The following is a 56,128-nucleotide window of genomic DNA, read 5'->3' on the forward strand; positions in this document are numbered from 1 at the left end:
ACGCGCAGGTCATCGCGGAGAACTTCCGCGACGGCATCCCCGTGATCATCAACCTCTCGCAGATGAGCGATGCGGACGCCCGCCGCCTCATCGACTTCGCGAGTGGACTCTCGCAGGGCCTCTACGGCCGTATCGAGCGCGTGACGAGCAAGGTCTTCCTGCTCTCGCCGTCGCACATCACCGTCGCCGGCGACTCCGCCTCCGCCGAGAGCGACGCCGACGCGTCGTTCTTCGCGAAGTCCTGATCCCGGGGAGCCCTGGCCCCCGGTGACCTCCGTCGTCTCGCTCCTCGGGAGCGTCCTGTACTTCGTGCTGCTGCTCTACTTCTTCGCGATGTGGGCGCGGTTCGTGCTCGACCTCGTCCGCGTGATCCGACGCGACTGGCGCCCCCGCGGTGCCGGCCTCGTCGCCGCGGAGGGCGTCTACACCGTCACGGACCCGCCGATCGGCTTCTTCCGACGTCTGATCAAGCCGGTCTCGATCGGCCCGATCGCCCTCGATTTCGGCTGGAGCCTCACCATGCTCTGCGTCATCGTCGGCATGTACATCGCCACGTGGCTGCAGCGCGCCTGACCGTCCCTGTATCGTTGGCACGTCCGGACGTTCCCCGCGGTGTCAGCACTGCGCCGTGCGCCTGAAGTTGCTAGCTTTAGTCGCGCGTTGTTAGACGTGTACCTACTTGAAATCGAAGGTGGAAAGCCATGGCGCTCACTCCCGAAGACGTTGTCAACAAGCGGTTCCAGCCGACCAAGTTCCGCGAGGGATACGACCAGGACGAGGTCGACGACTTCCTCGACGAGGTCGTCGTGGAGCTCCGCCGCCTGAACCAGGAGAACGAGGAGCTGCGTCAGCGCCTCTCCTCCGGCGACAGCCGCCCCTCGGACGCCCGAGTCTCCGACGCCCAGCGCGAGAGCACTCCTGCTCCCGCCCCGGTGGTCGACGAGGCACCCGAGCCGGAGCCGCAGCCCGAGCCCGAGCCCACCCCGGCTCCCGCACCGGTCGTCGCCCCCGTCAGCTCCTCGCAGTCGGCTCCGGTCGACGAGGCGGAGAGCTCCAGCGGACTCCTGCAGCTCGCCCGCCGCCTCCACGAGGAGCACGTGCGCGAGGGTGCAGAGAAGCGCGACGCGCTCGTCGCCGAGGGCCGCGCCACGGCCGCCCGCATCGTCGCCGAGGCCGAGGCCAAGCAGCGCCAGCAGGTCGCGAAGCTCGAGGAGGAGCGCGCGACGGTCGAGCACCGCATCGATGAGCTCCGCACCTTCGAGCGCGAGTACCGCCAGAAGCTGAAGAGCTACATCGAGGGCCAGCTCCGCGACCTCGACACCCAGCCGGCGTCGACGGAGTCCTCGCTGTCGGGCTTTGGGGCGTAGTCCCGCCGCAGCGGACGTCAGGCCGAGGGTGCTCGTCACCCTCGGCCTCGTCGCGCTCGCGGTCTTCGCGGTCGACCAGACCGCGAAGTTCCTGGTCACGACGAACCTGACCCTGGGCGAGGACGTCCACGTGCTCGGCGACGTCCTGATCCTGCACTACGTGAAGAACCCGGGCGCCGCCTTCTCCCTCGCGAGCGGGTCGACCTGGATCTTCTCGATCATCGCGGCGTGCGTCGTCGTCGCCGTGATCTGGTTCTCGCGCCGGATCCGCTCCACCGCGTGGGGCGTCTTCTTCGGCCTGCTGCTCGGCGGCACGCTCGGCAATCTCTTCGACCGGCTGTTCCGCGAGCCGTCCTTCGGGCTCGGACACGTCGTCGACTTCCTCTTCACGCCGTGGCTGCTCCCGGCGATCTACAACGTCGCCGACATCGCGATCTGCACGGCGATGGCGCTCTTCGTCCTCCTGAGCGTGCGGGGAGTCGGCCTCGACGGCAGCCGGGACCGTGCCGGCCGCGACGAGCAGGTGCAGGACCCGTCCGAGGACGGCGCGCCCGCCACCTCCGGCGCGGACGCGCCCGCAGCGGCCCCCTCCGTCGAGGAGGCGGCCCGCGACGCCGACCGACCCGGCGGACGCTGATGGTGCAGTCCCGAGAGCTGCCGGTCCCGGACGGGCTCGACGGCCTGCGCGTGGATGCGGCCGTCGCGAAGCTGCTCGGCTTCTCGCGCACCTTCGCGGCCGACGTCGCCGAGGCGGGCGGAGTGAGCGCCGACGGCCGCGTCCTCGACAAGAGCGACCGCGTGCACGCCGGCACCTGGCTGAGCGTCGAGTGGAGCCCGCGCGAGGAGCCGCGGATCGTGCCGATGGCGGTCCCCGGCCTCGGCATCGTGCACGACGACGACGACATCGTGGTGATCGACAAGCCCGTCGGCGTGGCCGCGCACCCCGCCGTGGGCTGGGAGGGACCGACGGTGCTCGGCGCCCTCGCCGCCGCGGGCTTCACCGTGTCGACCTCCGGTGCGGCCGAGCGCGCGGGCATCGTGCACCGGCTCGACGCCGGCACGAGCGGCCTCATGGTCGTCGCGAAGTCCGAGCGCGCCTACACGCACCTCAAGCGCGCGTTCCACGACCGGACGGTCGAGAAGGTGTACCACGCCGTCGTGCAGGGCCACCCCGATCCGCTCGCGGGCACGATCGACGCCCCGCTCGGCCGCCACCCGTCCTCGGACTGGAAGTTCGCGGTCCGCGCCGACGGCAAGCCCTCGGTGACCCACTACGAGACCATCGAGGCCTTCCCGTTCGCCTCCCTCCTCGAGATCCACCTCGAGACCGGCCGCACGCACCAGATCCGCGTGCACATGGCCGCGCAGCGCCACCCGTGCGTCGGCGACGCGATGTACGGCGCCGATCCGACCCTCTCGAAGCGGCTCGGCCTCACCCGCCAGTGGCTCGACGCGGTCCGGCTCGGCTTCACCCACCCGGGCTCGGGGGAGTGGGTGCAGTTCGAGGCGTCCTACCCCGACGACCTCGTGCACGCCCTCGAGGTGCTGCGCGGGGAGTGATCCGCGCTCTCCCGGCCGGACCCGCGTCCGGCGCGGTTAGACTTCTTCCCGCCGTGTCCACGGGCCCTCCCGGGTCGCCGGCCATCCCTCCCCTGCCCGCAGTCCGCCGGAGGCGCATCCTTGCCGAGTAACGATTCCTTCGTCCACCTCCACGTGCACAGCGAGTACTCGATGCTCGACGGTGCGGCGCGAGTGAAGCCGCTGATCGACGCGGCGGTCGAGGAGGGCATGCCGGCCATCGCCGTGACCGACCACGGGAACGTGTTCGGCGCCTTCGACTTCTGGCGCACCGCGACGGCGGCGGGGATCAAGCCGATCATCGGCACCGAGGCCTACCTCACCCCGGGGACGCACCGCTCCGACAAGACCCGCATCCGCTGGGGCGACGGCGGAGGGGACGACGTGTCCGGCTCCGGCGCGTACACCCACATGACGCTGCTCAGCTCGACCACGACGGGCATGCACAACCTCTTCCGCCTCTCCTCGCGCGCATCGATCGAGGGCTACTACTTCAAGCCGCGCATGGACCGCGAGATCCTCTCGCAGTACTCCGAGGGCCTGATCGGCACCACGGGATGCCCGAGCGGCGAGGTCCAGACGCGCCTGCGCCTCGGCCAGTACAAGGAGGCGCGCCAGGCGGCCGCCGACTACCGCGACATCTTCGGCAAGGAGAACTTCTTCGCCGAGATCATGGATCACGGCCTCGACATCGAGCGGCGCGTGATCGGCGACGTCATCCGGCTCGCGAAGGACCTCGACCTCCCGCTGGTCGCCACCAACGACCTGCACTACACCCACGCGCACGACGCGACCTCGCACGCGGCGCTGCTCTGCGTGCAGTCCGGGACGACGCTCGACGACCCCAAGCGCTTCAAGTTCGACGCGGACGAGTTCTACCTCAAGTCGCCGCGCGAGATGCGCCAGGTCTTCCGCGACCACCCCGAGGCCTGCGACAACACGCTCCTCATCGCCGAGCGCTGCGACGTCCAGTTCGACACCTCGGCGAACTACATGCCCCGCTTCCCCGTCCCGGAGGGCGAGACCGAGGACACCTGGTTCGTGAAGGAGGTCGAGGCCGGACTGCGCGAGCGCTACCCGGACGGCATCTCCCAGGAGGTGCGCGACCGGGCGGACTACGAGACCCGCGTCATCCTGCAGATGGGCTTCCCCGGCTACTTCCTCGTGGTCGCCGACTTCATCAACTGGTCCAAGCGCAACGGCATCCGCGTCGGCCCGGGCCGCGGCTCCGGCGCCGGCTCGATGGCGGCCTACGCGATGAAGATCACCGATCTCGACCCGCTGCGCCACGGCCTGATCTTCGAGCGCTTCCTCAACCCCGACCGGGTCTCCATGCCCGACTTCGACGTCGACTTCGACGACCGTCGCCGCGGCGAGGTCATCCGCTACGTCACCGAGAAGTACGGCGACGAGCGCGTCGCGCAGATCGTCACCTACGGCACCATCAAGGCGAAGCAGGCGCTCAAGGACGCCTCACGCGTGCTCGGCTTCCCGTTCGGGATGGGCGAGAAGCTGACGAAGGCGATGCCGCCCGCGATCATGGGCAAGGACATCCCGCTCAGCGGCATCAACGACCCCTCCCACGCGCGCTACAAGGAAGCGCTCGACGTGCGCAACGTCATCGCCGAGGACCCGCAGGCCAAGCTGGTCTTCGACACCGCGCTCGGGCTCGAGAACCTCAAGCGCCAGTGGGGCGTGCACGCGGCCGGCGTCATCATGTCCAGCGATCCTCTGCTGGACATCATCCCGATCATGAAGCGGGAGCAGGACGGCCAGATCGTCACGCAGTTCGACTACCCCGCGTGCGAGTCGCTCGGGCTGATCAAGATGGACTTCCTGGGGCTGCGGAACCTCACGATCATCGACGACGCCCTCGACAACATCCGCGCCAACCGCGGACAGGACCTCGTGCTCGAGGACCTCGAGCTCGACGACCAGGCCGCCTACGACCTCCTCGCCCGCGGCGACACGCTCGGCGTCTTCCAGCTCGACGGCGGCCCGATGCGCGGCCTGCTCCGCCTGATGAAGCCCGACAACTTCGAGGACATCTCCGCGGTCCTCGCGCTCTACCGGCCGGGCCCGATGGGCGCCGACTCCCACACCAACTACGCGCTGCGCAAGAACGGCGTGCAGCAGATCACCCCGATCCACCCGGAGCTCGAGGAGCCGCTCTCGGAGGTGCTCGGCGGGACCTACGGCCTGATCGTGTACCAGGAGCAGGTCATGTCGATCGCGCAGAAGCTCGCAGGCTTCACGCTCGCGCAGGCCGACCTGCTGCGGCGCGCGATGGGCAAGAAGAAGAAGTCCGAGCTGGACAAGCAGTTCGAGGGCTTCTCGGGCGGCATGATCGCCAACGGGTACTCGATGGAGGCCGTCAAGACCCTCTGGGACATCCTGCTGCCCTTCTCCGACTACGCCTTCAACAAGGCGCACTCGGCGGCGTACGGCGTCGTCTCCTACTGGACGGCGTACCTCAAGGCGCACTACCCCGCGGAGTACATGGCCGCGCTGCTCACCAGCGTCGGCGACTCCAAGGACAAGATGGCCGCCTACCTCAACGAGTGCCGGCGGATGGGGATCAAGGTGCTCCCGCCGGACGTCAACGAGTCGATCGGCTTCTTCACCGCGGTCGGCACCGACATCCGCTTCGGCCTCGGCGCCGTGCGCAACGTCGGCATGAACGTCGTCGAGGGCATCCGCGCCGCCCGCGAGGAGAAGGGGCGCTTCGAGACGTTCCACGACTTCCTCCGCAAGGTGCCGCTGCAGGTGACCAACAAGCGCACGATCGAGTCGCTGATCAAGGCCGGCGCCTTCGACTCGCTCGGCTCGACCCGCCGTGCCCTGGTCGAGGTGCACGAGGACGCCGTCGAAGCGGCGGTGGGGGAGAAGCGCAACGAGGCGAACGGCCAGGTCGGCTTCGACTTCGACAGCCTCTGGGACGAGCCGCAGGCCGCGATCCAGGTGCCCGAGCGGCCGGAATGGGCCAAGCGCGACAAGCTCGCCTTCGAGCGCGACATGCTCGGCCTCTACGTGTCCGACCACCCGCTCGCCGGACTCGAAACCGAGCTCGCCAAGCACTACAGCACGACGATCGCCGACCTGCTGATCTCGGAGACGATCGCCGACGGCGAGACCGTGGTCGTCGCGGGCCTCGTCACGAGCGTCCAGCACCGCATGGCCAAGGCCTCCGGCAACCAGTACGGGATGATCCAGGTCGAGGACTTCGGCGGCGAGATCACCTGCATGTTCATGGGGAAGGCGTACCAGGAGTTCGCCCCGGCGCTCACGAACGACTCCATCGTCGTCGTCAGAGGCCGCGTCAGCATGCGCGACGACGGGATGAACCTGCACGCGTTCAGCCTGTTCGCCCCCGAGATGAGCCAGGACGGCGACGCCGGACCGCTCACCGTCTCGATGCCCGAGTCGCGCGCGACCACCGACACGGTCTCGCAGCTCAGCGACGTGCTCATCCGCCACTCCGGCCAGACCGAGGTGCGGCTGAAGCTGATCAAGGGCGACACAGCCCGCGTGTTCGAGGTGCCGTTCCCCGTGCGCATCACCCCCGACCTCTTCGGCGAGCTGAAGAGCCTGCTGGGCCCTAACTGTCTGTACTGAATTCCGAGCCGGTCCCTGCCCGGCTCGGCGCGGTCGGCTGGGGAGGGTGGTGAGGTCTCGCAGAGCGTCGTGCGTCCGGCTACGACGATCCGCTGGGACGCGGATCGCCGGTTCGCCGTGTCTGTGGCGAGCCGGTCCCTGCCCGGCTCGGCGCGGTCGGCTGGGGAGGGTGGTGAGGTCTCGCAGAGCGTCGTGCGTCCGGCTACGGCGATCCGCTGGGACGCGGATCGGCTGTTCGCCGTGTCTTCGGCGAGCCGGTCCCTGCCCGGCTCGGCGGTCGGCTGGGGAGGGTGGCGGGGTTCTGTAGAGCGTCCTGCGTCCGGCTACGGCGATCCGCTGGGACGTGGATCGGCCGTTCGCCTCGGGGGGACGGGGCGACAGGGTGGGGGATCGGAGGGCGAGCATGCGGCCGCCGGTGTCCTCCCGGTTGTCGAGTAGCCGCGGGGCGGCGTATCGAGGCCGTGCGGGGTAGCCCGCGGCGAGGGAGCGGGGGAGGGCGGCGCGTAGACTGGGGCGGCCATGATCCAGACTCTCGACCTCCGCGGCCGTCGTCCCTCCTCCGCCGAGCTCCTCGCCCTCGTGCCCCGCAATCCGGGCACGTCCGCCGCCGTCGGGCCCGTCGTCGCCGAGCTGATCGCCGACGTCCGCGAGCGCGGCGCGGAGGCGCTCCTCGACCAGGCGGAGCGGCTGGACGGCGTGCGCCCCCCGCACCTCCGAGTGCGCGCCGAGCAGATCGCCGAAGCCCTCGACCGCCTCGACCCGGCGATCCGCCGCGCACTCGAGGAGGCGATCGCGCGCGTCCGCCGCGCCAGCGCCGCCCAGATCCCCCCGCCCCGCACCACCGAGCTCGACGACGGCGCCACGGTCACCCAGCGCTGGCAGCCCGTGGCCCGCGCCGGCCTGTACGTCCCCGGCGGCAAAGCCGTCTACCCGTCGAGCGTCGTCATGAACGCCGTGCCCGCGCAGGCCGCCGGAGTCGCCTCCATCGCCCTGGTCTCGCCTCCCCAGAAGGCGTTCGGCGGCTCCGTCCACCCCACGATCCTCGCGGCTGCCGCGCTGCTCGGCATCGACGAGGTCTACGCGGTCGGAGGCGCCGGAGCAGTCGCCGCCCTGGCCTACGGCGTCGACTCGATCGGGCTGGACCCCGTCAGCATCATCACCGGACCGGGCAACGTCTGGGTCACCACCGCGAAGCGCCAGGTGCTCGGCCAGGTCGGCATCGACTCCGAGGCGGGCCCGACCGAGATCCTCGTGATCGCCGACGACTCCGCCGACCCGCGCCTGGTCGCCGCGGACCTGGTGAGCCAGGCCGAGCACGACGAGGCCGCCTCAGCCGTCCTGGTCACCGACAGCGCCGAGCTCGCCGCCGCGGTCGAGCGCGAGGTGGCCGTGCAGGCCGCCGCCACCCACCACGCGGCGCGCGTGGCGATCGCGCTCGACGGCCCGCAGTCCGCGCTCGTGATCGTCGACGACCTCGAGCTCGCCTGCGCGTTCAGCGACGCCTACGGCCCCGAGCACCTCGAGCTGCACACGGCCGACCCCGTCGCGACGGCCGCGCGGATCCACGACGCCGGCGCGATCTTCCTCGGCCCGACCACCCCGGTGAGCCTGGGCGACTACCTCGCCGGCTCCAACCACGTGCTCCCGACGCTGGGGCAGGCGCGCTTCTCCTCCGGGCTCGGCGCCTACACCTTCCTCCGGCCGCAGCAGCTGATCTCGTACGACCGCGGTGCGCTCGAGCGCGTCGCCCCGCACATCCGCGCTCTCAGCGACGCCGAGGCGCTGCCCGCCCACGGCGACGCCGTCGACGCCCGCTTCGCCTGAGACCGAGAGGCCCTCGATGTTCTGCCCCTTCTGCCGGCACCCCGACTCCCGCGTGATCGACTCGCGCACGAGCGACGACGGCCTCTCGATCCGCCGCCGCCGGCAGTGCCCGTCCTGCGGCCGGCGCTTCTCGACGACCGAGACGGCGAGCCTCGTCGTGATCAAGCGCAGCGGAGTCGTGGAGCCGTTCAGTCGCGAGAAGATCGTCAGCGGCGTCCGGAAGGCCTGTCAGGGCCGGCCCGTCACCGACACCGATCTGGCCGTGCTCGCGCAGCGGGTGGAGGAGAGCATCCGCTCCACGGGCGCCTCGCAGATCGACGCGAACGACATCGGCCTCGCCATCCTCCCGCCGCTGCGCGAGCTCGACGAGGTCGCCTACCTCCGCTTCGCGAGCGTCTACCAGGCGTTCGACTCGCTGGACGACTTCGAGTCGGCGATCACCCTGCTCCGCGCCGAGCGCACCTCCGTGCCCCACAGCGCCGACGAGATCTGAGGCCCGGGTGTACCCGCTCCTGTTCCGCACCGTCCTGCGCCGCCTCGACCCGGAGCGGGCGCACCATCTGAGCTTCCCGGTGATCCGGGCCCTCGGAGCCCTCGCGCCGATCCTGCGCCGGGCGACCGTTCCGCGCGGAACGCCCGCGGTCGAGACGCTCGGGCTCCGCTTCGAGACCCCGTTCGGCGTCGCGGCCGGCTTCGACAAGGACGCCACCGCGGTCCTGGGCTTCGGCGCGCTCGGCTTCGGACACGTCGAGGTCGGGACCCTGACCGCTCGGGCGCAGCCGGGCAACGACCGGCCGCGCCTCTTCCGGCTGATCGCGGACCGTGCCGTCGTCAACAGGATGGGCTTCAACAACCACGGGGCCGAGGCCGCGGCGCAGCGGCTCGTCCGGCTGCGCAGCGCCCGCCGGCGCCCGGTGATCGGCGTGAACATCGGCAAGAGCCGGGTGGTCGAGGTGGACGACGCGATCGAGGACTACCTGATCAGCACGCGCCTGCTCGCACCGCTCGCCGACTACCTCGTCGTGAACGTCAGCTCGCCGAACACCCCCGGGCTCCGCGGCCTGCAGGAGATCGACCGCCTCGAGCCGCTCCTCGCCGCTGTGAAGGACGCCGCCGACACGACGCCCCTGCTGGTCAAGATCGCTCCCGACCTCTCCGACGACGAGGTCGGCCGGGTCGCCGAGCTCGCCGTCCGCCTGGGGCTGGACGGGATCATCGCGACCAACACGACACTCTCGCGGGAGGGCCTCTCGACCGATCCTGCCGTGATCGAGGCGGCCGGAGCCGGTGGCCTCTCCGGTGCTCCGCTGGCCGCGCGCTCGCTCGAGGTTCTCCGCGTGATCCGGGGCGTCGTCCCCGCTGCCTTCTGCGTGATCTCCGTCGGAGGAGTCGAGACGGCCGACGACGTGCGCGAGCGCCTCGACGCGGGCGCCACCCTCGTCCAGGGCTACACCGCCTTCATCTACCGCGGGCCCCTGTGGGCGCGGGCGATCAACCGGGGACTGGCCCGCGCCTCCTGAACCGTCCGTGAACGACGAAGAGCCCCGGAGCCGCGCCAGGCGCGACCGCAGGGGCCCTCGGTGGTCCGCCGTCCGACTACTCGGGGAAGGCGCGGCGCTTGACCTGGGGCTTCGGCAGGCGCATGACGCGCAGCTGCAGGGCGCGCATCGCGGCGTACCAGCGGATGCCCTTCTCGACCTTGTCGGCGCCGTAGCGCTCGGCGAGCTTCCGGCGCATGCGCATGCCGAGGAGGATGCAGTCGATCACCGCGAGGAGGAAGAACACCCAGAGGATGACGAGGGTCGCGTACTGCAGCTCCGGCTGCGGGAAGAAGCTCAGCAGCAGGACGACGACCATCACCGGGATGAGGAACTCGCCGAGGCTGAAGCGCGCGTCGACCCAGTCGCGCACGAACTTGCGCTGCGGACCCTTGTCGCGCAGCGGCAGGTAGCGCTGGTCGCCGGCAGCGAGGCCGATGCGGGCCTGCTCGCGCGACACAGCGGCCTTCTCGCGGGCGTCGCGGGCGGCCTGCTTGCGGTCGGTGACGACCAGCGGACGCTTGCGGGCCAGCTCCTGCTCGCGTCGGGTCGGCGTCGGCCGGCCCTTCCCGGAGCCGGGGGAGCCGGCGTCGTCGGGCGTGTCGGTTGCGATCGGGTGCTTGGCCACGGGGAACGTCCTTGGAATCGGGGGTCTCTTAAGATTACCTCCATGGCTCACGACGCTCCGACTCCGCCCGCACTCTCCTCCGACGAGGAGGCCGTCCTCGCCGCCGTCCGCGACGATCTGCCGCGCTCGCTCGCCCAGCTCGGGCAGCTCGTGCGGATCCCGTCCGTCTCGTGGGACGGCTTCGACGCCACCCGCGTGGCCGCCAGCGCCGAGGCCATCGCCGAGCTCGCTCGGGAGACGGGTGTCTTCGACGACGTCGCGATCCACAGCGCCACGATCGACGGGACCGACGTGCTCGGCCAGCCGGCCGTCCTGGCCACCCGCGCCGCCCGCAACGGAGCGCCGACGGTCCTCCTCTACGCCCACCACGACGTGCAGCCGCAGGGCGCCGAGTCGGCGTGGGAGACGCCTCCGTTCGAGCCGACCGTGCGCGGCGACCGGCTGTACGGACGCGGTGCCGCCGACGACAAGGCCGGCGTCGTGTCCCACCTCGCCGCGGTGCGCGCACTGCTGGAGGTCGCGGGCGAGGACCACGACCTCGGGCTCGTCCTCTTCATCGAGGGCGAGGAGGAGTTCGGGTCGCGCTCGTTCCCCACCTTCCTCCGCGAGCACCACGACGCCCTCCGCGCGGACGCGATCATCGTCGCCGACAGCGACAACTGGGACATCGACACCCCCGCGCTGACGGTGGGCCTGCGCGGGAACGTCACCTTCACCCTCACCATCAGCACCCTCGCGCACGCCTCGCACTCGGGCATGCTCGGCGGAGCGGTACCGGACGCGATGCTCGCAGCGGTCCGCCTCCTCGCGACCCTCTGGAACGAGGACGGCTCGGTCGCCGTCGCCGGCCTCACCGAGCACGACGGCGCGGTCCCCGAGACGACCGAGGAGGACCTGCGCCGCGACTCCGGCCTGCTCGACGGGGTCTCGCCGATCGGCACCGGCGCGATCCTCTCGCGCCTGTGGTCGAAGCCGGCCGTCACGGTCACCGGGATCGACGCGCCCAGTGTCGTCGACGCCTCCAACACCCTCGTCCCGTCCGTGCGCGTGAAGATCAGCGCCCGCATCGCCCCCGGCCAGGACGCGGACGAGGCCTTCACCGCGATCGAGAGCCACCTGCGCGCGAACTCCCCGTTCGGCGCTCACCTCGCGATCGAGGACGTCGACACCGGCAGCCCCTTCCTGGTCGACGCGACCGGCTGGGCCGTGGACCTGGTGAAGGGCGCGATGGCGGACGCCTGGGGCCGCGAGCCCCTCGAGACGGGGATCGGCGGGAGCATCCCGTTCATCGCGGATCTCGTGCGCGAATTCCCCGAGGCGCAGATCCTCGTCACCGGTGTCGAGGACCCCGACTCGCGCGCGCACAGCCCCAACGAGTCGCTGCACCTGGGCGTCTTCAAGCGGGCCGCGCAGACCGAGGCGCTGTTCCTGCTCCGCGCCGCCGCGCACCGCGACTGACCACCGGTCGTGGAATACCCCGGTGACCACCCGGGTTGCAGCCGTAGAATCCCGGAAGGCACGACGACCGTTCCGCCCGTCCCCTGAGGAGTGACATGTCAGACACACTGACCGACCAGACGGCGACCCCCCTCGCCACCCCGCCCAGCGCGGCCCACGGCGTCTCGATGACCCCGACCGCCGCCGCCAAGGTCAAGAGCCTGCTCGAGCAGGAGGGCCGCGACGACCTGCGCCTGCGCGTCGCCGTGCAGCCCGGAGGCTGCTCCGGCCTCATCTACCAGCTCTACTTCGACGAGCGCAGCCTCGACGGCGACGCCGCGGTGGAGTTCGAGGGCGTCGGCCTCGTCGTCGACAAGATGAGCGTCCCGTACCTCGACGGCGCCTCGATCGACTTCGAGGACACCATCCAGAAGCAGGGCTTCACCATCGACAACCCCAACGCGGGCGGCAGCTGCGCCTGCGGCGACAGCTTCCACTGACGCCGTGCGGCCCCGGGCCGCAGCGCGTCCGAACGGCGTCCGACAGTCCACTCCGGTGGCCCGTCGGGCGCCGTTCGTCATGACTGCACCACTCGGCCGGGACGTCAAGAGCGGGTCGTCGTGCACCGGGGTGCCGGAGCGGAAGGGTAGGCTGGAGCCGGTCTAATACAGTTTCGTGTGAACTGGTCCCCAGTCTTCCGAAAGGTCACCGGTGCGCTTCAATCGCCGAATCCGCAGATGGGTCGCTGCCCCCGTCGCAGGAGCCCTCGCCCTCGTCCTCGCGGGCTGCACGCAGGAGCAGCTCCAGGGCTGGCTCCCCACCGAACCCGGCACGACGAACCACGTCGACCGCGTCATCGGACTCTGGGTCACCTCCTGGATCGTCCTGCTCGCAGTCGGCGTCGTCACGTGGGGTCTCACCATCTGGGCGGTGGTCGTCTACCGCCGTCGCAAGGGGCAGACCGGCCTGCCGGTCCAGCTGCGCTACAACATGCCGATCGAGATCTTCTACACGATCGTTCCGCTGATCCTCGTGATCGGCTTCTTCGCCTTCACCGCGCGCGACCAGGCCGCCATCGAGCAGCCGTACGACGACCCGGACGAGACCATCCAGGTGTACGGCAAGCAGTGGGCGTGGGACTTCAACTACGTCGACGAGGACGTCTACTCGGCCGGCATCCAGGGCCAGTACCAGGAGGGCGGGGACGCGGCCGGCTCGCTCGTCGAGTCCGAGATCCCCACGCTCTACCTGCCCGTCGGGCAGAAGATCAAGATCCAGCTCGACGCGCGCGACGTGATCCACTCCTTCTGGGTCGTCGACTTCCTCTACAAGAAGGACATGATCCCCGGCAAGACGAACTACATGTACGTCACGCCGCTCAAGGAGGGGACCTACGCCGGCAAGTGCGCCGAGCTCTGCGGCGAGTACCACTCGGCGATGCTCTTCAACGTCAAGGTCGTCTCGCAGGGCGAGTACGACGACTACATCCAGTCGCTGCGCGACGCGGGCCAGACCGGCCAGCTCGGCGCCGAGTACAACCGCAATTCGAACCTTCCCGGAACCGGCGCGCCGGCCCGCGAGAACGAGGAGTAAGGGAGCATGAGCACCGCCACGGCACCCCGCCCGACGCGCACCGCCGGCATTCCGCCGGTCCAGCGCAAGGCGAACGTCCTCGTCCGCTGGATGACGTCGACCGACCACAAGGTCATCGGGTACATGTACCTGATCACGTCGTTCATCTACTTCTGCATCGCCGGCGTGATGGCCCTGGTCATCCGCGCCCAGCTGTTCGAGCCCGGCCTGAACGTGGTCGAGACGCGCGAGCAGTACAACCAGCTCTTCACGATGCACGGCACGATCATGCTGCTGATGTTCGCGACGCCGCTCTTCGCGGGGTTCGCCAACGTCCTGATGCCGCTGCAGATCGGCGCACCCGACGTCGCGTTCCCCCGGCTCAACGCCTTCGCGTACTGGCTCTACAGCTTCGGCTCGCTCATCGCGGTCGCCGGATTCGTCACCCCGCAGGGTGCGGCGTCGTTCGGCTGGTTCGCGTACGCGCCACTGTCGAGCACGACGTTCTCACCAGGGCTCGGCGGCAACCTCTGGGTCTTCGGCCTGGCGCTCTCGGGCTTCGGCACGATCCTCGGCGCGGTCAACTTCATCACGACGATCATCACGATGCGCGCCCCCGGCATGACGATGTTCCGCATGCCGATCTTCACCTGGAACATCCTGGTGACGTCGATCCTCGTGCTGCTCGCGTTCCCGGTGCTCGCCGCGGCGATGTTCGCCCTCGGTGCCGACCGCGTGTTCGACGCCCACATCTACGACGCGGCCAACGGCGGCGTCCTGCTCTGGCAGCACCTGTTCTGGTTCTTCGGCCACCCCGAGGTGTACATCATCGCGCTGCCGTTCTTCGGCATCGTGTCCGAGGTCTTCCCGGTCTTCAGCCGCAAGCCGATCTTCGGCTACAAGACGCTGATCTACGCGACGATCGCGATCGCCGCCCTGTCCGTGACGGTGTGGGCCCACCACATGTACGTCACCGGGTCGGTTCTGCTGCCGTTCTTCTCGTTGATGACGATGCTGATCGCGGTCCCCACCGGCGTGAAGATCTTCAACTGGGTCGGCACCATGTGGCGCGGCTCGGTGACCTTCGAGACCCCGATGATCTGGGCGATCGGCTTCCTGATCACCTTCACCTTCGGTGGACTCACCGGCGTCATCCTCGCCTCGCCGCCGCTCGACTTCCACGTCTCCGACTCCTACTTCGTCGTGGCGCACTTCCACTACGTCGTCTTCGGAACCGTCGTCTTCGCGATGTTCTCGGGCTTCTACTTCTGGTGGCCCAAGTGGACCGGCAAGATGCTGAACGAGACGCTGGGCAAGTGGCACTTCTGGCTGCTGTTCATCGGCTTCCACACCACCTTCCTCATCCAGCACTGGCTGGGCGTCGTCGGCATGCCGCGCCGCTACGCCAGCTACCTGCCCGAGGACGGCTTCACCTGGATGAACCAGGTGTCGACGGTCGGAGCGATGATCCTCGCGGTGTCGCTGATCCCGTTCTTCCTGAACGTGTACATCACGGCCCGCAAGGCGCCCAAGGTGACGGTGAACGACCCGTGGGGCTTCTCCCGGTCGCTCGAGTGGGCCACCTCGTGCCCGCCGCCCCGCCACAACTTCACCTCGATCCCGCGCATCCGCAGCGAGGCCCCGGCGTTCGACCTCAATCACCCCGAGGCCGGCATCCCCGTCGGAATCGGTCCGGCGAAGGACGCTCCGGACGCCCCCACGTACGACAAGTCCGAAGGCACGGTGAAGTAAGGCCATGCGCGCCAACGTCAATCTCTTCTGGCTCCTCGCGGGCTTCTTCCTCCTCGCCGACATCACGTACATCGTGTGGTCGATGCTCGACATGGGTCAGGTGGAATGGGTCGGCACCGTCGGCATCGGCCTCTCGGCCGTCCTGGGCGCGTTCATCGCGTTCTACGTCGGCCGCGTCCACAAGGCGCAGGGTGCCGAGCTCCCCGAGGACCGCCTCGACGCGGACATCGACGACGGAGATCCCGAGCTGGGCTTCTTCAGCCCGTGGAGCTGGTGGCCGCTGATCCTGGGCGGTTCCGCCGCCCTCGGATTCCTCGGCCTGGCCGTGGGCTTCTGGATCACCTACATCGCCGTCGGGCTCTTCCTGGTCGCCATCGCCGGCTGGGTGTACGAGTACTACCGCGGATACTTCGCCCGCTAGGGCAGATCGCACGGCCGAGGGCCGGGTGCACGAGGGCTTCGGCTCCGGGCACCCGGCCTTCTGCGTGCGCTGAGGCCCCCGCACGAGGAGCGTTTCCGCCGAGCGGAGATCGGCTCGGATTCGGCGGGGTGGTGCCTCTGCGGGGAGCAGCTTCTGGTCAGTCTCCGTTCGAGCAAGGGCTGGTCGGGTGGGACGCAGGTGCTTTCGCGGGCGGAGCTTGTGGGCGGGCGTCGTGCGAGTGAAGACCAGTCGGCTCGGGCGGAGTGGCGCCTCTGCGGGCAGCAGCCTAGGGAGGGGGCGCACGTGAGGGCAGTGCGGTACTCCTCCGGAGTTCCTGGAGACGTCGTGCAACGCTTGCTGTGCCCGAGCGGCCGGCGCTGCGGTACTCCTCGCCCGCGTCCTACCCTGGCCGACAGCCGCTGACGCGTCCACCGGTGCGCCGGTCCGCGCTCACGTCGTGACGGAGAGACGCTGACGCGTCCACCGGTGCGCCGGTCCGCTCCATGCCCGTCCGAGATGGCTCCGAGGCACCACCAGGCGCTGGCGTGCGGGTCGTCCGCCGGTGCGCGCGGCTGACAGGGAGCACACGAGGGACCGCACGACCAGCCAGCGGTCGGGCGTCGCTACCGCTTCCCCGTCCGGAGAAGTCGCAGTGGTGTCGCGCTCGTCACTGCACCTTCCCTGTTATCGATGGCGTGGAGCGCCACCAGGAGCCAGGAGTTGTCGCACTCGGGGTGCGAGCGCGACAACTTCTGCACATCGGACACCGGCGGGCGCGTGTGCCTCACCGATCCGCGGTGCCCGCCGCCTCGCGGTGGATGGGCCGTAGCACGCACTGTCTCGGGAGGAAGGCGGGCGAGCTGGACTCACGCTGTTCGTTCCTGCGTGGAGAGGCGTCACTGGCGGCGTTCCAGGTGGAGTGACGCCTGCGACGGGGCGCCCGCCATACCGCGCGTGAGGATCATCGTCGTCGGAGGCGGCGAGCCACCGAGGGCTCAGTGACTCGCGACGCAGCTCCGCCTCTCCGACCACGGTGGGGAGCGACGCGCGGGACGGGTGCTGTCCAGCCCGCCCCGGAGAGGTCGCGGAGGCAACGGTCGACCGCGGGATCCGCGAGGACTCCTGCGGGCGACGTGGCGGAGCAGTGGACGCGGTCGAGACAGCGTGGTCCCTGCCTCCGATGAGAGACGCGCGCGACATCGGTCTGCTTGGTCGGATGAGCGCCGGGACGGGCCGCAGAGAGGTCACGGCCCACCGCACGGGCTCCCGCTGACGCTCCGCCGTACGCACGACCGCGGTTCGCGGCTCCGGATCGTCCGAAGGTCCGACCTGGTCGATGCGAGGCGACACGAACGGTCTTCGTCTGAGTCAGAGGACGACCATTCGGGACCCCTCGTCTGAACGAGGCGTCGATGACGGTCGTCGCCGGAGTGACGAGGCGACCATTCGGGACGCAGCGGCGGAGTGAGGCGTCACGGGGAGTTGTGGCCCGAGTCAGGAGGCGACCATCCGAGAGGCCTCGGAGCCAGGCTGCACGGCGGAGAGGTGTCGACCGTCTCCGGAACGGGGGACCGCGGAGTGCGGTCGGTTGTACCGCCGTCACAGGAGCCCGAGGCTCGTTCCGGGGACCTTTCCCGGCACTCGGTCATGCTGAGCCCCGAGGACACGAGCAGGGCCTCCGGCCCGCTCGCGGCGGACACCGACGCTTCTGACCAGCAGGAGGCCATCAGCCTCGCACTTCGAGTCCCGCAGCCGACGACGGAGGTCCCGGACGTCTGGGCGCCGCGAAGGAGGCACCGCCGAACCCGCCCCGAGCTGACGCCGACGGCACCCGCTGGGAACGACGAAGGGCCCGGACGAATGAACGTCCGGGCCCTTCGAGAGGAGGTCAGTGCTCGCTGTGCGAGCTCTCGAGCTCCTTCTGGGTGACGGGGGTGATCCGGTCCTCGAAGAACCAGCGGGAGAGGCCGGCGCGGACGCGCTGCGGGGCGGTGATGCGGCCACGCGAGTCCGGGCGGATCATCAGCGGCTCGTACTCGTCCTGACCGACGAGCTTCCAGCGCTCGTACTCGTCGAGCTGCTGGTGCACCTCGATGAACTCGCCGCCGGGAAGGCGGACGATGCGGCCCGACTCGAAGCCGTGCAGAGCGATCTCGCGGTCCTTCTTCTGCAGCGCCAAGCAGATGCGCTTGGTGATGAAGTACGCGATGAACGGACCCACGATGAGCAGGAACTGCAGGCTGTGGATCACGCCCTCCATCGTGAGGTGGAAGTGCGTCGCGATGATGTCGGACGACGCGGCGGCCCAGAGGACGGCGTAGAAGCTGACTCCGGCGGCGCCGATCGCGGTGCGGGTCGCGGCGTTGCGCGGGCGGTCGAGCAGGTGGTGCTCGCGCTTGTCACCGGTGATCCACGCCTCGAGGAACGGGTAGAGCATGACCACGGCGATGAACAGTCCGAGACCGACGAGCGGGATCAGGATGTTGAACGACAGGGTTCCGATGCCCGGGATGGCCCACTCGAGTCCCGGCGGGACGAGGCGCAGGGCGCCGTCGGCGAAGCCGATGTACCAGTCGGGCTGGGTTCCCGCGGAGACGGGGGAGGGGTCGTACGGGCCGTAGTTCCAGATCGGGTTGATCGTGAACAGCGAGGCGATGAGGACGACGACGCCGAAGACGATGAAGAAGAATCCACCGGCCTTCGCGGCGTAGACCGGCAGCACCGGGTAGCCGACGACGTTCTGCTCGGTCTTGCCCGCACCGGGGAACTGGGTGTGCTTGTGGACGACCACGAACACGAGGTGCAGGGCGATGAACGCGAGCACCAGCGCCGGCAGCAGCAGGATGTGCAGGGTGTAGAGGCGGCCGACGATGTCGGTGCCCGGGAACTCGCCGCCGAAGAGCAGGAACGAGATCCAGGTGCCGACGATCGGGATGCCCTTGACCATGCCGTCGATGATGCGGAGGCCGTTGCCCGAGAGCAGGTCGTCGGGCAGCGAGTAGCCGGTGAAGCCCTCGGCCATCGCGAGGATGAAGAGGACGAAGCCGATGACCCAGTTGAGCTCGCGGGGCTTGCGGAACGCACCGGTGAAGAAGATGCGCAGCATGTGCAGGCCGATCGAGGCCACGAACAGCAGCGCCGCCCAGTGGTGGATCTGCCGCATCAGCAGGCCGCCGCGGATGTCGAAGGAGATGTCGAGCGAGGACGACATCGCCGCCGACATCTCGATGCCCTTGAGGGGCAGGTAGCTGCCCTCGTAGTGCGTCTCGACCATCGAGGCCTGGAAGAAGAAGGTGAGGAACGTGCCCGACAGCAGGATGATGACGAAGCTGTAGAGCGCGACCTCGCCGAGGAGGAAGGACCAGTGGTCGGGGAAGATCTTGCGACCGAACTCCTTGACGACCGCGGAGATGCTCGTGCGCTCGTCGATGTAGTTCGACGCCGCTCCGACGTACCCCTTCTGGAACTTGCCGGATCCGAGGATGACGCCGTCCTCGGGCTCCGCGGGGGAGCTGGAGGGGCGTGAGGGGGTGGTGGTGGACATGTGAGTCATCGCTCCCAGAAGGACGGTCCGACGGGCTCCGTGAAGTCGCTTCTGGCGACCAGGTAACCCTCGGCGTCGACGGTGATGGGGAGCTGCGGAAGCGGACGCTTCGCCGGGCCGAAGATGACGGCGGCCTCGCGCGTGATGTCGAATTGCGACTGGTGGCACGGGCACAGCAGGTGGTGGGTCTGCTGCTCGTACAGCGCCACAGGGCAGCCGACGTGCGTGCAGATCTTGGAGTAGGCGACGATTCCGTCGTAGTTCCAGGTCTCGCGACCCTCACTGACGATGAGGTCCTCGGGCTTCAGGCGCATCAGGAGGACGGCGGCCTTGGCCTTCTCCTCCAGCTTGCCCTCGGCGTCGTTGAGGCCCTCGGGGATGACGTGGAAGGCGGATCCGAGGGTGACGTCCGATGCGAGGATCGGCGCTCCCGACGGGTCCAGGGTGAGCCTCGTCCCCTCTTCCCACAGCGTGGTCTTGAGGAGGGCGACGGGGTTCTGGTCCTGCGGGCCGAGGCCCCGGAACAGGATCACGGCGGGCAGGGGGAACACGACGAGGGAGGCGATCAGGCTGTTCCGGACGAGGGAGCGGCGGCCGAAGCCGGACTCCTTGTCGGACTGGTCGAAGATCTCGAGCGCACGGGCGCGGGTGGGCTCGGCGCTGCGGACGGGGTGGCGGATGTCGATGCCCTCGTGGTCCGACATCAGCTGCTTGCCCCAGTGGACGGCGGCGATGCCGATGCCCAGGAGCGCGAGGGACATGCCCAGGCCGATGAACAGCGTGTTCAGCCGGACCGACGCGACGTCCTCGGTGATCGGGAACGCCATGTAGGCGGCGACCGCGAAGATCGAGCCCGCGAAGGAGAGGTAGAAGAGCGTGTACACCGTGCGCTCGGCACGCTTCTCGACCTTGGGGTCGAGGTCGGTCATCCGGGGGCGGTGCGGCGGGAGGCCCGGGTCCTGGACGCGGTCCCGCGTCACGACCGCGGTGCCGGCCGGAGCCGTTCCGTGCCCGGTGGCCGACGAGGTGGCGAGGTCCGTGCCACCCTCATCGTGCTCTGCCATGGTTCTCCTTTTCACGCCGTGTCGGCACCAGTCGGTGCCGTGGGTCAGTCGCGCCCGTCAGGGCGCTGCAGTCGTCTAGTTGGATCGGGCGGTGATCCACACCGTCAGGGCCACGATCGCGCCGAGGCCGAAGATCCAGAGGAACAGGCCCTCCGCGACCGGCCCGAGGGAGCCGAGCGCGAATCCGCCCGGGGACGGGTTGGCCTCGATGTACTTGAGGTACGAGATGATGTCGCGCTTGTCCTCGGGCGAGATGTTCAGGTCGTTGAAGACCGGCATGTTCTGCGGGCCGGTGACCATCGCCTCGTAGATGTGCGCCTCGGTCACGCCGCCCAGCGGGGGAGCGAACTTGCCCTCGGTGAGCGCGCCACCGGCTCCGGCGACGTTGTGGCACATGGCGCAGTTGATGCGGAACAGCTCGGCGCCGTTCGCGGCGTCGCCCTGTCCGTCGAGGACCTCGCCCTCGGGGATCGCGGGACCGGGGGCCAGCGACGCGACGTAGGCGGCGAGCTCGCCGACCTGCTCGTCGGTGAACTGGACCGGCTTCTCGAGCGCCTGGGGGCCGTGCATCTGCATCGGCATGCGGCCGGTGCCGACCTGGAAGTCGACCGACGCCGCGCCCACTCCGATGAGGGAGGGAGCGTTGTCGGTGCCCGCGGCGTCGAGGCCGTGGCAGGTGGCGCAGTTCGCGGCGAAGAGCTTCGAGCCCTCGTCGATCGTCTGCTGGCTGGTGGACGACGTCTCCGCGGAGGCGGATGTCGCGACGCCGACCGCAGCGTAGGTCCCGCCGGTGAGCCCGAGGCCGATGGCGATCAGGGCCAGGGTGGCGAGCGGGTGGCGGCGACCCTTCTTGGCTCGGCTCTTCGTCTTCGGGGAGGCCATCGAGGCGTCCTTCCTGCGGGGGTCGGGAGTGGAGTGGGGCATCGGCGGGCGCGTCACTTGAGGAAGTAGATGACGGCGAACAGGCCGACCCAGACGACGTCGACGAAGTGCCAGTAGTACGAGACGACGATGGCGCTCGTCGCCTCCTTGTGGCCGAAGTTCTTGACCGCGAAGCCGCGGCCGATGACGAGGAGGAACGCGATGAGGCCGCCCGTGACGTGCAGGGCGTGGAAGCCGGTCGTCAGGTAGAAGGCGGAGCCGTAGGCGTTGCTGGAGAGCGTGACGCCCTCGGAGACGAGGGTCGCGTACTCGAGCACCTGGCCGGACACGAAGACCGCGCCGAGGGCGTAGGTGAGGAAGAACCACTCGACCATGCCCCACTTGAACGGGCTGAGGCCCGTCGCGCGCGGCTGCAGGCGCTCGGCGGCGAACACGCCGAACTGGCAGCTGAACGACGAGGCCACGAGGATCACCGTGTTCACGCCCGCGTACGGCACGTTGAGGATCTGGGTCTCGGCGCCCCAGAGCTCGGGGGAGGTGCTGCGCAGGGTGAAGTAGATCGCGAAGAGGCCCGCGAAGAACATGACCTCGCTGCCCAGCCAGACGATCGTTCCGACCGCGACCGGGTTGGGTCGGTTCACTACGGGCGCGGTGGCCGTGGGGGAGAGAGAGGTGCTCGTCACACAGACCATTATGGCCGATGGCAGGGGAGGGAAGTCGCACTAGCCGGGAGGCGATCCTCGTCGCATAATCTGGGAGCCATGTCGGAAACCCTGTCCTGGCCGCACGTTCTCAGCGCACTCCTCGAGTCCTCCGATCTGAGCGTCTCCGAGGCGACGTGGGCGATGGAGCAGGTGATGGAGGGCGCGGCGACTCCGGCGCAGCTCGCCGGACTGCTGGTGGCACTCCGGGCGAAGGGCGAGACGGTCGACGAGATCGTCGGCTTCCGCGACGCGATCCTCGACCACGCGGTGCCGCTGGACGTGGATCCGATGGCCCTGGACATCGTCGGGACGGGCGGGGACCGCTTCGGGACCGTCAACATCTCCTCCACCGCCTCGATCATCGCGGCCGCCGCCGGCACGCCCGTCGTGAAGCACGGGAACAAGGCCGCGTCCTCCTCCTCCGGCTCCTCCGACGTGCTCGCGGCCCTCGGGGTCGACCTCTCCCTCTCTCCCGAGCGGGTGGCCGAGGTGTTCCGGCGGACGGGGATCGCCTTCGTCTTCGCCTCCCTCTTCCACCCCGGCTTCCGGCACGCCGGTCCGGTGCGCGCCGAGCTGGGCGTGCCGACGGTGTTCAACTTCCTCGGCCCGCTCTGCAACCCGGCGCGTCCCGAGGCGTCGGCCGTCGGAGTGGCGCACCTCGACCGGGTGCCGCTGGTCGTCGGCGTGTTCCAGACCCGCGGGGCGACGGCGCTGGTCTTCCGCGGCGACGACGGCCTCGACGAGCTCACGACCACCGGCCACAGCCACATCTGGGAGGTGTCGCGCGGCTCCGTGGTCGAGCACGACCTCGACCCGCGCGATCTGGGCCTCCGCCGAGCGCGGATCGATGAGTTGCGCGGCCGCGACGCCGCCTACAACGCGAGCGTCGTGCGCTCGGTGCTCGCGGGGGCCGGCGGCCCCGTCCGCGACATCGTCCTGCTGAACGCGGCCGCGGGCCTCGCGGCGTTCGACCTGGCGCGCGACCCGGACCTGGTGCGCGCGCCCATCCTGGAGCGCCTGCGGACCTCGATGGACCGCGCGGCGGAGGCCGTCGACTCCGGGGCCGCCACGGCCAAGCTCGAGGAGTGGGTGCGCGAGACGCAGCGCGCCGTCGTCCCGCTGCCGTAGGCGCGAGCGCAGGGCGTAACGTGGGGCTGCTGTCCGCGACGGTGCGGGCGGCGATCCACCACGCGCCGGATCGCCCGCAGGTCACGGGACGCCCGAGTGGTGGCCCGATCCTGGAGGAGACCTCGATGAAGAAGCTCATCAACGACCCGAAGAACGTCGTCACGGAGTCGGTGGCCGGCTTCGGCCTGGCGCACGCCGACCTGGTGCGGGTGGTGTCCGATCCCCTGTTCGTGGTGCGGGCCGACGCGCCCCGCTCGGGCAAGGTGGGCATCGTCAGCGGAGGCGGCAGCGGGCACGAGCCGCTGCACGCGGGCTTCGTCGGGTTCGGGATGCTGGACGCCGCCGTCCCCGGTCCCGTCTTCACCTCGCCCACCCCCGATCCGATCGTCGCGGCCACGCAGGCCGTCGACGGCGGCGCGGGCGTGCTGCACATCGTGAAGAACTACACGGGCGACGTCCTGAACTTCGAGACCGCGGCCGACCTCGCCGGCGCGGAGGGGATCGAGGTGCGCAGCGTGATCGTCGACGACGACGTCGCGGTGAAGGACTCGCTCTACACCGCGGGCCGTCGCGGCGTGGCCGGCACCGTGCTGGTCGAGCGGATCGCGGGCGCCGCCGCCGAGCGGGGCGACTCCCTCGACGAGGTCGCCACGGTCGCCGAGACGGTGATCGCGAACGTGCGCTCGATGGGCGTCGCCCTCACGCCGTGCATCGTCCCGCACGCGGGCGAGCCGAGCTTCGAGCTGGGCGAGGACGAGATCGAGATCGGCATCGGCATCCACGGCGAGCCCGGCCGGGAGAAGATCGCGCTGGAGCCGGCCGACCGCATCGTCGACCGCATCCTCGGCCCGATCCTCGAGGACCTGCCGTTCTCCTCCGGGGACGAGGTGCTGCTCCTGGTGAACGGCATGGGCGGCACGCCGCAGATCGAGCTGTACCTCGCCTACCGCCGTGCAGCCGAGGCGCTGGCCGAGAAGGGGATCACCGTCGCGCGCAGCCTCGTCGGCAACTACACGACGTCGCTCGAGATGCAGGGCTTCTCGCTCACCGTCCTCAAGCTCGACGACGCGCTGACCGAGCTGTGGGACTCGCCGGTGCAGACCGCGGCGCTGCGGTGGGGACGCTGAGCGCCGCGCGCACACCATGACCGGGACGACGGCCGCAGGAGCGGCGCACGAGGAGGAGACGACGATGCAGGACGCACAGGGAGCCGGGCTCGACGCGGCGTGGGCGACGGCGTGGATCCGCCGCGCCGCCGAGGCGATCTCGGAGCACCGGGTCGAGCTGATCACGCTCGACCGGGCGATCGGCGACGGGGACCACGGCGAGAACATGGACCGCGGCTTCCAGGCCGTGGTCGCGAAGCTGGACGCGGCGCCGGAGCAGGGGCTTCCGGCGGACGTGCTCAAGCTGGTCGCGACGACGCTCATCTCCACCGTCGGCGGCGCCTCGGGCCCGCTGTTCGGCACGGCGTTCCTGAAGGCCTCCGCCGCGGTCGCGGGCAGGGACGCGCTCGAGGGCGCGGACGTCGCAGCGCTCCTGGCCGCGGCGAGGGACGGCATCGTGCTCCGCGGCAAGGCAGAGGTGGGCGACAAGACGATGGTGGACGCGTGGACGCCGGCGGTCGAGGCGGCCACGGCCGCCGCCGAGGCGGGAGCGGCTCCGGCCGACGTCCTCGCCGCGGCGGCGGAGGCGGCGCAGAGCGGAGCGGAGTCGACGGACCCGCTGGTCGCCCGCAAGGGACGCGCCAGCTACCTTGGCGAGCGCGCCATCGGGCACCGCGATCCCGGGAGCGTGTCGACCGTGCTCCTGCTCCGCGCGGCGGTCGAGGCGGCGGCGTGAGCGTCGGGCTGGTCCTGGTCTCGCACAGCGCGCGGCTGGCTGAGGGGCTGGTCGAGCTCGCGGAGCAGATGGCGGCCTCGGTCGCGCTGGTCGCCGCGGGCGGGACGGACGACGGCGGCATCGGCACGAGCTTCGACCGCATCACGGCGGCCCTGGCGGAGGCGGACTCCGGCGAGGGGGTCGTCGTCCTCTGCGACCTCGGCTCGGCGATCATGACGGCGGAGACCGCCGTGGAGTTCCTGGACGACGACGCGCGCGCCCGCGTCCGGATCGCCGACGCCCCGCTGGTGGAGGGGGCCGTCGCGGCCGCCGTCGCGGCGGGCACGGGGGCGCCGCTGGACGAGGTGCTCGCCGCCGCGGAGTCGGCCCGGGGCGAGGCGCTCACTGCTCCCCCCGAAGAGGCGGCGCCCTCCGACGAGCGCGTGCAGCGCCGTGTCCGCCTGATCAATCCCAACGGCCTGCACGCGCGGCCCGCGGCCGACTTCGTGACGCTCGCCGCCACCTTCGACGCCCGGATCGACGCGAACGGCAAGGACGCCACGAGCCTGCTCGGCGTGATGTCGCTGGGCCTGGACCGCGGGGACGAGGTGGTCCTGTCGGCCACCGGGCCGCAGGCCGAGGAGGCCGTCGGCCGGCTCGGCGATCTGGTCGAGTCGGGCTTCGGCGAGATCTAGCGCGCGTCGCACCGGTCCAGGGACCGCGGAGGCGCCTCCTCCTACGCTGAGGGCATGGCCCTCCGCGGAACCCGACCCCCGTCCGTCCTGCTCCGCCGACTCGTCACGATCCCCCGTGTCGTGCGCCGGGCGGACGCGCGCGCGGCTCGGAGGCTGAACGCCCGTCGCCCGTCGCCGCTGGTCGACGGCGCGCTCGTCGCTCTCTCCCGCGCCGCGGACCACGGAGTCCTCTGGGCCGGCGTCGGCGTGCTGCTGCTCCTGGCGGGCCGTCCCCGCGAGGCACTGCGGGGGACCGCCTCGCTGGCCGCGGCCAGCGCCCTCGCGAATCTGGTCGGCAAGCGCGTGTTCGGCGGCGACCGGCCGCTCCTCGTCGACGTCCCGGTCGGCCGGCGCCTGGCGACGGTGCCGACGTCGGCGTCCTTCCCCTCGGGGCACGCGGCGAGCGCCGCCGCCTTCGCCGCAGGGGTCGCGCTCGAGTCGCCCCGGGTGGGGGCGGCGGTCGCTCCGCTCGCCGCCGCCGTGGCCTTCTCCCGCCTGCACGTCGGCGTCCACTGGCTCTCGGACGTCCTCGGCGGCGCGGCGCTCGGCGCGGCGGTCGCGGTGGTCGGCCGAGCCGTCCTGCCGGCCGAGCCGCGCCACGTGCCGGTCTCGGAGCGCGCGACCCGGCCCCCCGTCGACCGCAGCCCGCTGGGGGACGGCGCCGCCCTGCTCGTGGTTCTCAACCCCGGCGCGGGCCGGGACTCCCACCGCCCCGATCCCGAGCCGCTCGTCCTGGCCCGGTTCCCGAAGGCGCGCGTGCACCGGCTGACCGACGGCGAGGACCTCGCCGACGTGGTGCGCGAGGCGCGCTCGGGGGACTCTCCGCCCCGGGTGCTCGGCATCTACGGCGGGGACGGCACCATGTCGGTCGGTGCCGCTCTCGCCCGCGCCGAGGGGATGACGCTGCTCGTGCTGCCGGGCGGGACCATGAACCACTTCGCGAAGGCGCTGGGGCTGCTGAGCGTCCAGGACGCGCTCGACGCGGCGACGATCGGCGAGCGCCGCGACGTCGACGTGGCCGAGGTCGTCGCGGACGGAGGAGACCCGGTGACGGTTCTCAACACGGTCTCGATCGGCGTCTACCCGGAGTTCGTCGCGGCCCGGGAGAAGCGCGAGAAGCGGATCGGGAAGCCGCTCGCCGCCGTGATCGCGGCCTTCTCGGTCGTCCGGCGCACCGACCCCTTCGAGCTCCGGCGCGACGGGCGCACGCAGCTCGTCTGGTCGTACTTCGTCGGCGTGAACCAGGAGCACCCGCGCACGGCCGCCCCTCTCGCCCGGCGGCGTCTCGACGACGGCCACCTCGACGTGCGCATCCTGCACTCGGGGCGGACTCCGCGCACCCGGGGCGCTGTCTCGCTCCTGCTCGGCCGCAGCGCGACTCCGGTGGTCGGCCGTGTGCCCGGCTGGCGGGCACCGGTGGTCGAGTCGTTCTCGACGCCGGAGATCACCGTCGGCGCGCGACGGCCCGCGGGGGACGACCCCGAGTGGGCGCACGACGGCGAGACCGAGCGCTTCGACGGCTCCCGCGACGGTTTCGACGAGGCCGTGGTGCGGATCGTACCGCTGGGCCTGCGCGTCTACGCGACCGCCGACTAGGGGGCGGTCCCGGCCCGGTCCCCGCCGTCCGGATCCGCCAGCAGCTCGGCCAGCGCGTCGAGGGCGGCGACCTGGCCGGCCACCACCAGCGCGCGGGCCTCGTCGAGCGGGTGCCACCGGGCGTCCTCCAGCTCGGGGAAGCTGCGCAGCACGCCGGAGCCCCGCGGCCACTCCAGCTCGAAGGTGTTGCTCGAGACGAAGACCGTGTCCGCGTCTCCGCGCCCGGCGTAGACCGTGACCGTCTTGGCCGCGCTCTGCCGGAACGCGCCGAGGAGGGTCAGCTCCCCGACGGGCGGAGGAGCGCCGATCTCCTCCTCGAACTCGCGGCGCGCGGCCTCGAGCGGCGTCTCGTCGCCCGTGTAGACGCCCTTCGGGATCGACCACGCCCGCGGGCGCCGGGTCCAGAAGGGGCCGCCCATCCGCCCGAGGAACACCTCGGTGCCGGAGGCGCCGTCGCGGTGCAGCAGGATCCCCGCGCTCGTCACCGCGGCCATCGCATCACTCCGGTCATCCCGCCATCCTGCCGCGCACCCGTGGAAGGATCGGGAGGACCCGCCCGCGACCGCACGGAGTTGACCATGCACGACCACGAGATCCTCCGACAGCTGCGCGACGCGCTCGGAGACGCGGTCCTGACCGAGGGCCCCGAGTTCGAGGCCGTGCACACCGACAAGTCGGGCTTCGCCGCACCGGGTCGCGCGCTCGCGCTCGTCGCGGCCCGCTCGGTCGAGGACGTGCAGGCGGCGCTGCGCGTCGCGACGGAGCACCGGCTCCCCGTCGTGCCGCGCGGAGCGGGAACGGGGCTCGCCGCCGGGGGAGTGGCGAGCCAGGGAGCGCTCGTCCTCTCGACCGCCGCGATGGACCGGATCCTCGAGGTGTCGCTCGAGGACGAGCTGGCGGTCGTCGAGCCCGGAGTGATCAACCAGGCGCTGTCGGACGCCGTCGCTCCGCACGGCCTCGTCTTCTCGCCCGACCCCGCCAGCCGGGCGATCTCGAGCATCGGGGGCAACATCGCGACGAACGCCGGGGGGCTGCTGTGCGCCAAGTACGGCGTGACCCGGGAGGCGGTGCTCGGGCTGGCCGTCGTCCTCCCCGACGGACGCCTGCTCCGCACCGGCCGCCGCAGCGTGAAGGGCGTCACCGGGTACGACCTCACCGCGCTCCTGACCGGCTCGGAGGGGACGCTGGGCGTCATCGTGGAGGCCACCGTGAAGCTCCGCCCGATCCCGAGCGGGCGCGTGGTCACCGTCGGCGCGTACTTCCCGAGCGTCGTCGCCGCGGCGGCCGCCTCCGCCGCGATCACCGCCGCTCGGCTCCGTCCCGCGGTGATGGAGCTGATGGACGAGGCGGCGCTCGCCGCGATCTCGCGCTACACGGGAGCGGCCCTGGACCGCGGTGCGGCGTACCTCCTCGTCCAGACGGACGGCGGGGGGGCGGCGGAGGAGTCGCAGCGCGTCCTCGAGATCGTGACCGCCTCCGGGGGCGCCGCCGAGGCGACCGAGGACCCGGCCGAGGGCGAGGCTCTGCTGGCTGTCCGCCGGGCGTTCCACCCGGCGCTCGAGGCGGAGGGCCGCGTGCTGATCGAGGACGTCTGCGTGCCCCGCTCCGCGCTGCCGGCGATGTTCGCGGCGATCCGCGGCATCGAGGAGCGGACGGGGCTCAGCATCCCCACCGTCGCCCACGCGGGGGACGGGAACCTCCACCCGAACTTCGTGCTGCCCGCGGGGGACGGACCCGTGGAGGAGGACGTCTGGGAGGCCGCCGCGGAGCTCTTCCGCACGGCCCTGGCCCTCGGCGGCACCCTCACGGGCGAGCACGGCGTGGGACTGCTCAAGCGGCGCTGGCTGGCGGAGGAGCTGGGCGAGGACTCGCTGGCTCTCCAGCGGGGGATCAAGGCCGTGTTCGACCCGCTGGGGATCATGAACCCGGGGAAGGTCTTCTGAGGAGAGCGTCCGGGGCTACAGCAGCCCGGCCGTGATCATCGAGGCGGTGAGCACGATCGTCGCCGCGGACATCAGCCAGTAGAGGACGGTCTCGCGCCAGGACCCGGCGGAGCCCAGGACGGGCAGCGCGGCGTAGCCGCCGGTGGTCCAGACGTGGCGCAGCGGTGTCCGGCGCAGGCGCCGCGGAAGGCGCACGCGCAGCGGCCACAGCCAGTTGATCCCGCCCGTCGTGAGGGCGTCGCCGGCCACGTGCACGAGGTAGCCCAGCGTCGCGGCGACCCGGAGCCACGCCCAGGTGCCGTCGGCGAGCGCGACGAGGAGGATTGTGACGACCGTCGCCCCGGCCCACGCGATCCGCCACGAGGGGGCGGCCCGGACCGCTTTCGCGGCGAAGGCGAGGGCGGGCAGCGTGAGCACGGCGGCCACGGCGACGGGGCCGACGACCGGCACGGGGAAGCGCAGCGCTGTGAGTACCGGCACCAGGTACCAGACGACGGCGACCGCGAGCAGCGAGTGCATCCCGTGGCGGTGCCCTCCGCTGATCCGGCCCGCGGTCGCCGTGAGCAGGGAGGCCCCCGGCGCCGAGCGGGAGACGGTCGCGCTCGCGTGGTCGGCGTCGGGCACGAGCGCCCAGCCGGCGGCGACTCCGAGGCCGACCAGTCGGAGGTCGAGCGGGAGGCCGGCGAGGCCGAGGGGCCCGGCGACGGCGGGCGCCGAGGCGGCGACGGCCCAGGCGAGCGCGCCGGAGACGGCGTGCGAGCGGCCCATCATCGCGGGTCGGCTCCTTCGGCTGGGCGCGGCGACGACGGAGGACGGCCGCGGCGGGACGAGAGAACCCCCGGCCGAGTGCGAGAGCACGGACCGGGGGTGAGGGTGGGCGATACCGGACTCGAACCGATGACCTCTTCCGTGTGAAGGAAGCGCGCTACCAACTGCGCCAATCGCCCAGGGGGACGTGCTGGACGACCCGAGAGACGATCGTAGCGGATCCGCGGGGCACGGATGCACCGCCGACGCCCGCCACGCCCGGGTGAACGGACGTCGACGAGCCGGTTTCGCGCGGAAAGACGCGGATCGGACTCCGAGTGACGGGATCGGCGTCCGCTCGATTTGGATTCCGGCGCCGCTGTCGTATACATTCTTCTAGGTCGAGCCGGGCAGCGAAAGCGCCGGAGAGACAGCGTGACAAGCAAGACAGCACGACGGCAACAGCAGTACGACCTACATGCGGATGTGGCGCAGCGGTAGCGCATCACCTTGCCAAGGTGAGGGTCGCGAGTTCGAATCTCGTCATCCGCTCGAACACCGGTCCTCGGACCGGGGTCATCGGGAAGGCACCCTCGGGTACCTCCCACCTGGTCGGCCCTCGGGCCGCCGACACCGAATCCCGTACACGGTGGATTGGCCGAGAGGCGAGGCAGCGGCCTGCAAAGCCGTATACACGGGTTCGAATCCCGTATCCACCTCGATCGTTCACCGAACGAGGCGCTCCGCACGGAGCAACGGGCGATTGGCGCAGCGGTAGCGCGCTTCCCTGACACGGAAGAGGTCACTGGTTCGATCCCAGTATCGCCCACCACGAGAACCCCCGGCCCCCTGGCCGGGGGTTCTGTCGTTCCCGGCTCCGGCGCTACCCTCGCAGGATGCCCGCCCCGATCCCCGTCGACGACCAGGGAACCCTCCTGCGGCTCGTCTCGCGGGAGGACGGACCGGCCCTCGCCGCCGCGTACCGCCGCAACCGCCGGCACCTCGCCCCCTGGGAGCCGACGCGCTCGACCCGCTTCTTCGAGGCGGGGGGCCAGACCGACGCCGTCGCCGACGCGCTCGCCGCGCACCGGGCCGGCAGCGTGCTGCCGCTCGTCCTCGACGCGGGCGGCGTGATCGTCGGCCGGCTGACTCTGGCGAACATCGTCCGCGGCGCCTTCGACAGCGCCGATCTCGGCTACTGGCTCGACGGCGGTCTGCAGGGCCGCGGCGTGATGACCCGGGCGGTCGCAGCCGTCCTGCGGACCGCGCGGGAGGACCTGGGGCTGCACCGCGTGCAGGCCGGGACGCTCCTCCACAACGTCGGATCGCAGACCGTGCTGCAGCGCAACGGCTTCGAGCGGATCGGCGTCGCGAGGCGCTACCTGCGGATCGCCGGGGAGTGGCAGGACCACGTCCTCTTCCAGGTGCTGCTCGAGGGCGGCCCGCTCCAGCCTCCGCCGACTCCGCTCGTCTAGGGTGAGCGGCGCCGGCCTTCTCCCGGCGCTCCGAGCGGGAGGGACGCGCCCATGACCACGCGGCACATCGGCGGACGAGAGTTCGACTTCGAGCGGCAGGTGGCCGTGATGGCGGTCGTGAACCGCACGCCCGACTCTTTCTACGACAAGGGCTCCACCTTCGCGCTGGACACCGCGATCGCAGCCGCCGTGCGCGCCGCGGAGCTCGGCGCCGACTGGGTCGACATCGGCGGAGTGCCGTTCGGCCGCGGCCCGGCCGTCGCGCTCCAGGAGGAGCTCGACCGGGTCGTCCCTGTGGTGGCGGGCATCGCGGAGCGGAGCGACGTGGTCGTCTCGGTGGACACGACGAGCGCCGAGGTGGCGCGCGCGAGCATCGCCGCGGGCGCCTCCGTCATCAACGACACGAGCGGGCTCCACGACCCCGGGATGCTCGAGGTCGTCGCCTCCTCCTCCGCCCAGCTCGTCATCACCCACAGCGTGGGCGCTCCCCGCAGCGAGCCGGAGAGGCCAGAGTACGACGACGTCGTGGCGACCGTGGTCGACCACCTGCGCGGCCGCGTCGATCGCGCGCTCGCGGGAGGCGTGCCGGCCGGGAGGATCATCGTCGATCCGGGCCACGACCTGAACAAGAACACCCTGCACACGCTCGAGCTCACCCGGCGGCTGGGCGAGGTGGCCGCGCTCGGCTTCCCGGTGCTCGCCGCGGTGTCCAACAAGGACTTCATCGGCGAGGCGCTGGACCGGCCGCAGGGGGAGCGCCTCGAGGGCTCCCTCGCCGCCGCGGTGATCTGCATCCTGAACGGCGCGCGGATCGTGCGGATGCACGACGTGCGCCAGGCGGTCGACGCCGTGCGGATGACGGAGGCGGTGCTCGGCTGGCGAGCGCCCGCCTTCCTCCGCCACAACGTGGAGCCGGCGGCGTGAGCGCCCGCATCGACGGGCTGCTTCCGGCCGGGCAGGACCTGTCCGACGAGGCTCTGCTGGCCCTCTACGCGGACGGGGCGGGCGAGCAGTGGCTCCGCGTCGACTTCGTCGCGAGCGTCGACGGAGCGGTCACCCGCGACGGCGTCTCGGGCGATCTCGGGGGCGCGGCGGACCTGCGCGTGTTCGACCTGCTCCGACGGCTCGCCGACGTGGTGCTCGTCGCGGCCGGCACGGTGCGGACCGAGGGCTACGGCCCGATGGTGCTGAGCGACGAGTCCGTGCAGGCTCGGCTCGGCAGCGGGCTCGCCCCGCAGCCCGTCTTCGCGATCGTCTCGGGGTCGCTCGACCTCGATCCCGCCTCGCGGATCTTCACGGAGGCGCCGGTGCGCCCGATCGTCGTGACCACCGGATCCTCGCCGGCCCGGCGCCGCGCGGAGCTCGCCGAGGTCGCCGACGTGCTCGTCTGCGGCGACCAGGAGCTCGACGCGACCAGGATGCGGGCGCAACTCGCGGAGCGGGGGCTCGGCCGGATCCACTGCGAGGGCGGTCCGTCGCTGCTGGGGACCCTCCTCGCCGCGGACGCCGTCGACGAGCTCTGCCTGACCGTCGCTCCGACGCTCGAGGCGGGGGACTCGGGGCGGCTCGCCCGCGGCGAGGTCCCCGGACCGCGCCCGCAGCACCTGGCGCACGTGCTCAGCGCCGGCGACACGCTGCTCCTGCGCTACCTCCGCCGGCGCTGACCCGCCCTACTCGCGGCGCCGCTCGTTCTCGTCGCGCTTGGCCTCGGAGGCCGGGCGAGCGGCGATGACGGGGTGGGCGCCGGTGAAGCCGTCGCGGGCGGAGGCGATCGCCAGGATGCGCGGCTTCGCGGCGTGCCACCCCACGATCAGGGCGGGCACGCCGACCACCGCGACGATGCCCACGGTCCAGGTGCCGGTCGGGAAGTCGACGGCGATCAGGACCACGACGATCACCAGGAACGCCAGGGTGAGCCACGAGGTCACCGGAGCGCCGGGCATCCGGAAGGACGGTCGCTCCAGGCGCCCCTGGGCCGCCCAGCGCTGCAGCTGCAACTGGCAGAGGACGATCATGCCCCAGCCGGTCACGATCCCCAGCGCCGAGACGTTGAGGACGATCTCGAAGGCCTCGGACGGCACGAAGAGGTTGAGGACGATCCCGATCAGGGTGATGCTCGCCGTGAGCAGGATGCCGCCGTAGGGCACGCCCTGCTTGTTCATCCGGCCGGTGAAGGCGGGGGCGGAGCCGTTGAGCGCCATGGAGCGGAGGATGCGGCCGGTCGAGTAGAGCCCGGCGTTGATGCTCGAGAGCGCGGCCGTCAGCACGACGAAGTTCATGATCGATCCGGCGATCTCGCCGGAGGAGCCGTCGCCCAGGGAGCCGAAGAACGTGACGAACGGGCTCTCACCCTTCGAGTAGGCCGTGTAGGGCAGCAGCAGCGTCAGCAGCAGCACCGAGCCGACGTAGAAGACGGCGATGCGCAGGATGACCGAGTTGATCGCGCGCGGGATGACCTTCGCGGGCTCCGCGGTCTCGCCCGCCGCCGTGCCGACCAGCTCGACTCCGGAGTACGCGAACACCACGCCCTGGACGACCAGGACGCTGGCGATCAGGCCGCCGGGCAGGATGCCGCCGTTGTCGTTCCAGAGGCTGATCCCCGGGTCCACCGCGACGCCGCCGGACTGCAGCGGCCAGCCCGCCGCGAGCACGACGACGCCGATCACCAGGAAGACCACCAGCGCCGTGACCTTGATCAGCGCGAACCAGAACTCCAGCTCCCCGAAGACCTTGACCGAGACGAGGTTCAGCGAGAGCACGACGACCAGGGCGATGAGCGCGAGGAGCCACTGGGGCACGGAGGAGAAGAGCGACCAGTACTTCACGTACAGGGCCACCGCGGTGACGTCGGCGATCGCGGTCATCGCCCAGTTCAGGAAGTACATCCAGCCGGCGACGAAGGCGGCCTTCTCGCCCAGGAACTCGCGGGCGTAGGAGATGAAGGAGCCCGAGCTCGGCCGGTGCAGCACGAGCTCGCCGAGCGCGCGGAGGATCAGGTACGCGAAGACGCCGCAGACCGCGTAGACGACGACGAGCGACGGACCGGCGGTGGCGAGACGGCCGCCGGCGCCGAGGAAGAGGCCGGTGCCGATCGCGCCGCCGATGGCGATCATCTGCAGCTGCCGGGGCTTGAGCCCGGGACGGTAGCCCTCCTGCTCCTTCGAGAAGTCGGGCTGCGCGGGCCCGCGGTCGTCGTCGCTCTGCGTCACGGAGGCTCCCTCGTCACCGGATCGCGCCGGGCGGCTGCTCCGGCACGCCCGTCAGGGTACGGGCGCCCTGCTCGGAGGACCCGGGTGGCGCGCTCCGCGGCATGCGGATCCTCTCAGGATCGCGGCGCCTACCCTGGGGGCATGAGCGGACCGGATCTCGCACGGCAGTCCTCGCTCGAGGGCGTGCGGATCCCGGCGCTGGCGAAGCGCCTGAACGGCGGCACCGATCCGGCGCTCGTCTGGCGGAACGAGCTCGACGGGCTGACCTTCCGCGTAGCCGCCGGGTACCTGAAATGGAATCCCCGGTCCACGGGCGTCGACCTCCGGCGCGAGATCTCACGTCTGCGCTGGCTGGAGGGGCGGATCGACGCGCCCCGGATCCTGGAGGCGGGCGAGGACGAGGAGGGGCAGTGGCTCCTCACCCGACCGCTGCCCGGGCGGAGCGCCGTCGATCCGGAGTGGGTCGCCCGGCCGGAGGAGGCCGTCCGAGCGATCGCGGCCGGCCTGCGGGCGGTCCACGCGCTCCCCGTCGACGCGATGCCCGAGGAGCTGGGAGGCGACTCCTGGTTCGCCCGCCGGCCGTCGGCGCTCGGCGCGGCTCCGGAGCTCGTGGACCCCGTCGTGGTGCACGGCGACGCGTGCGCTCCGAACACGCTCGTCGACGACGACGGACGCTGGAGCGGCACGGTCGACGTCGGCGACCTGGGCGTGGGCGACCGCTGGGCGGATCTGGCGGTCGCCGCGGTCAGCCTCGGCTGGAACTACGGCCCCGGCCTCACCCCGCTGCTCCTCGCGGAGTACGGAGCGGATCCGGACGACGAGCGCGCGGCGTACTACCGCGCGCTCTGGTCGTCCGAGTCCTGAGTCACTTCTTCTTCGCCTCGTCGTCCTGGGCCGCGCCCTCATCGCTGCGGTTCTCGCTCGCCAGGCGCAGCCACCGCCCGTCGCGGACGTCCTTCTCGTGCACGGCCGCCTTCTTGTCGCTCGCGGCGGTGTCGCGCGGCGGGAGCTGGATGGTCTCCTCCGCCTCGATGCCCGCCTGCAGCTCGCGTCCGCGCTCGAGCTCGGCGTCGAACTCCGCGCCGAAGAGCAGGGCGATGTTGGTGATCCAGATCCAGAGGAGGAAGACGATCACGGCGCCGAGCGAGCCGTAGGTCTTGTTGTAGTTGGAGAAGTTGGCCACGTAGAACGCGAAGCCGGTCGAGGCGATCAGCCAGATCGCCAGGGCGACGATCGACCCGATGCTGATCCAGCGGAACTTCGGCTGGCGGATGTTCGGCGCCCAGTAGTAGAGGATCGCGATGATCACGATCGCGATGACCACGAGCACCGGCCACTTCGCGATGTTCCACACGGTGAGGGCGGCGGGGCCCAGGCCCACGACGTCGCCGACGGCGCTCGCGACCGGTCCGCTGAGCACCAGGATGAGCGCCGCGATCACGATCAGGACGACCGTCACCACGGTCACGCCGAGCATCGTCGGGCGGAGCTTCCAGAAGGGGCGCCCCTCGTCGATCTGGTAGACGCGGTTCATGGCGCGGCCGAAGGCGCCGACGTATCCGGAGGCGGACCAGACTGCTCCGACGACACCGGTCACGAAGGCGAGACCCGCCGCGGAGGAGCTGGTCAGCGCCTGGATCGGATCGCGCAGCAGGTCGACGACCTCGCTTGACGCGAGGTTGCCGATCAGGTCGAGGACCAGATCGGTGGTGGCCTGCGCCTGGCCGAAGAGCCCCAGCACCGACACGATCGCGAGCAGGGCGGGGAAGAGCGCGAGCACGGCGTAGTAGGTGAGCGCGGCGGCGAGGTCGGTGCACTGGTCGGCGCCGAACTCGCGGGCCGTCTTCTTAAGGACGTAGAACCAGGAGCGCTTGGTGATGTCGGTGACGTCGTCGGGCTTCCGGGAGTCGTCGGGATCGGGCGCTGTCTTCTCGCGGGTCGTGCTCTGCTCGGCCATGCGGACACGCTACGGGGCCGACAGCCGTCGGGCGGCCCCCTTGACGGCGCGGCCGGTCGTGTCGGGGGTCAAGCTCGGCGCTGGCGCGCGGCGGCGAGGGTGCCGAAGAGGAGGAAGGAGCAGGTCGCGGCGAGGACGGCCAGCAGGGGCGCCTCCCAGCCCCCGCTCGCGTCGTGCGCGAAGCCGATGACGGTCGGGGCGGTGGCGGCCACGGCGTAGCCGATGCCCTGCACCGCGGCCGAGAGTCGCGACGCGTGGGCGTCGGAGCGGGAGAGCCGCACGACGAGCACGAACACCACCGTGAATCCGCCGCCCTGGGCCGCGCCGCCCAGCACGCACCAGAGCGCCCAGAGCTGCGGTGCGAGCAGCAGCCCGGCCGGCACCGTGCACCAGAGGACGCCGACGAGCACGATGCTCCCCAGCGGTCCGAGCCTGCGGACCAGGAGCGGGACGCCGAGGGCCCCGGCGACCGCTGCGAGCTGGAACACCGAGGCGCTCGCGCCCGCGGTCTCGATCGAGAAGCCGTGGCGGTCGACGAGCAGCGAGGGGAGCCACGCCGTCACTCCGTAGTACGAGAAGGCCTGGCTCGAGAAGCAGAGCGCGAGCGCGAGCACGGTCGCGCTGCGGAAGATCCGCGGGGCCGGTGCGGCCGGTGCGCGGTCGGCGCGGGCCGGGCGGGGAGCCGGACGCAGGGCCGCTCGGGGACCCACGGCCAGGAGCCAGCCGGCCAGCGCGAGAACGTTGAGGACGAGCCAGACGAGCAGGGCGCCGCGCCAGCCGAGGGCCAGAGCGAGCGGAGCGGTGCCGAGCGAGGTGATCGTCGAGCCGATGTTGAGAGCCGCGGTGTAGACGCCCGTTGTGAGGTCGACGCGCTCGGGCGCGACGTCCCGCCGGATCACGACGGGGAGCACGACGTTGCCGATGGTGATGGAGACGCCGATCAGGATCGTGCCTGCTACGGCCGGTCCGACGTCGCCGATCGAGCGGACGATCGTGCCGAGCGCGACGCCGACCACCGTGACGGTCACCGCGGCGTCGGGGCCCGCGCGGCGGATCACCAGGAGGGCGAGCGGTGTCGCCAGGGCGAAGCAGAGGACGGGGATGCTGGTGAGGATCCCCGCCTGGCCCGCGGACAGCGCGAGGTCCTCCCGCACCGCGTCGATGATCGGCGCGACCGCGACGATCGGACCGCGCAGGACCAGGGCGACCAGGGCGACCGCCACGACCAGGAGCCAGGGAGCGCTCCGGCGCGGGGTCATCGGGGCGTCGAGCGCCGCAGCACTCCGGTCAGCCGGCCAGGCCGGGGACCCCGGCCGAGAGGTTGCCGACGAAGGTGAAGACGCCCGACACCAGTCCGAGGATCCCGGTGACGAGTCCTGCCGTCGCGAGCCCGCGACCGCCTCCGACAACCGGTGCGGCCGCCCGGCCCTTCGCCGAGAAGACGATGGCGAGGATCGAGGGGATCAGCAGCGGATTGATCAGCAGGCTCAGGACGCCGAGCACGAGGCTCGCGATCGCCATCGGGTTGCGGCCCGCCGCGGAGGACGGGGCGGACGGGTAGGCGTAGAGCTCCTGCTCGGGAGCGCCCGCGGGCGTGCCGTAGGCGGGAGCGGGCGCCGAGGAGGACGGGCGGGACCGGTCGGTCCACGCCGCGCCGTCCCAGTAGAGCTCCGAGCCGAGGTCGGCCGGATGCGGATACCACCCGGGCGCGGGCAGCGGAGCGGAGTCGTCGGGCATGGGGCGAGTCTAGAGCGGCGCCGATCAGCTCTTCGGCTGCTCGATGCCGAGCGCGTTCCCGTCGGGATCGAGGATCCAGGCCGCCCAGACGCTGCCGCGGTCGGCCACGCCGTTCTCGGTGCGCAGCTCGTCGCTGTCGTAGTCCTCCGGAGTCACGCCCCGGGCCGCCAGCGCGTCCAGCTCGGCGCGCAGGTCGGCCACCCGCCAGGCGGCCTTGGTCTGCCCGTCCTTCGAGCCCGTGGTGCTGGCGGTGACGGTGAGCCGGGTGCCGCCGCAGGAGTAGGCGATCGCCGACTCGCTCTCCTCGAGGACCTCCAGGCCCAGGGAGTCGGCGTAGAAGGCGCGGGAGGCGGCGAGGTCCCGGGAGAGCAGAACGGGGCCGATGGGGGAGTCGGAGAGCACGGAGCGTCCTTTCGTCGGTGGGCCTTCAGTCGACGCCCGCCGCGGCAGAGCGCGGAAGGGGTTGCCACCGGGCCGACCGGAGGGGGAGGGCGCGGCAGAATGGCCTCGGCCGCGCCCGCCGCGCGGAAGGGAGGAGCCCTCATGAGCTGGACCATCGACGAGGTGGCGTGGACCCACCCGGACGCCGAGCGTCTGCGCGACGCGCAGCGCCGCGAGCTCGACGAGCGCTACGGCAGCGACGACCACGAGCCCGGCACGCCGCCCTCGGCCGACGACGTGCCCGTCTTCCTCCTCGCCCGCGACGCGAGCGGCACGGCCGTGGCCTGCGGCGGGCTGCGCCCCCTCGACGACGACGTCCTCGGACCGGGCGCGATCGAGGTGAAGCGGATGTTCGCCGACCGCGCCGCCCGCGGCACCGGAGCGGCCACGGCCGTCCTGCGCGCCCTCGAGGAGCGGGCTGCCGCTCTGGGCACGACGCGCCTGGTGCTGGAGACCGGGACGCTCCAGCCCGACGCGATGCGGTTCTACCTCCGGGAGGGCTACCACTCCATCCCGCCGTTCGGCCCCTACATCGGGTCCGAGCACTCGGTCTGCTACGCCCGCGATCTCGCTCCCGGCGCCTGAGGATCAGCGGCGCAGCGTCTCCACCGGGTACTCGCCGAAGCGGCGGTGGTACGCCCCCGAGAAGCGGCCCTGGTTGAGGAAGCCCCAGCGCGCGGAGACGGCGCGCACGGTCTCCTCGCCCGGAGCGGCCTCGCGCAGCTCGACGCGAGCCCGGTCGAGGCGCACGCCACGCAGGTAGCCGAGCGGAGTGTCGCCGAAGTGGCGCCGGAACGCGGCCTGCAGTGCCCGCGGAGTGAGCCCCGCCGCTGCAGCGATGTCGGCCACGGTGACGGGCGACGCGGCGAACGCGTGCAGGAACTCGGCGGCCCGCAGCAGGTGCTCGAGCCCGGGCCGCAGCACCTGCGCCGGCACGACGACCGGCCGGTGCGCGAAGGTCGCGAGCAGGTGCACAGCGACACCGCGCTCGGCCGCCACGAGCTGCAGCGCGGTCGCCTCGCGGCCCGACCGCAGGACGCGGGCGAAGTCGTCGACCGCCCGCCACCAGCCCGGCAGCGTCGAGGCGGAGGCGATCGAGCGGTGGTCGAAGACGAGCGGCAGCGGCACGCCGTCGCCGGCCTCCGACGCGACCTGCTCGAGGAGGCCGGTGGCCACGTGCACGAGCCGCTGCTGGAAGTCGCGGGAGACGAACGCGAACGGACGCGCGCTCGGGAACACGACCGGCCGCCCCGGCAGGTGCACGATCCGATCGCCCTCCGGGTCCACCACGCTCGTGCCGGAGAGGAACCACGACACGACGTACTCGCCCTCCGGCCGCAGTTCCCCGGACACGGAGCCGCGGAACACGGACGTCCGCAGGCTCACGCCCTCGCTCCCGGAGGCGTCGTAGCGGAAGGAGAAGGGCCGCTCGACCGTCTCCGTCCGGAAGCCCGACCCGCCGTAGCCGTCGGAGTAGAAGCGCCGCGCCTCCTCCAGGTCGGCCCCGGCGCGCGTGAAGCGCTGCAGCGCAGGACCGGCACCCATCGGACCAGGATGCCACCTGGACGGATTGCGCACCGGTCGCCCCCGCGCCCCTGTCCGGGGCACGTCCTGTCGGCAGGGTGACGGGGTCGGACGACTCGGACGGAGACGCATGGAGATCAGCGCGCGCAGACTCGCGGCCCGGGACGCGGTGGCCGTCGTCGCCGTGCTCGCCTCCCTCGAGGGGGCGCTCGCCGTGGACTCCCTGCCGCCCGGCCTGGAGGAGGTCCTCCTGCACCAGCTGGAGCGCAGCTCGCTCGTGCTGCCCGGCGCCGACCGGGACGAGCTCGCCTCCGCCCTGCGCGCGCTCGGCGCCCGCGTGCGCGACGCGCTCGGGTAGAGGCCGCCGCCGACTACAGTCGAGGGGTCAACCGAGCCCGAGGAGTGCCCGCACGTGTCGAACGAACCGTCGAATCCCGCAGAGAACGAGTCCCACTCGGTCGTCACCGAGGCGGGCACGGGATTCACGCACTTCACCGACCGGGCCGTGGTCGCGATCCGCGTCAACGGGGAGCTCAAGGACCTCGCCGCCGACGTCGTCCCGGGCGACCGCATCGAGCCGGTGCTCATCTCCTCGCCGGACGGGCTGAACATCCTCCGCCACTCCGCGGCCCACGTCCTCGCGCAGGCGGTGCAGCAGATCAACCCGGAGGCGAAGCTGGGCATCGGCCCGCCCGTCACCGACGGCTTCTACTACGACTTCGACGTCGAGGAGCCCTTCACGCCCGAGGCGATGAAGGCGCTCGAGAAGGCGATGGACCGCATCGTGCGCCAGGGCCAGCGGTTCGTGCGCCGCGTCGTCACCGAGGAGGAGGCGCGCGCCGAGCTCGCCGGCGAGCCCTACAAGCTCGAGCTGATCGGGATCAAGGGCGGCGGAGCCGAGGACGAGAGCGTCGAGGTCGGCGGCGCCGAGCTCACCATCTACGACAACGTCGACCCGCGCTCCGGCGAGACGGTCTGGAAGGACCTCTGCCGCGGCCCGCACCTGCCCAACACCCGCATGATCGGCAACGGCTACGCCCTGACCCGCAACGCGGCCGCCTACTGGCGCGGCTCGGAGAAGAACCCGCAGCTGCAGCGCGTGTACGGCACCGCGTGGCCCACGAAGGACGAGCTGCGCGAGCACCAGGCCCGCCTGGAGGAGGCGGCGCGCCGCGACCACCGCAAGCTCGGCCACGAGCTCGACCTGTTCTCCTTCCCGGACGAGATCGGCTCCGGCCTCGCGGTCTTCCACCCCAAGGGCGGGATCATCCGCTACGAGATCGAGCAGTACATGCGCGAGCAGCTGCTCGCCCACGACTACGAGCTCGTCTACACGCCCCACATCACCAAGGGCGATCTGTTCCTCACGAGCGGGCACCTGCAGTGGTACTCCGAGGGGATGTTCCCCCCGATGCACCTCGACGAGCTGCAGGACGAGGACGGCAACGTCACCCGTCAGGGCCAGGACTACTACCTCAAGCCCATGAACTGCCCGTTCCACAACCTGATCTTCCGCTCGCGCGGCCGCAGCTACCGCGAGCTCCCGCTGCGTCTGGCCGAGTTCGGCACGGTGTACCGCTACGAGAAGAGCGGCACCCTGCAGGGCCTCACCCGCGTGCGCGGCCTCACCCAGGACGATGCGCACATCTACGTCGCGCAGGAGGACGTGTCGGCCGAGCTGACCCGCAACCTCGAGTTCGTGCTGCAAGTGCTGCGCGACTACGGCCTCGACGACTTCTACCTCGAGCTGTCCACCAACGAGGAGGGCAACCCGAAGTTCGTCGGAGCGCCCGAGCAGTGGGAGGAGGCGATCGAGTCGCTGCGCGCGGTCGCCGTCGCCTCCGGCCTCGAGCTGGTGCCGGACCCGGGAGGAGCGGCCTTCTACGGGCCGAAGATCTCGGTGCAGGCGCGCGACGCCATCGGCCGCACCTGGCAGATGTCGACCATCCAACTCGACTTCAACCAGCCCGAGCGCTTCGAGCTCGAGTACACGGCCTCGGACGGCTCGAAGAAGCGGCCCGTGATGATCCACCGCGCGCTCTTCGGCTCCATCGAGCGCTTCTTCGCCATCCTCACGGAGCACTACGCCGGGGCGTTCCCGGTCTGGCTGTCGCCGGTGCAGGTCGTGGGCATCCCGATCGCCGACGAGTACCTGCCCTACCTCGAGGAGGTCGTCGGCGAGCTCAAGCGGTCGGGCATCCGCGCCGAGATCGACTACTCCAGCGACCGGATGCAGAAGAAGATCCGCAACGCCACGCTGCAGAAGGTGCCGTTCCAGATGATCGTGGGGGAGAAGGACCGCGACGCCGGGGCCGTCAGCTTCCGCTTCCGCGACGGCACGCAGGAGAACGGGATCCCGGTCGCCGACGCCGTCGCGCGCATCCGCGAGGCCGTCGCCTCGAAGGCGCAGGTCTGAGCGTGAGCGACGGCGCGGACGGCTTCGTGCCCGAGGGGGCGGAGGGCTCGGCGCACCTCGCCGGGGTGCCCGACGAGTTCCAGCGCCTGTGGACCCCGCACCGGATGGTCTACATCCAGAAGGGGCAGCCCGGAGCCGACGACTGCCCCTTCTGCGTGGCGCCGACGCTGAGCGACGAGGAGGCCCTCATCGTCGCCCGCGGGGAGCACGCCTACGTCCTGCTCAACCTGTTCCCGTACAACTCCGGCCACCTCCTGGTCTGCCCGTACCGGCACATCCCGCTCTACGACGAGGCCACTCCCGAGGAAGTGGCCGAGATCGGAGCGCTCACGCAGACGGCGATGCGCGTCGTCCGCTCGGTCTCGAACAACGACGGCTTCAACCTCGGGATGAACCAGGGCGCGGTCGCGGGAGCGGGGATCGCCGCCCACCTGCACCAGCACGTGGTCCCGCGCTGGGCGACCGACGCGAACTTCTTCCCGATCATCGCCCGCACGAAGGCGCTCCCGCAGCTGCTGGGCGACGTCCGGGCGAGCCTCTCGGCGGCCTGGCCGAGCCTCTAGACCGCCTCCCGGCCCCCTGTCCAGCGCCGCGGGCGGCGGGCGCCGTCTCGTAGACTCGGAGCTGCCGTCGGCGGAAGTCGCCGCACAGAACAGGACTCGCGAACATGACCGACACCACCACTCCGTCCTCGTCCGCTCCCGAGCAGTTCGGCTCGAGCCGCGTCAAGCGCGGTCTCGCCGAGATGCTCAAGGGCGGCGTCATCATGGACGTCGTCGACGCCGAGCAGGCCCGCATCGCGGAGGACGCCGGCGCGGTCGCCGTCATGGCGCTCGAGCGCGTCCCCGCCGACATCCGCTCGCAGGGCGGCGTCGCACGCATGAGCGACCCCGACCTGATCGACGGCATCGTCTCCGCCGTGTCGATCCCCGTCATGGCGAAGGCGCGCATCGGCCACTTCGTCGAGGCGCAGATCCTGCAGGAGCTCGGCGTCGACTACATCGACGAGTCCGAGGTCCTCTCGCCCGCCGACTACGTGAACCACATCGACAAGTGGAACTTCACCGTCCCCTTCGTCTGCGGAGCGACCAACCTGGGCGAGGCGCTGCGCCGCATCACCGAGGGCGCCGCGATGATCCGCTCGAAGGGCGAGGCCGGCACCGGCGACGTCTCCGAGGCGACCAAGCACATCCGCACGATCTCCGGCGAGGTCAACCGCCTGAAGGCGATGACCAAGGACGAGCTCTACGTCGCGGCCAAGGAGTTGCAGGCCCCCTACGACCTGGTCGTCGAGATCGCCCGGACCGGCAAGCTCCCCGTCGTCCTCTTCACCGCCGGCGGGGTCGCGACCCCGGCCGACGCGGCGCTGATGATGCAGCTGGGCGCCGACGGCGTGTTCGTCGGCTCCGGCGTCTTCAAGTCGGGCGAGCCGGCCAAGCGCGCGGCCGCGATCGTGAAGGCGACCACCTTCTTCGACGACGCGAAGGTCGTCGCGGAGGCCTCCCGCGGCCTGGGCGAGGCGATGGTCGGCATCAACGTGGCCGACGTGCCCGCGCCGCACCGCCTCGCCGAGCGTGGCTGGTAGCGCCGACGCGCCGCTCGCCGGCGCGGGACTGACGCGGGAGTCCCTCGAGGGTCTCCTCGTCGGCGTCCTCGCGCTGCAGGGCGACTTCCGCGAGCACGCGCACGTCCTGCGCGAGCTGGGCGCCGAGGTGGTGCTGGTGCGCCGCCCGGAGGAGCTCGCCACGGTCGCGGGGCTGGTCATCCCGGGCGGCGAGTCCACGGTGATGGACAAGCTGTCGCGCCTCTTCGGACTCGCGGAGCCGGTCGTCGAGGCGATCGGGGCGGGGATGCCCGTCTACGGCACCTGCGCCGGGCTGATCATGCTCGCCGACCGGGTCCTCGACCGCATCGACGGCCAGAGCAGCTTCGGCGGCCTGGACGTCTCGGTCCGGAGGAACGCGTTCGGCAACCAGCTCGACTCCTTCGAGACGGATCTGGACGTGCCGGCCGTCGGCGATCCTCCGGTGCACGCGGTCTTCATCCGCGCACCCGTCGTGGAGGAGCTGGGGGAGCGGGCGACCGCGCTCGCCAGCGTCGCCGACGGGCGTGTCGTCGCGGTCGAGCAGGGCAACCTCCTCGGGACGGCGTTCCACCCCGAGATCACCGGCGACTACCGCTTCCACGAGCTTTTCCTGCGGAAGGTCGCGGCGACGCGCTTCGGCGACTGAGCCGCTGCCGTCCCCTCCGCCAGGGGTGGACGGTGCCGGACCCGCGGGCCAGGGTGGTCGCATGCCCGAACTCCCCGAGGTCCAGGCCCTCGCCCTCGATCTGGACGCCCGCCTGGGCGGACGCGTCCTGGAGCGGCTCGACGTGTTCGCGATCTCCGCACTCAAGACCGTGGCCATCCCGCCGTCGGCCCTGTCCGGTGAGACCGTCCACGGAGTGTCGCGGCACGGCAAGTTCCTCGACATCGCCGTCGGCGAGGCCCACGTCCTGCTGCATCTCGCCCGTGCCGGCTGGGTCCGGTGGCGGCCCGAGCGGCCGACGGCGCCGGCGAAGCCCGGCCGGGGCCCGCTCGCCGCGCGACTGGTCCTCGACGACGGGTCGGGGTTCGACGTGACGGAGGCCGGCACCAAGAAGAGCCTCGCGCTGTCGATCGTCGCGGATCCGCTCGACGTCCCGGGCGTCGCCCGCCTGGGCCCCGATCCGCTGGACCCGGAGTTCACCGAGGAGATCCTCGGCGCGATCCTCGCCACGGCGGGCCGGGCGCAGCTCAAGGGCGTCCTCCGCGACCAGTCCCGCATCGCCGGCATCGGGAACGCCTACTCCGACGAGATCCTCCACGTGGCGCGCATGTCGCCGTTCAAGCCCGCCGCGCTCACCGCCGACGAGCTGGACCGGCTCTACGCGGCCCTGCGCTACACCCTCGAGGAGGCGCTCGCCCGCGCCGAGGGGCTGCACGCGGCCGACCTCAAGCGCGAGAAGAAGCTCGGCATGCGCGTCCACGGCCGCGCGGGAGAGGCCTGCCCCGTCTGCGGCGACACGATCCGCCAGGTGGTCTTCCACGACTCCACGCTCCAGTACTGCCCCACCTGCCAGACCGGCGGCAAGATCCTCGCCGACCGGCTGCTGTCGCGGCTGATCAAATAGCGAGCCGGTCCCTGCCCGGCTCGCCGCGGTCGGCTCTTCGAGGTGGCGGGGTGGGTGGAGCGGGTCGCGTCCGCCTACTGCGATCCGCTGGCACGCGGATCGCAGGTTCGGCGGTGCCTGTGGTGAGCCGGTCCCTGCCCGGCTCGCCGCGGTCGGCTCTTCGAGGTGGCGGGGTGGGTGGAGCGGGTCGCGTCCGCCTACTGCGATCCGCTGGTACGCGGATCGCAGGTTCGGCGGTGCCTGTGGTGAGCCGGTCCCTGCCCGGCTCGCCGCGGTCGGCTCTTCGAGGTGGCGGGGTGGGTGGAGCGGGTCGCGTCCGCCTACTGCGATCCGCTGGCACGCGGATCGCAGGTTCGGCGGTGCAGCGGCTCGACGGGATGTAGCCGGACGCTTCCCGCTCCACCTGCGCGACCACCTCGTCGGGCCGACCGCGGAGAGCCGGGCAGGGACCGGCTCTCGAATAGACTGGCCCCTGCCATCAGCGGCGCCCTCGGGGGCCGCACGCAACGAGATTTCCGAGGGAGCACCGTGTCCGGGCATTCCAAGTGGGCCACGACCAAGCACCAGAAGGCGATCAAGGACTCGCGCCGCGCGAAGTCCTTCGCCAAGCTGATCAAGAACATCGAGGTGGCCGCCAAGACCGGCGGCGCCGACCTCTCCGGCAACCCGACTCTCGTCGACGCCGTGCAGAAGGCGAAGAAGACCTCGGTGCCGAACGACAACATCGACCGCGCGATCAAGCGCGGCGCCGGCCTCACCGGCGAGGTCATCGACTACACGACGATCATGTACGAGGCGTACGGCCCCAACGGCATCGCCCTGCTCGTCGAGTGCCTCACCGACAACAAGAACCGTGCCGCGGCGGACGTCCGCACCGCGATGACCCGCAACGGCGGCACCATGGCCGACCCGGGCAGCGTCGCCTACAACTTCGCGCGCAAGGGCGTCATCTCCGTGCCCCACGGCGAGAGTGTCACCGAGGACGACGTGCTCGGCGCGGTCCTCGACTTCGGCGTCGACGACGTCCTCGACCACGGCGAGAGCTTCGAGGTCCGCGTCGAGCCGAGCGAGCTCGTCCCGGCTCGCTCCGCGCTGCAGGAGGCGGGCATCGACTACGACTCCGCCGACATCGAGTTCGTCGCCTCCCTCCAGGTCGAGGCCGACGCCGAGACGGCCCGCAAGGTCTTCCGCCTCATCGACGCGCTCGAGGACTCGGACGACGTGCAGAACGTCTACACCAACCTCGACATCACGGCAGAGGTGCGCGCCGAGCTCGAGAACGAGGAGTGACGCGGTGAGCCCGGCCCGATCCCGGAGGGCGGCCTGATGCGCGTCCTCGGGATCGACCCCGGGCTCACCCGCTGCGGCGTGGGCATCGTCGACGTCGCCCGCGACCGCCGTGCGACCCTCGTGCACGTGACGGTGCTCCGCACGCCGCCCGACGACGCGCTGGAGCGCCGCCTGCTGGCGCTGGGCGACGGGCTCGAGGCTCTTCTCGACGAGCACCGCCCCGACGCCGTCGCGATCGAGCGGGTCTTCGCGCAGAACAATGTCAGCACCGTCATGGGCATCGCGCAGATCAGCGGCGTCGCGCTCGTCGCGGCCGCCCGGCGCGGGCTCCCGGTCGGGATGCACACGCCGAGCGAGGTGAAGGCCGCCGTCACCGGCTACGGAGCCGCGGACAAGCGCCAGGTCACCGCGATGATCCAGCGCGTCCTGCGGCTCGACGCCCCGCCGCGGCCGGCCGACGCGGCCGACGCCCTCGCCCTGGCCGTCTGCCACGCCTGGCGGGCGCCGCTCGCGCCGTCCTCCGGGACGGCTGGCGCCGGTGCCGGCGGAGCGACGGGTGGCACGGCCGCCCAGCGGGCGTGGCGCGCCGCCGAGGCCGCGAGTCGAACGCCTGTTCGAGCATCTAGACTGACGCGGTGATCTCCTCCCTCCGCGGCACCGTCCTCTCCGCCCGCGGGAGTCTCGCCGTCCTCGACGTCCACGGCGTCGGCTACGCGGTGAACGTGACCCCGCAGCACGCGCTCGAGATGCGCGTCGGCGACGAGACCACGGTCAGCACCGTGCTCGTCGTCCGCGAGGACTCGCTCACCCTCTACGGCTTCCCCGACGAGGAGCAACTGGAGATCTTCGAGCTGCTGATCGGCGTGACCGGCGTCGGCCCGAAGTCCGCTCTCGGCGTGCTCGGCGCGGTCGAGCCGGACCGGATCGCGCAGGCGGTCGCCGACGAGGACGACGGGGTGTTCCGGAAGGTCAGCGGCATCGGCCCGAAGACGGCCAAGCTGATCATCCTGTCGCTCGCCGGCAAGGTGACCGTCCGTCCCCGCGCCGCCCGCGGCTCCGGTCCCGCCGCCACCGCCGCGCAGAACGTGCTCGCGGCGCTCGTCGGCCTCGGCTGGCCCGAGCGCACCGCGGCCGACGTGGTCGACGAGATCCTGCTCGACGCGCAGGCCTCCGACGCCGCGAACGTGCAGGCGCTGCTGCGGCTCGCCCTCGCCCGCCTCGGTCCGGCGGCCCGCTCGTGAGCGACGACGTGCTGGGCGCGGAAGTCGCCTCGGAGGCCGAGGTCGCGTTCGAGGGTGCTCTGCGCCCCAGGAACCTCAGCGAGTTCGTCGGCCAGCGCAAGGTGCGCGGCCAGCTCGAGCTGCTGCTCAAGGCCGCGGCGATGCAGGGCCGGACCCCCGACCACATCCTGCTGGCGGGCCCGCCCGGGCTCGGCAAGACGACCCTCGCGATGATCGTGGCGGAGGAGAGCTCCTCACCCCTGCGGCTCTCCAGCGGCCCCGCGATCCAGCACGCGGGCGACCTCGCCGCCGTCCTCTCCTCGCTGCTGCCCGGCGAGATCCTCTTCATCGACGAGATCCACCGCATGGCGCGCTCCGCGGAGGAGATGCTCTACCTCGCGATGGAGGACTTCCGGATCGACATCATGGTCGGCAAGGGGGCGGGAGCGACGTCCGTCCCGCTGGATCTCGCCCCGTTCACCCTTGTCGGCGCCACGACCCGCTCCGGCCTGCTGCCCAACCCGCTCCGCGACCGCTTCGGCTTCACCGCCCACCTCGAGTTCTACGCGGAGGACGAGCTGCGGCAGGTCCTCGCCCGGGCGGCACGGCTGCTCGAGCTCGACATCGACGCGGACGCGATCGCCGAGATCGCCGGCCGCTGCCGGGGCACCCCGCGCATCGCCAACCGGCTGCTCCGGCGGGTGCGGGACTTCGCCCTGGTCCACGGCGGCCGGGCCGACGTGACCGCCGTCCGCGCGGCGCTGGAGCTCTACGACGTGGACGCGCTCGGACTCGACCGGCTCGACCGCGCCGTGATGGAGATCGTGCTGACCCGCTTCGACGGCGGGCCGGTCGGCCTGAACACCCTCGCCGTATCGGTGGGGGAGGAGGCCGAGACGGTCGAGGCCGTCGTCGAGCCGTTCCTCGTGCGGATCGGCCTGCTGACGCGGACGCCGCGGGGCCGGGTGGCGACTCCCGCCGCCTACCGCCACTTCGGCATCGACCCCCGGGGAACCGCGGCTCAGCCGCCCCTGTTCCCCGATGACCTATGATTCTCTAGGCCCGACGGGCCGCTCGATCCGCTCCGCCTCGACCTGAGGCCGCGCGGCGGATCGCCCATCCACTCCGGAAGGCCCACCCATGGATCCGACGATCATCCTGCTCGTCCTGCTTCTCGCCGTGATGATCATCTTCATGTTCCGCAACAACAAGAAGCGCCAGCGCGACGCCGAGAACATGAAGAACAACCTCCAGCCGGGGGTGGAGCTGATGACCGGCTCCGGCCTCTTCGGCACCGTCGTCTCGATCGACGACGAGGCGAACAAGATCGTCATCGAGTCGACCCCCGGCACGCTGCTGACCATCCACCGTCAGGCGATCGCCCGCCTCATCGATCCGAGCGAGAACGTCGTCGTCGTCGAGACCGAGGACGAGGCCGACCCGCTGACCGCGACCGGCTCGCCCGAGTTCGGCGAGCGCGACTCCGCGCACCGCGACCCGCTGGTGGACCCGGTCGAGCGCGACCGCCGTCCCGACGCGCAGTAGTCTCCTGGGCGGGCCGGGCGCATCGGCGTCCGCCCGCCCTTCTCCACGCCCGGGCGACCCCGGGCCGATCACCGTCGACCGAAGAGAAAGCTGAGCCCTGGGTGGCCGCATCAACCCCCGTCCGGAAGGCCCGCCGCTCCCTGAGCTGGCTCGGTGTCCTGATCCTCGCTCTCGTCGGACTCAACACGGCGGCCGTCCTCTGGGGCGGCGGCTCCTGGACCCCGAAGCTCGCCCTCGACCTCGAGGGCGGCACGCAGATCGTCCTGCAGCCGCAGCTGAACGACGGCGACACCGTCTCGTCGGAGCAGCTGACCCAGGCCGTCTCGATCATCCGCCAGCGCATCGACGCGTCCGGCGTCTCCGAGGCCGAGATCACGACCCAGGGCTCGAGCAACATCGTCGTCTCCATCCCGGGCACGCCCGACGACGAGACGCTCCAGCGTATCGAGGCCTCGGCGAAGCTCGACTTCCGCCCGGTCCTCGTCGCGAGCCAGGCCACCAACAGCTCGGTCGGCGGCGACGCGACGTCCTCGCCCACGCCGACGCCGGTCGACCCGTCCCTCTCGACGGAGCCGACCGCCTCGCCGACGAACGCGAGCGACCTCGCCTACCTCACGCCGGCGCTCGAGGCCCAGTACACCTCGTTCGACTGCGCCTTCCTCAACGGCCAGGACCCGAACCTCGCCCCGGCCGACCAGCCGCTCATCACCTGCGACGACAGCGGGACGGTCAAGTACGTCCTCGGCCCGGTGGAGATCACCGGCGAGGACATCTCGGACGCCTCGAACGGCCTGATGACGACCTCCTCCGGCGCCAGCACCGGCACCTGGGCCGTCAACCTCTCGTTCGACGACCAGGGCACGCAGGCCTTCGGCGACGTGACCTCGCGCCTGGTGGCGCTGCAGGGCGCGCAGAACCAGTTCGCGATCGTCCTCGACGGCCGCGTCATCTCGGCCCCGTCGACGAACGCCGCCATCACCGACGGCAACGCGCAGATCTCGGGCTCCTTCACCCAGGAGTCGTCGAAGACGCTCGCCGACCAGCTCAAGTACGGCGCGCTCCCGATCGGCTTCCAGGTGCAGAGCTCGGACAGCATCTCGGCGACGCTCGGCTCCGCCCAGCTCGCCAGCGGCCTGCTCGCGGGCCTCATCGGCCTGATCCTCGTCATCGTCTACTCCATCGCGCAGTACCGCGTGCTCGGAGCCGTCACGATCGCGTCGCTGCTCGTCGCGGCGATCGTCACCTACCTCGTCGTCACGCTGCTGTCCTGGCGGGAGGGACTGCGCCTCTCGCTCGCGGGCGTCGCGGGTCTGATCGTCGCGATCGGCATCACGGCCGACTCGTTCATCGTGTACTTCGAGCGCATCCGCGACGAGCTGCGCGACGGGCGCGGGCTCGAGTCCGCCGTCGAGTCCGGCTGGCGGCGCGCCCTGCGCACGATCTTCGCGTCCGACATGGTGAACCTGCTCGCCGCCGTCGTCCTCTTCCTCCTGGCCGTCGGCAGCGTCCGCGGCTTCGCGCTCACGCTCGGGATCACGACGATCATCGACCTGATCGTGGTGGCGCTGTTCACCCACCCGATCCTGCAGCTGATGGCCACGAGACCGTTCTTCGCCGAGGGGCACAAGGCCTCTGGCCTGGATCCCCGGGCGCTCGGAGCCGTCTACCGCGGACGCGCCGCCTTCCGTCCCCAGGACCAGGTGGTCGCCGGCAAGCGCGCCTCCGCGTCCCGCGAGGCGGCCAAGCGCCAGACCATCGCCGAGCGGAAGGCCGCCGAGGCGGCCGGCCTGCGCGACTCCAACGACTCGAACGGGAAGGACGCGTGATGGCCAGCTTCTCGCAGTTCGGAAACGACCTCTACACCGGTGCGCGATCGATCGACTTCGTCGGCCGGCGCCGCACGTGGTACCTCGTCTCGCTCGCCCTGATCCTGATCACGCTGCTCGGGACGGTCGCCCGCGGCGGCTTCAACTTCGGGATCGAGTTCACCGGCGGCTCGCAGTTCACGGTGTCCTCTCCGTCGAGCCTCGAGCAGGCGACGGCCACCGACGCGGTGACCTCGGTCGCCCCGGAGACCGTGCCGCGTGTGTCGATCGTCGGCGACGACTCCATCCGCGTGCAGACCGGCCAGCTCTCGACCGACGAGTCGACCGCGGTGAGGAACGCCCTGTCGGAGGCGTACGACGTGCCCACCGACCAGGTCGCCTCCTCCTTCATCGGAGCGGCGTGGGGCAACGACGTGACCCAGCAGGCCCTGCGCGGCCTGGTGATCTTCGTGGTCCTCGCAGCCCTGGCCATGTGGGCGTACTTCCGCACCTGGAAGATGTCGCTCGCGGCGATCGTCGCGCTCCTGCACGACCTCGTGATCGTGGCGGGCGTCTACGGCATCACCGGCACCGAGGTGTCGCCGGCGGCGGTGATCGGGCTGCTGACGATCCTCGGCTACTCGCTCTACGACACGGTCGTGGTCTTCGACAAGATCCGCGAGAACACCGTGGAGGCGCTCGGCAGCACGACGCGCACCTTCTCCGAGACGGTGAACCTGGCCGAGAACCAGACCCTCGTGCGCTCGATCAACACCTCGATCGTCGCCGCCCTCCCGGTGGCCGCGATCCTCGTGATCGGCGCGTTCGTCCTCGGCGCGGGCACCCTCCGCGACATCTCGCTCGCCCTGCTGATCGGCATCATCGTCGGCACCTACTCGACGATCTTCGTCGCGGCGCCGCTGTACGCGCAGCTGCGCAGCCGGGAGCCCGAGATCTCCAAGCACGACAAGCGCGTGGAGTCGGCCCGGGCGAAGGCGACCGCTCCCGCGGCGCCGGCCGTGCAGGGCTGAGTCGTGGCCGACTACGCACAGGTCACCGCGGCCGACGCCGTCGGACTGGTCGAGCGCGACGAGGTCTGGCTGCTCGACGTCCGGGAGCTGCACGAGTGGGCGGCGGGGCACGCTCCTGCTGCCCACCACATCCCGATGGGGGAGATCGGCGCCCGGCAGGACGAGCTCCCGGCCGACACGGCGATCCTGGTGGTCTGCCACTCCGGAGTGCGCTCCGCGATGGTGACGCAGGCTCTCGACGGCGCCGGCTACGAGGTCGCCAACGTCGACGCCGGCATGACCGCCTGGGCCGCAGCGGGCGGCGACGTGGTCGACGGCGAGGGGCGCCCGGGGCGCATCGGCTGACACCGGTGCCGTCCGCCCCGGGCGGAACGGTCATCGGCACCGTCCGCACGGGCGATAATGGGGCGATGGAGATCCTCGCGTGACGGAAACGACGACGACGTCCTCGACCGCTGCCCTGCGCAGACTGGTCCCGCGGATCTTCTCGCGTGCGCAGCCCTCCGGTGCTGTCGACACCCTCGTCCGCACTGTCCGGATGCACCATCCCAAGAGCGACATCGCGCTCATCGAGCGGGCGTACTCGGTCGCGGAGCGGGCGCACGCGAACCAGAAGCGCCGCAGCGGCGAGCCCTACATCACGCATCCGCTGGCGGTCGCGCAGATCCTCGCCGATCTCGGCATCGGCTCGAAGACGATCGCCGCCGCGCTGCTGCACGACACCGTCGAGGACACCGACTACCAGCTCGACGAGCTCCGCGCGGACTTCGGCGACGAGGTCGCGATGCTCGTCGACGGCGTCACCAAGCTCGACAAGGTCAAGTACGGAGACAGCGCGCAGGCCGAGACCGTCCGCAAGATGATCGTGGCGATGTCGAAGGACATCCGCGTCCTGATCATCAAGCTCGCCGACCGCCTCCACAACGCGCGGACCTGGGGCTTCGTGCCCGCCGAGTCCGCCGCCCGCAAGGCCACCGAGACCCTCGAGATCTACGCGCCGCTGGCCCACCGCCTCGGCATCCAGGCGATCAAGTGGGAGCTCGAGGACCTGTCCTTCGCGGTCCTCTACCCGAAGATCTACAACGAGATCGAGAGCCTGGTGAAGCGGCGGACGCCGCAGCGCGAGGAGTTCGTGCAGAACGTCATCGACCTGATCAGCGAGGACCTGCGGGCGGGACGGATCCGCGGCCGCGTCGTCGGGCGGCCGAAGCAGTACTACTCGATCTACCAGAAGATGGTCGTCCGCGGCCGTGAGTTCGACGAGATCTACGACCTGGTCGGCATCCGCGTCCTCGTGAACTCGGTGCGCGACTGCTACGCCGTGCTCGGCTCGATCCACGCCCGCTGGACGCCGATGCCGGGCCGGTTCAAGGACTACATCGCCACTCCGAAGTTCAACCTCTACCAGTCGCTGCACACGACGGTGGTCGGGCCGAAGGGCCGCGCGGTCGAGATCCAGATCCGCACCAATGAGATGCACCAGCACGCGGAGTTCGGCATCGCGGCGCACTGGAAGTACAAGGAGCAGATGGCCACCGGCAAGGTGCCCACCTCCGGATCGAACGACACCGACCTCGCCTGGCTGGCGCACCTCTCGGACTGGCAGTCCGAGACCACCGACCCGAACGAGTTCCTCGACTCCCTCCGCTTCGAGATCGGCGCGAAGGAGGTCTACGTCTTCACTCCGAAGGGACGCGTGATCGGCCTGCCGACCGGAGCGACGCCGGTCGACTTCGCCTACGCCGTGCACACCGAGGTCGGGCACCGGACGATGGGCGCCAAGGTCAACGGGCGCCTCGTGCCGCTGGAGTCCGCTCTGACGACGGGCGACGTGGTCGAGGTCTTCACCTCGAAGAACCCCGACTCGGGGCCGAGTCAGGACTGGCTCCACTTCGTGCAGAGCCCGCGGGCCCGCAACAAGATCCGCCAGTGGTTCACCAAGGAGCGGCGCGACGAGGCGATCGAGCAGGGCAAGGACTCGATCGCCCGGGCGATGCGGAAGCAGAACCTGCCTCTGCAGAAGCTGATGAGCCAGGACACCTTCACCGAGGTGGCCAGCCAGCTGCGCTACAACGACGTCGAGGCGCTCTACGCGGCCGTCGGCGAGGGCCACGTCTCGACCCAGTCGGTGCTCGAGAAGGTCGTCTCGTCCATCCAGGGCGATCCGGAGTCGGACGAGAACGAGGTCACCCTCCCGCGTTCGCCCCGGCCGCGGAGCCGGAGCAGCGAGTCCGGCGTCCTCGTGAAGGGCGCGCCGGACATCCTGGTGAAGCTCGCGAAGTGCTGCACCCCGGTTCCGGGCGACCAGATCGTCGGATTCGTGACGCGGGGCGCCGGCGTCTCCGTGCACCAGGCGAACTGCCACAACGTGCAGGAGCTGCTGAAGGAGCCGGAGCGGATCGTCGACGTCGAGTGGGCGCCGTCCTCCAAGAGCATCTTCCTCGTGCAGATCCAGGTCGAGGCGCTGGACCGCTCGGGCCTGCTGAGCGACGTGACGCGCGTGCTCTCGGAGCACCACGTCAACATCCTCTCGGCGACGGTCTCGACCTCGAGCGACCGGCTGGCGATCAGCCGGTTCGTCTTCGAGATGGGCGACACGACCCACCTGGACCGCGTGCTGAACGCCGTGCGCCGAATCGACGCCGTCTACGACGTCTACCGGGTGAACGCGGGCTGATCCCCGGGCGGAGGCTCGTCGAGCGCCGCCCGCAGCCGTCGTCCGACGATCCTCCGGCCGGCGACGGCGCTGCCGTCCTCGAGTCTCGCGAGGACGGCGTCGAGGCCGGTCCGCGTGCTCCGCGAGAGCGCCCGGAGGATCCGGCCCGTGCCCTCCGTGCGGGCGAGGTCGATCAGCGTGCGGGCCGGCGAGGTGACCGGCGTCCCGCCGAGGAGGACGACGTCGTCCTCGTCGAGCAGGACCTCGTGGCAGCGCAGGCGCGGGGTCGAGGGTGCCTGCCGGCGCTTCCGCCGGTCGAGAGAGGCGCTGTGCACCGGCGGCGGGCTGTCCGTGGCTCCGTGCACCCATGCTGCGGAGAGACGGTCGGCGACGGCGCCGCGGGGAAGGAGCGAGCGCAGGGCGGCGGCCCGCTCGGACGCCCCCAGGGGCAGGTCCGCGACGAGGAAGCCCTCGTCGAGCGCGATCAGCTCGCCGTCGAGGCGGGCGGCGCAGAGCTCCGCGAGGGGGAGGTGCCCGGGCAGGAGCACGGAGGGGAGGCGCATCCGGCCATGCTGGCCGATGCGCCTCCCCTCCGGAGCGCTGCGGGCGGATCTGTGGAGGGATCCGCCGGAGCGGGTCTAGCCGATCGCGTCGAGCCAGACCTTGCGGGCGTCGAGCGCCTCCTGAGCCTGGGCGATGGCGTCGCGGTCGCCGCGCGCCTTCGCCTCGTCGAGCTCGTCCTGGAGCTTCTGGATCGCGGCGGTCAGCTGCGAG

General features: G+C 71.5%; 55 protein-coding genes and 4 tRNA genes (2 of these 59 only partly in view). 43 read left to right on the plus strand and 16 right to left on the minus strand.

Annotated features, from left to right (window positions below):
* The 9 genes from sepF to GSU45_RS07060 all read left to right on the plus strand — a co-directional run.
* Nucleotides 1-245, plus strand: partial view of a cell division protein SepF gene (sepF, locus tag GSU45_RS07020; protein ID WP_104222599.1) — the end only. Its footprint begins 268 nt before the window's first position; 245 of the gene's 513 nt are visible here — the last part of the coding sequence; the start codon falls outside the window, past its left edge; the stop codon is at nt 243-245.
* Between the two features lie 22 nt (nt 246-267).
* Nucleotides 268-573 carry a YggT family protein gene (locus GSU45_RS07025; RefSeq protein WP_258059242.1) on the plus strand — a complete coding sequence of 102 codons (306 nt, stop codon included), beginning with the start codon at nt 268-270 and terminating at the stop codon, nt 571-573.
* A gap of 128 nt (nt 574-701) precedes the next feature.
* Nucleotides 702-1,367 (plus strand): DivIVA domain-containing protein, encoded by a 666-nt coding sequence (locus GSU45_RS07030; protein WP_159913825.1) that lies wholly within the window; start codon nt 702-704, stop codon nt 1,365-1,367.
* A gap of 28 nt (nt 1,368-1,395) precedes the next feature.
* Complete coding sequence (gene lspA / locus GSU45_RS07035; RefSeq protein WP_159913827.1) at nt 1,396-2,004, plus strand: signal peptidase II; 609 nt, start codon at nt 1,396-1,398, stop codon at nt 2,002-2,004.
* 2 nt (nt 2,005-2,006) lie between these two features.
* The gene (locus GSU45_RS07040; protein ID WP_159916953.1) at nt 2,007-2,927 is read left to right on the plus strand and encodes an RluA family pseudouridine synthase; all 921 of its coding nucleotides are present in this window, start codon (nt 2,007-2,009) and stop codon (nt 2,925-2,927) included.
* 120 nt (nt 2,928-3,047) lie between these two features.
* Nucleotides 3,048-6,560 (plus strand): DNA polymerase III subunit alpha, encoded by a 3,513-nt coding sequence (dnaE, locus tag GSU45_RS07045; RefSeq protein WP_159913829.1) that lies wholly within the window; start codon nt 3,048-3,050, stop codon nt 6,558-6,560.
* Between the two features lie 519 nt (nt 6,561-7,079).
* A complete protein-coding gene (hisD, locus tag GSU45_RS07050) occupies nt 7,080-8,384 on the plus strand; it encodes a histidinol dehydrogenase (RefSeq protein ID WP_159913831.1) in 1,305 nt (434 codons plus the stop codon).
* A 16-nt stretch (nt 8,385-8,400) separates the two neighbouring features.
* Nucleotides 8,401-8,877 carry a transcriptional regulator NrdR gene (gene nrdR, locus GSU45_RS07055; protein WP_104224657.1) on the plus strand — a complete coding sequence of 159 codons (477 nt, stop codon included), beginning with the start codon at nt 8,401-8,403 and terminating at the stop codon, nt 8,875-8,877.
* A 7-nt stretch (nt 8,878-8,884) separates the two neighbouring features.
* Nucleotides 8,885-9,904 (plus strand): quinone-dependent dihydroorotate dehydrogenase, encoded by a 1,020-nt coding sequence (locus GSU45_RS07060; protein WP_159913833.1) that lies wholly within the window; start codon nt 8,885-8,887, stop codon nt 9,902-9,904.
* A gap of 76 nt (nt 9,905-9,980) precedes the next feature.
* On the opposite strand, the gene GSU45_RS07065 is transcribed toward GSU45_RS07060, so the two are convergent.
* The gene (locus GSU45_RS07065; protein ID WP_181027102.1) at nt 9,981-10,550 is read right to left on the minus strand and encodes a DUF3043 domain-containing protein; all 570 of its coding nucleotides are present in this window, start codon (nt 10,548-10,550) and stop codon (nt 9,981-9,983) included.
* Nucleotides 10,551-10,592: 42 nt separating this feature from the next.
* On the opposite strand from GSU45_RS07065, the gene GSU45_RS07070 reads away from it, so the two are divergent.
* From GSU45_RS07070 to GSU45_RS07090, 5 genes are all read left to right on the plus strand, one after another.
* Complete coding sequence (locus GSU45_RS07070) at nt 10,593-12,008, plus strand: dipeptidase (protein ID WP_159913835.1); 1,416 nt, start codon at nt 10,593-10,595, stop codon at nt 12,006-12,008.
* 95 nt (nt 12,009-12,103) lie between these two features.
* Nucleotides 12,104-12,487 carry an iron-sulfur cluster insertion protein ErpA gene (erpA, locus tag GSU45_RS07075; RefSeq protein WP_159913837.1) on the plus strand — a complete coding sequence of 128 codons (384 nt, stop codon included), beginning with the start codon at nt 12,104-12,106 and terminating at the stop codon, nt 12,485-12,487.
* A 211-nt stretch (nt 12,488-12,698) separates the two neighbouring features.
* Entirely contained in the window at nt 12,699-13,580 is an 882-nt protein-coding gene (gene coxB / locus GSU45_RS07080; protein ID WP_104224653.1) for a cytochrome c oxidase subunit II, read from the plus strand.
* A 6-nt stretch (nt 13,581-13,586) separates the two neighbouring features.
* On the plus strand, nt 13,587-15,311 hold the full coding sequence (gene ctaD / locus GSU45_RS07085; RefSeq protein ID WP_104276432.1) for a cytochrome c oxidase subunit I: 1,725 nt from the start codon (nt 13,587-13,589) through the stop codon (nt 15,309-15,311).
* Nucleotides 15,312-15,315: 4 nt separating this feature from the next.
* Nucleotides 15,316-15,732, plus strand: a complete 417-nt coding sequence (locus GSU45_RS07090; protein ID WP_159913839.1) for a cytochrome c oxidase subunit 4 — start codon at nt 15,316-15,318, stop codon at nt 15,730-15,732.
* 1,888 nt (nt 15,733-17,620) lie between these two features.
* Here the strand turns inward: GSU45_RS07090 and GSU45_RS07095 are convergent.
* The 4 genes from GSU45_RS07095 to GSU45_RS07110 all read right to left on the minus strand — a co-directional run bounded on the left by GSU45_RS07095 (nt 17,621) and on the right by GSU45_RS07110 (nt 21,914).
* The gene (locus GSU45_RS07095; RefSeq protein ID WP_159913841.1) at nt 17,621-19,276 is read right to left on the minus strand and encodes a ubiquinol-cytochrome c reductase cytochrome b subunit; all 1,656 of its coding nucleotides are present in this window, start codon (nt 19,274-19,276) and stop codon (nt 17,621-17,623) included.
* 5 nt (nt 19,277-19,281) lie between these two features.
* Nucleotides 19,282-20,340, minus strand: coding sequence for a Rieske 2Fe-2S domain-containing protein (locus tag GSU45_RS07100; protein WP_104225358.1), 1,059 nt, complete (start codon nt 20,338-20,340; stop codon nt 19,282-19,284).
* Nucleotides 20,341-20,415: 75 nt separating this feature from the next.
* Entirely contained in the window at nt 20,416-21,222 is an 807-nt protein-coding gene (locus tag GSU45_RS07105; RefSeq protein ID WP_104224648.1) for a c-type cytochrome, read from the minus strand.
* A 53-nt stretch (nt 21,223-21,275) separates the two neighbouring features.
* Nucleotides 21,276-21,914: a heme-copper oxidase subunit III gene (locus GSU45_RS07110; RefSeq protein ID WP_104224647.1), complete on the minus strand. Its 639-nt coding sequence runs from the start codon at nt 21,912-21,914 to the stop codon at nt 21,276-21,278.
* 69 nt (nt 21,915-21,983) lie between these two features.
* On the opposite strand from GSU45_RS07110, the gene trpD reads away from it, so the two are divergent.
* The 5 genes from trpD to GSU45_RS07135 all read left to right on the plus strand — a co-directional run bounded on the left by trpD (nt 21,984) and on the right by GSU45_RS07135 (nt 27,205).
* A complete protein-coding gene (gene trpD / locus GSU45_RS07115) occupies nt 21,984-23,054 on the plus strand; it encodes an anthranilate phosphoribosyltransferase (protein WP_159913843.1) in 1,071 nt (356 codons plus the stop codon).
* Nucleotides 23,055-23,179: 125 nt separating this feature from the next.
* A complete protein-coding gene (gene dhaK, locus GSU45_RS07120) occupies nt 23,180-24,181 on the plus strand; it encodes a dihydroxyacetone kinase subunit DhaK (protein ID WP_159913845.1) in 1,002 nt (333 codons plus the stop codon).
* A gap of 64 nt (nt 24,182-24,245) precedes the next feature.
* On the plus strand, nt 24,246-24,896 hold the full coding sequence (gene dhaL, locus GSU45_RS07125) for a dihydroxyacetone kinase subunit DhaL (protein WP_159913847.1): 651 nt from the start codon (nt 24,246-24,248) through the stop codon (nt 24,894-24,896).
* Nucleotides 24,893-25,570: a dihydroxyacetone kinase phosphoryl donor subunit DhaM gene (gene dhaM / locus GSU45_RS07130; protein WP_159913849.1), complete on the plus strand. Its 678-nt coding sequence runs from the start codon at nt 24,893-24,895 to the stop codon at nt 25,568-25,570. The genes dhaL and dhaM overlap by 4 nt, the downstream gene beginning before the upstream one ends.
* A 54-nt stretch (nt 25,571-25,624) precedes the next feature.
* A complete protein-coding gene (locus GSU45_RS07135) occupies nt 25,625-27,205 on the plus strand; it encodes a bifunctional phosphatase PAP2/diacylglycerol kinase family protein (RefSeq protein WP_159913851.1) in 1,581 nt (526 codons plus the stop codon).
* On the opposite strand, the gene GSU45_RS07140 is transcribed toward GSU45_RS07135, so the two are convergent.
* A complete protein-coding gene (locus tag GSU45_RS07140) occupies nt 27,202-27,699 on the minus strand; it encodes an NUDIX domain-containing protein (protein WP_159913853.1) in 498 nt (165 codons plus the stop codon). The two genes, GSU45_RS07135 and GSU45_RS07140, sit on opposite strands and share 4 nt — an antisense overlap.
* A gap of 84 nt (nt 27,700-27,783) precedes the next feature.
* On the opposite strand from GSU45_RS07140, the gene GSU45_RS07145 reads away from it, so the two are divergent.
* Nucleotides 27,784-29,148 (plus strand): FAD-linked oxidase C-terminal domain-containing protein, encoded by a 1,365-nt coding sequence (locus GSU45_RS07145; RefSeq protein ID WP_159913855.1) that lies wholly within the window; start codon nt 27,784-27,786, stop codon nt 29,146-29,148.
* A 15-nt stretch (nt 29,149-29,163) separates the two neighbouring features.
* Here GSU45_RS07145 and GSU45_RS07150 read toward each other — a convergent pair whose 3' ends face one another.
* Both GSU45_RS07150 and GSU45_RS07155 read right to left on the minus strand, forming a co-directional pair.
* The gene (locus GSU45_RS07150; protein WP_159913857.1) at nt 29,164-29,919 is read right to left on the minus strand and encodes a metal-dependent hydrolase; all 756 of its coding nucleotides are present in this window, start codon (nt 29,917-29,919) and stop codon (nt 29,164-29,166) included.
* Between the two features lie 103 nt (nt 29,920-30,022).
* Nucleotides 30,023-30,095 (minus strand) — tRNA-Val (locus GSU45_RS07155).
* Between the two features lie 280 nt (nt 30,096-30,375).
* Between GSU45_RS07155 and GSU45_RS07160 the strand changes: the two genes are divergently transcribed.
* The 6 genes from GSU45_RS07160 (at nt 30,376) to GSU45_RS07185 (ending at nt 33,034) form a co-directional block, all read left to right on the plus strand.
* Nucleotides 30,376-30,447, plus strand: a tRNA-Gly gene (locus tag GSU45_RS07160).
* A gap of 96 nt (nt 30,448-30,543) precedes the next feature.
* Nucleotides 30,544-30,614 (plus strand) — tRNA-Cys (locus GSU45_RS07165).
* Between the two features lie 38 nt (nt 30,615-30,652).
* Nucleotides 30,653-30,727: transfer RNA gene (locus tag GSU45_RS07170), tRNA-Val, on the plus strand.
* Nucleotides 30,728-30,791: 64 nt separating this feature from the next.
* Complete coding sequence (locus GSU45_RS07175) at nt 30,792-31,370, plus strand: GNAT family N-acetyltransferase (protein WP_159913859.1); 579 nt, start codon at nt 30,792-30,794, stop codon at nt 31,368-31,370.
* Nucleotides 31,371-31,421: 51 nt separating this feature from the next.
* Nucleotides 31,422-32,294 (plus strand): dihydropteroate synthase, encoded by an 873-nt coding sequence (gene folP, locus GSU45_RS07180; protein ID WP_159913861.1) that lies wholly within the window; start codon nt 31,422-31,424, stop codon nt 32,292-32,294.
* A complete protein-coding gene (locus tag GSU45_RS07185; RefSeq protein WP_159913863.1) occupies nt 32,291-33,034 on the plus strand; it encodes a pyrimidine reductase family protein in 744 nt (247 codons plus the stop codon). The genes folP and GSU45_RS07185 overlap by 4 nt, the downstream gene beginning before the upstream one ends.
* 6 nt (nt 33,035-33,040) lie before the next feature.
* On the opposite strand, the gene GSU45_RS07190 is transcribed toward GSU45_RS07185, so the two are convergent.
* On the minus strand, nt 33,041-34,579 hold the full coding sequence (locus tag GSU45_RS07190; RefSeq protein WP_244248253.1) for an amino acid permease: 1,539 nt from the start codon (nt 34,577-34,579) through the stop codon (nt 33,041-33,043).
* Between the two features lie 141 nt (nt 34,580-34,720).
* Here GSU45_RS07190 and GSU45_RS07195 point away from each other — a divergent pair, with 141 nt between their 5' ends.
* Complete coding sequence (locus GSU45_RS07195; RefSeq protein ID WP_159913865.1) at nt 34,721-35,443, plus strand: aminoglycoside 3'-phosphotransferase; 723 nt, start codon at nt 34,721-34,723, stop codon at nt 35,441-35,443.
* 1 nt (nt 35,444) lies between these two features.
* On the opposite strand, the gene GSU45_RS07200 is transcribed toward GSU45_RS07195, so the two are convergent.
* The 4 genes from GSU45_RS07200 to GSU45_RS07215 all read right to left on the minus strand — a co-directional run bounded on the left by GSU45_RS07200 (nt 35,445) and on the right by GSU45_RS07215 (nt 38,675).
* Nucleotides 35,445-36,536 (minus strand): YihY/virulence factor BrkB family protein, encoded by a 1,092-nt coding sequence (locus GSU45_RS07200; RefSeq protein ID WP_159913867.1) that lies wholly within the window; start codon nt 36,534-36,536, stop codon nt 35,445-35,447.
* A 68-nt stretch (nt 36,537-36,604) separates the two neighbouring features.
* On the minus strand, nt 36,605-37,795 hold the full coding sequence (locus tag GSU45_RS07205; RefSeq protein ID WP_159913869.1) for an MFS transporter: 1,191 nt from the start codon (nt 37,793-37,795) through the stop codon (nt 36,605-36,607).
* A gap of 28 nt (nt 37,796-37,823) precedes the next feature.
* Nucleotides 37,824-38,273: a DUF2510 domain-containing protein gene (locus GSU45_RS07210; RefSeq protein WP_159913871.1), complete on the minus strand. Its 450-nt coding sequence runs from the start codon at nt 38,271-38,273 to the stop codon at nt 37,824-37,826.
* 24 nt (nt 38,274-38,297) lie between these two features.
* Nucleotides 38,298-38,675 carry a VOC family protein gene (locus GSU45_RS07215; RefSeq protein WP_159913873.1) on the minus strand — a complete coding sequence of 126 codons (378 nt, stop codon included), beginning with the start codon at nt 38,673-38,675 and terminating at the stop codon, nt 38,298-38,300.
* Nucleotides 38,676-38,816: 141 nt separating this feature from the next.
* On the opposite strand from GSU45_RS07215, the gene GSU45_RS07220 reads away from it, so the two are divergent.
* Nucleotides 38,817-39,299: a GNAT family N-acetyltransferase gene (locus tag GSU45_RS07220; protein ID WP_159913875.1), complete on the plus strand. Its 483-nt coding sequence runs from the start codon at nt 38,817-38,819 to the stop codon at nt 39,297-39,299.
* Nucleotides 39,300-39,302: 3 nt separating this feature from the next.
* Here GSU45_RS07220 and GSU45_RS07225 read toward each other — a convergent pair whose 3' ends face one another.
* Entirely contained in the window at nt 39,303-40,259 is a 957-nt protein-coding gene (locus tag GSU45_RS07225) for a helix-turn-helix transcriptional regulator (protein ID WP_159913876.1), read from the minus strand.
* Between the two features lie 109 nt (nt 40,260-40,368).
* Between GSU45_RS07225 and GSU45_RS07230 the strand changes: the two genes are divergently transcribed.
* The 15 genes from GSU45_RS07230 (at nt 40,369) to GSU45_RS07300 (ending at nt 55,375) form a co-directional block, all read left to right on the plus strand.
* Nucleotides 40,369-40,596: a hypothetical protein gene (locus tag GSU45_RS07230; RefSeq protein ID WP_159913877.1), complete on the plus strand. Its 228-nt coding sequence runs from the start codon at nt 40,369-40,371 to the stop codon at nt 40,594-40,596.
* 147 nt (nt 40,597-40,743) lie between these two features.
* Nucleotides 40,744-42,654 (plus strand): threonine--tRNA ligase, encoded by a 1,911-nt coding sequence (gene thrS / locus GSU45_RS07235; protein ID WP_244229656.1) that lies wholly within the window; start codon nt 40,744-40,746, stop codon nt 42,652-42,654.
* The gene (locus tag GSU45_RS07240) at nt 42,651-43,217 is read left to right on the plus strand and encodes an HIT domain-containing protein (RefSeq protein ID WP_159916957.1); all 567 of its coding nucleotides are present in this window, start codon (nt 42,651-42,653) and stop codon (nt 43,215-43,217) included. Before thrS ends, GSU45_RS07240 begins: the two co-directional genes overlap by 4 nt.
* Before the next feature lie 104 nt (nt 43,218-43,321).
* On the plus strand, nt 43,322-44,239 hold the full coding sequence (gene pdxS / locus GSU45_RS07245) for a pyridoxal 5'-phosphate synthase lyase subunit PdxS (RefSeq protein ID WP_104353916.1): 918 nt from the start codon (nt 43,322-43,324) through the stop codon (nt 44,237-44,239).
* A gap of 28 nt (nt 44,240-44,267) precedes the next feature.
* Nucleotides 44,268-44,885 carry a pyridoxal 5'-phosphate synthase glutaminase subunit PdxT gene (pdxT, locus tag GSU45_RS07250; protein WP_159916959.1) on the plus strand — a complete coding sequence of 206 codons (618 nt, stop codon included), beginning with the start codon at nt 44,268-44,270 and terminating at the stop codon, nt 44,883-44,885.
* A 61-nt stretch (nt 44,886-44,946) separates the two neighbouring features.
* Entirely contained in the window at nt 44,947-45,807 is an 861-nt protein-coding gene (locus GSU45_RS07255) for a DNA-formamidopyrimidine glycosylase family protein (RefSeq protein WP_159913879.1), read from the plus strand.
* 528 nt (nt 45,808-46,335) lie between these two features.
* Entirely contained in the window at nt 46,336-47,097 is a 762-nt protein-coding gene (locus GSU45_RS07260; RefSeq protein WP_159913880.1) for a YebC/PmpR family DNA-binding transcriptional regulator, read from the plus strand.
* 36 nt (nt 47,098-47,133) lie between these two features.
* Complete coding sequence (gene ruvC, locus GSU45_RS07265; RefSeq protein WP_159913881.1) at nt 47,134-47,736, plus strand: crossover junction endodeoxyribonuclease RuvC; 603 nt, start codon at nt 47,134-47,136, stop codon at nt 47,734-47,736.
* On the plus strand, nt 47,733-48,338 hold the full coding sequence (gene ruvA, locus GSU45_RS07270; protein WP_104225337.1) for a Holliday junction branch migration protein RuvA: 606 nt from the start codon (nt 47,733-47,735) through the stop codon (nt 48,336-48,338). Before ruvC ends, ruvA begins: the two co-directional genes overlap by 4 nt.
* Nucleotides 48,335-49,369, plus strand: coding sequence for a Holliday junction branch migration DNA helicase RuvB (gene ruvB, locus GSU45_RS07275; protein WP_159913883.1), 1,035 nt, complete (start codon nt 48,335-48,337; stop codon nt 49,367-49,369). Before ruvA ends, ruvB begins: the two co-directional genes overlap by 4 nt.
* A gap of 88 nt (nt 49,370-49,457) precedes the next feature.
* Complete coding sequence (yajC, locus tag GSU45_RS07280) at nt 49,458-49,862, plus strand: preprotein translocase subunit YajC (protein ID WP_159913885.1); 405 nt, start codon at nt 49,458-49,460, stop codon at nt 49,860-49,862.
* A 101-nt stretch (nt 49,863-49,963) separates the two neighbouring features.
* On the plus strand, nt 49,964-51,688 hold the full coding sequence (gene secD, locus GSU45_RS07285; RefSeq protein WP_104261519.1) for a protein translocase subunit SecD: 1,725 nt from the start codon (nt 49,964-49,966) through the stop codon (nt 51,686-51,688).
* Complete coding sequence (secF, locus tag GSU45_RS07290) at nt 51,688-52,698, plus strand: protein translocase subunit SecF (RefSeq protein ID WP_104233316.1); 1,011 nt, start codon at nt 51,688-51,690, stop codon at nt 52,696-52,698. The genes secD and secF overlap by 1 nt, the downstream gene beginning before the upstream one ends.
* A 3-nt stretch (nt 52,699-52,701) precedes the next feature.
* The gene (locus GSU45_RS07295; protein ID WP_159913887.1) at nt 52,702-53,043 is read left to right on the plus strand and encodes a rhodanese-like domain-containing protein; all 342 of its coding nucleotides are present in this window, start codon (nt 52,702-52,704) and stop codon (nt 53,041-53,043) included.
* A 193-nt stretch (nt 53,044-53,236) separates the two neighbouring features.
* Nucleotides 53,237-55,375, plus strand: coding sequence for a bifunctional (p)ppGpp synthetase/guanosine-3',5'-bis(diphosphate) 3'-pyrophosphohydrolase (locus GSU45_RS07300; RefSeq protein WP_244248254.1), 2,139 nt, complete (start codon nt 53,237-53,239; stop codon nt 55,373-55,375).
* On the opposite strand, the gene GSU45_RS07305 is transcribed toward GSU45_RS07300, so the two are convergent.
* A complete protein-coding gene (locus GSU45_RS07305; protein ID WP_159913889.1) occupies nt 55,354-55,917 on the minus strand; it encodes a type IV toxin-antitoxin system AbiEi family antitoxin in 564 nt (187 codons plus the stop codon). The two genes, GSU45_RS07300 and GSU45_RS07305, sit on opposite strands and share 22 nt — an antisense overlap.
* Nucleotides 55,918-55,992: 75 nt before the next feature.
* Nucleotides 55,993-56,128, minus strand: the end of a protein-coding gene (locus GSU45_RS07310) for a DUF349 domain-containing protein (RefSeq protein ID WP_159913891.1). Its footprint extends 1,088 nt past the window's final position; the window shows 136 of its 1,224 coding nt (coding positions 1,089-1,224); its start codon lies off the right edge, out of view; it ends in the stop codon at nt 55,993-55,995.

The sequence above is a fragment of the Rathayibacter sp. VKM Ac-2801 genome, from assembly GCF_009834245.1.
GTDB lineage: Bacteria > Actinomycetota > Actinomycetes > Actinomycetales > Microbacteriaceae > Rathayibacter.

Bases quoted from the DNA above. Each gene is read 5' to 3' on its own strand.
- GSU45_RS07030 (WP_159913825.1), top strand. From the start codon at position 702: ATGGCGCTCACTCCCGAAGACGTTGTCAACAAGCGGTTCCAGCCGACC.
- hisD (WP_159913831.1), top strand. From the start codon at position 7,080: ATGATCCAGACTCTCGACCTCCGCGGCCGTCGTCCCTCCTCCGCCGAG.
- nrdR (WP_104224657.1), top strand. From the start codon at position 8,401: ATGTTCTGCCCCTTCTGCCGGCACCCCGACTCCCGCGTGATCGACTCG.
- GSU45_RS07070 (WP_159913835.1), top strand. From the start codon at position 10,593: ATGGCTCACGACGCTCCGACTCCGCCCGCACTCTCCTCCGACGAGGAG.
- erpA (WP_159913837.1), top strand. From the start codon at position 12,104: ATGTCAGACACACTGACCGACCAGACGGCGACCCCCCTCGCCACCCCG.
- ctaD (WP_104276432.1), top strand. From the start codon at position 13,587: ATGAGCACCGCCACGGCACCCCGCCCGACGCGCACCGCCGGCATTCCG.
- GSU45_RS07090 (WP_159913839.1), top strand. From the start codon at position 15,316: ATGCGCGCCAACGTCAATCTCTTCTGGCTCCTCGCGGGCTTCTTCCTC.
- GSU45_RS07095 (WP_159913841.1), bottom strand. From the start codon at position 19,276: ATGTCCACCACCACCCCCTCACGCCCCTCCAGCTCCCCCGCGGAGCCC.
- GSU45_RS07100 (WP_104225358.1), bottom strand. From the start codon at position 20,340: ATGGCAGAGCACGATGAGGGTGGCACGGACCTCGCCACCTCGTCGGCC.
- GSU45_RS07105 (WP_104224648.1), bottom strand. From the start codon at position 21,222: ATGGCCTCCCCGAAGACGAAGAGCCGAGCCAAGAAGGGTCGCCGCCAC.
- GSU45_RS07110 (WP_104224647.1), bottom strand. From the start codon at position 21,914: ATGGTCTGTGTGACGAGCACCTCTCTCTCCCCCACGGCCACCGCGCCC.
- trpD (WP_159913843.1), top strand. From the start codon at position 21,984: ATGTCGGAAACCCTGTCCTGGCCGCACGTTCTCAGCGCACTCCTCGAG.
- dhaK (WP_159913845.1), top strand. From the start codon at position 23,180: ATGAAGAAGCTCATCAACGACCCGAAGAACGTCGTCACGGAGTCGGTG.
- dhaL (WP_159913847.1), top strand. From the start codon at position 24,246: ATGCAGGACGCACAGGGAGCCGGGCTCGACGCGGCGTGGGCGACGGCG.
- GSU45_RS07135 (WP_159913851.1), top strand. From the start codon at position 25,625: ATGGCCCTCCGCGGAACCCGACCCCCGTCCGTCCTGCTCCGCCGACTC.
- GSU45_RS07140 (WP_159913853.1), bottom strand. From the start codon at position 27,699: ATGGCCGCGGTGACGAGCGCGGGGATCCTGCTGCACCGCGACGGCGCC.
- GSU45_RS07145 (WP_159913855.1), top strand. From the start codon at position 27,784: ATGCACGACCACGAGATCCTCCGACAGCTGCGCGACGCGCTCGGAGAC.
- GSU45_RS07150 (WP_159913857.1), bottom strand. From the start codon at position 29,919: ATGATGGGCCGCTCGCACGCCGTCTCCGGCGCGCTCGCCTGGGCCGTC.
- GSU45_RS07175 (WP_159913859.1), top strand. From the start codon at position 30,792: ATGCCCGCCCCGATCCCCGTCGACGACCAGGGAACCCTCCTGCGGCTC.
- folP (WP_159913861.1), top strand. From the start codon at position 31,422: ATGACCACGCGGCACATCGGCGGACGAGAGTTCGACTTCGAGCGGCAG.
- GSU45_RS07195 (WP_159913865.1), top strand. From the start codon at position 34,721: ATGAGCGGACCGGATCTCGCACGGCAGTCCTCGCTCGAGGGCGTGCGG.
- GSU45_RS07200 (WP_159913867.1), bottom strand. From the start codon at position 36,536: ATGGCCGAGCAGAGCACGACCCGCGAGAAGACAGCGCCCGATCCCGAC.
- GSU45_RS07205 (WP_159913869.1), bottom strand. From the start codon at position 37,795: ATGACCCCGCGCCGGAGCGCTCCCTGGCTCCTGGTCGTGGCGGTCGCC.
- GSU45_RS07210 (WP_159913871.1), bottom strand. From the start codon at position 38,273: ATGCCCGACGACTCCGCTCCGCTGCCCGCGCCCGGGTGGTATCCGCAT.
- GSU45_RS07220 (WP_159913875.1), top strand. From the start codon at position 38,817: ATGAGCTGGACCATCGACGAGGTGGCGTGGACCCACCCGGACGCCGAG.
- GSU45_RS07225 (WP_159913876.1), bottom strand. From the start codon at position 40,259: ATGGGTGCCGGTCCTGCGCTGCAGCGCTTCACGCGCGCCGGGGCCGAC.
- GSU45_RS07230 (WP_159913877.1), top strand. From the start codon at position 40,369: ATGGAGATCAGCGCGCGCAGACTCGCGGCCCGGGACGCGGTGGCCGTC.
- pdxS (WP_104353916.1), top strand. From the start codon at position 43,322: ATGACCGACACCACCACTCCGTCCTCGTCCGCTCCCGAGCAGTTCGGC.
- GSU45_RS07255 (WP_159913879.1), top strand. From the start codon at position 44,947: ATGCCCGAACTCCCCGAGGTCCAGGCCCTCGCCCTCGATCTGGACGCC.
- ruvC (WP_159913881.1), top strand. From the start codon at position 47,134: ATGCGCGTCCTCGGGATCGACCCCGGGCTCACCCGCTGCGGCGTGGGC.
- yajC (WP_159913885.1), top strand. From the start codon at position 49,458: ATGGATCCGACGATCATCCTGCTCGTCCTGCTTCTCGCCGTGATGATC.
- secF (WP_104233316.1), top strand. From the start codon at position 51,688: ATGGCCAGCTTCTCGCAGTTCGGAAACGACCTCTACACCGGTGCGCGA.
- GSU45_RS07300 (WP_244248254.1), top strand. From the start codon at position 53,237: ATGCACCATCCCAAGAGCGACATCGCGCTCATCGAGCGGGCGTACTCG.
- GSU45_RS07305 (WP_159913889.1), bottom strand. From the start codon at position 55,917: ATGCGCCTCCCCTCCGTGCTCCTGCCCGGGCACCTCCCCCTCGCGGAG.